Below are 51,212 nucleotides of genomic sequence, written 5' to 3'. Positions count from 1 at the left end.
CCCGCAACACGATCATGGATGAAGGAAAAGTCGATCACCGCGTCGATCTTGCGCAGCAGGTGATCCTTCGGCACCAGACTGTCGAGCGTCACCATCTCAAGAGCCGTCTGGGTGGGGGCAGGTTTCTTCAACATGTCCCAATGAATCACAAACCCCCAGACGGTGCCAGGGGTTTGTCAGCAATCTGAAGGGCCGGTTACACCGGCCCTTTGGAAATCAACGATGTGTCAGATCAGTCGTCGCTTTCGCGGCAGGCGTCACTGATGGATACGCCGCTCTCGCTACCACGGGTATCAACACCCGAATTCGCTTGCGGCATGCCTCGGCAATCCAGCGCCTCGGCTGTGGTGTGATGCTCGGCGTTGTCATCGGGTCAACCGGAGCGACAGTGATCGGATGCGTGCCGTTTCACTGCTCGTTTAGTCGCCGGGGTAGGTGCTGGAGCTCGGATTTTTCGAGCCGCCATTGGTCGGGCCGATTGGGTCGGGAACGGATTGGGCAAAAGCGGAGGTCGCCAGACCAGCGGCAAAAATCGCGCGGATTTTTCACCGGTCGCCCAACCTTCGCGGGCTATTTCTTCTGCAGGTAAAATTGTTCCGATGCTGAGCCGAAGCCTGTATGCGCGAGGTGTTAGGAGGAGCATCTAGGGCTGAGCTCTTCGATCTCATTTTCCGGGAACTACACCAATGGCTGGCGTGGTCATTACCTGCTCCAACAAAAGCAGCGCGCCGGCTGACTTTATTGCGAAGTCCGCAGCGCGCAGCCGTTCATCGGAGGTTAATGCCTGTTAACCCAGGCTCGCAGCCTGAAAGGATGATCCGATGATGAAGAAGATTTTGGCCGCACTCGCAGCCATGGTCCTGGCTGGATCTTTCGCCCTGCCGCTAAACGCCGCGCCAATTGGCGTGCCGAAAGCAGCACCTATCCACACCGCCGACGTCGAGCAGGTCAAGCACCGCGGCCACGGCAACGGATATGCGAATGGCCACTGGAAGAATCGGCGGTACGCTTATCGCGACTGTCGGTATTACGGCTCGTGCTACCGTCCGCGGTATTACGGCTATCCCCGATACGGCTATCGCGACTATTACCCCTACAATCGTAGGTCAGGTGTGAGCCTGTATTTTAACTTCTAGTCAGCAGTGCCACGGGCGCCAACCGTGGCACCCACGAAAAGAAGCCGTCGGCGCGAATGTCGGCGGCTTTTCTTTGAGAACTGCCACTATCATCGACCGTATTCGACAGAGAATGTCACATCGACCTCGTAACCGAAGTCATCGCCGGTCGTGGTCGTGGGGCATCGCAGCTTTACAGTTCTGCTCGATACGGTCTCCCTGGACCCGGTCGGCAGCGAAAGTTTCATTAGAAAGTTTCCGGCTCCCTCATCCGACTCCAGGGGGGCATCATGCTCCAAGCCCCACGATCCCACCCAAATATTTGGGCGGTCCGTTGGGATCGATGCAAATGTATTCTCGACATAAGCGAATCCGATTGAATACGGGCGACCGGTTTCCGGCCAATCGTCAATATCCATCGTTGGGAGGTGGAAATCCTGCAATATGTTCATTGCACGGTGGTCATCGCCTGCGGAAACACGAAATCAAAACTCCCCTTCGCCTGATCCGTTCTCACCGTCGGTTATGAGATCGGTTGTTTTCGGCGCGCCTGGCACCGCTGTTATGGTGCCAGTGCAGCGGACATGTGGGTCTGAGAGGGGGCCAGACCCATTTTCAAAGATGCCGACAACATACTTTTCTCCCGGCGCGATCGGCACAGCGTAAGTGCCGCTCAGCTCTGCCTTGTCTCCCTCGCCGGTCAGAATCTGGAGATCGGGACGCGACCACCGAGATCCTGGTCTTTTCTCCCAAAGTTCTTCTATGGCGTCTTTTTCGTAGAGGATCGTCCCTAAGCCGTGGGACGGGGCTGGAAAGTGGCTGTTATCGATGACAAGAACACCCACTGACCTCCCAGGGGAATGCATCTGTCCGCTTCGCTACTACGACGCCAGTTCCGAAGTATATTGCTGATTCCATGCTGCAGATCCCCAGTTTCAATACACCGATCTCGCAACGCCGTTGGAGGGCGCGCATTGGATTCAAGAATGCGGAAATTGAAGAGGGCCGGAGCCTGGCGGTCACGATAATCGAGACAAGCAGTGCGCAAATGCTATTATAGCGCGCATTTGGGTGGGAGAATTGTGAAAGATCGGACCGGACATACAAGCACTCGCCCGGCGGGCAGGGAGCCGGCGCCGGGCCTAACGCGGACCTGGATGTTGGGCGATGCAAGTCCCACAGCGTGTTGGAAGCGCTGCGTGAGGGAAACCGCTGAGGCGAGGAAAAGTTCCCGGTCTATGGTCGAACGGTGAGCAGCGGACGCAAATTTTCTGATTCCACCACAGCCTGGCGTGGACGTCGTAGAAGATTATCCACAGGAACCAATCGGCCAAACGCGATTTCAAAAGTGGGGAAAGAAAACGCCTGCTTTTGGAATATCAACAAAAGCAGGCGTTTATCTCTGAAACTGGCTCCCCGGGCCGGATTCGAACCGGCGACCTGTCGATTAACAGTCGAATGCTCTACCGCTGAGCTACCAGGGATCACCGCTCGCCGCGGTGTGAGTGGCCTAATACAAATGCTTGCCCGATTTGCCAAGCGGTTTTTTCAAAAAAATGACATCCGCTTGTATTCGTTCTGTATAACCCCATCTCCTGTGGATGACTGAAGCACATGATACCACTGGAAAACCGGCCGCCAAGCGATTTGGCATCGACCACACCACGGGCCGTCTCATTCTGGGGTCCGTAAGTTTCCCATTCCCGCGGTCGCGCCTTGCCCGGATGTCGATCGGCGTTGTGCTGATCCTGGGCGGTTTTTTGGGATTCCTGCCCGTCCTCGGCTTCTGGATGCTTCCGCTGGGGTTCCTTATTCTATCGCACGACCTTCCTCTCGTCCGGCGGATGCGGCGGCGATTGTCCGTCTGGTGGAAGAAGGGGCGGAAACCCGCCCCTTGATCAGCTGAACAGGCCTGCAGCCCAGTAGAAGAATGCGGAAATGAGTGCCGCTGCCGGAAGCGTAATGACCCAGGCGACGACGATGTTGCCCGCCAGGCCCCAGCGGACGGCTGAAACGCGCCGTGCCGCGCCAACGCCGATGATGGCGCCGGTGATCGTGTGCGTCGTGGAAACAGGGATGCCGAGCCACGTGGCCGCAAAGAGCGTCAGCGCGCCGCCGGTCTCCGCGCAGAATCCCTGCATCGGGTTAAGGCGGGTTATCTTCGATCCCATCGTGTGAACGATTCGCCAGCCGCCGAAGAGCGTTCCCATTGCCATGGCTGTCTGACAGGACAGGACCACCCAGAGCGGTACGTGGAAGGTTCCGCCGAGATAACCCTGCGAATAGAGGAGCACTGCTATGATGCCCATTGTCTTCTGCGCATCATTGCCGCCATGGCCCAGCGAGTAGAGAGAGGCGGAAACGAACTGCATGAGGCGGAACGTCCGATCGACGGCGAACGGCGTTTGCCGAACGAAGATCCAGGAAACGGCAAGAACGAGGAAGAGCGCCAGGATGAAGCCGATCAGCGGCGACATGACGATCGCGCCGGCTGTTTTTAGCAATCCGCCCCATACGATCGAGCTGAAGCCGACCTTTGCGAGGCCAGCGCCTACCAGCCCGCCGACCAGCGCATGGGAGGAACTGGAGGGGATACCGAAGATCCAGGTGACGATATTCCAGATGATTGCGCCCATCAGCGCCGAGAAGATCACCAGCGGCGTCACGATGTTGGGATCGATGATGCCCGTCCCCAAGGTCTCAGCCACGTGCAGGCCGAAGAACAGGAACGCGATGAAATTGAAGAAAGCGGCCCAGACGACCGCGTGGTGCGGCCTGAGCACACGCGTCGAAACGATCGTCGCGATCGAGTTCGCGGTATCGTGCAGGCCGTTCAGAAAGTCGAAGAAGAGAGCGACCGCGATGAGAGCCGCCAGCAATGGAAAGGCGAGGGTGGCGTCCATCTAGACGTTCTCGATCACGATGCCGCTGATTTCATTGGCAACGTCCTCGAAGCGATCGACGACCTTCTCGAGTTCGCCGTAGATTTCGCTGCCAATGATATAGGCCATCGCATTCGACGCGCCATGCCGTACGAAGAGTCCCTTCAAACCATTGTCGTGCAGTTCGTCGGAGCGTCCTTCGACGCGGGTGACTTCCTCGGTGATCGCCATCAGGCGCGGGGCATTGGAGTTGATGCGGCTGAGCAGGGGGACCGCCTCGGCTATGAGGTGTGCTGCCTGGACGATCGCCGCTCCCATTTCCTGCATGCGCGGATCGAATTCGGTTTGCTCGAAGAGACGGATCGTCTTGACGGTCTTATGCATCATGTCGATCGCATCATCCATCGACTGGATCAGATCCTTGATATCAACACGGTCGAAAGGCGTGATGAAGCTCCGGCGGACCGCAAGCAGCACCTCGCGCGTGATGTTGTCGGCATCGTTTTCGAGCGCGACGATCCGGTCGCAATGGTGTTCGATATCCTTGCCTGCAAGCAATTGGTTGAGCGCTTCCGCCGCGCCGACGATTGTTCGGGAGTGCTGTGCAAAGAGATCAAAGAACTGATCCTCGCGAGGAAGAAGTTTACGAAACCAGCTGAGCATTCCATCCATCCATAGCTATTTTTGAAGGTCGTCATAAAATAGCGGGACTTGCAATAAAAGTGTCACAATTGCACCAGCCGCGATTCTTTTCGCCCGGAGATGGAAGGCGTAAGGCGGAACTTGGAAGCTTTTTGGACGTTATTATCCTGAGCGTTCTTCACGCGAAGTGCGTACGAAATTAGAAGGTGCCGGAATGAAAAAACTTGCGGTATTGATGTTGGCAATTGCGACGAGCCTCGCTGGCGTCGGTCCGTCTTTTGCCGAAAACTCAGGCGATGAGCATTCCGCTCAGAGTCGCGGTGGGTTTGGAGATTCCGGCGTCAGAAACAGCCGCGGCTTCGACCGCTGCAACATCTATCGTTGTGGCGGCTACCGCCATGGCCACTACGGGAATCGCGACTACGGAAATCGGCACTACGGAAATCGCTATTATCGCGACGGCTACTACCGCAACGATTACAACGATACTGGCGCGCTGCTCGGCGGTCTTGCTGCCGGCGCACTCATCGGCGGTCTGATCGCTTCGCAGCCGCAGGCCAGACCGGTGGGCAATTCGCACGTCGACTGGTGTTACAGCCGCTACCGGTCCTATCGGGCCTATGACAACACCTATCAGCCCTATTACGGTCCGCGGCGGCAGTGCTATTCGCCCTACTAGTGGTTGATTACGGAACCGGCGGCATGACGATCCAAAATACCGCCGGTTTTTCAACTACCCCCTTGCACTCGATTTCTATTCATTCTAAATGCCCGCCAACGCTTCAGTCATGAAGCGTCGTGAGGCCTCGTGGCGGAGTGGTGACGCAGAGGACTGCAAATCCTTGTACCCCGGTTCAATTCCGGGCGAGGCCTCCAAACCTTCCCATACATTCTGCAGTCATTGATTTTGCGGCTGTGTTTCCCACAGTGCCGCGGTGTTGTGGTCGCGTCTTCAGGCCGCCATTCGGTCGACAACAGCGGCGAATTCAACGTGCTGGTTTCATCCGACGAAACTTCGAGCCTAACCTCGGCAACCACCTACTCCAATCGGATTAGGACCTAGGTCCGTCTAGGATAGCCCCTGCTACGGGGCTATTGTGTCTCTTGCAAGTCTGCGGAGGACGGTGGGGCTTTGAGGCACCGGACCCACTTGCTGAACAGGTCCATTGCCCGTGGCAGACTCGGCGGGGGTATGTTCACTGTCCCGAAATGCTGGAGGGGCTAGCCAAGTAGGCTGGCCCTCCCGGCTTCTGGGTTGCCGCCTCGACGTAAGAGCCTTCAGTGTCGACAGCACTCTCTTTGTTGCGTCCGTTCCCGCGCCGCCAAGTTCACCTGCTTTGGCAATTGCTCCATCGGCATAGTGAGAATCCACACAACACTAGCGCTGGCGCATGTCTTCCATACCCAAATCGTCGGATTGCCGAATTTTCGATAGGCCCTAAGCTTTGTGTTGAGTTGTTAGGAGCGCCTCCCATGCCGGCGACCCAAATGCCGCAATTGATCTTTGCCCTGAGCGTGGCGCGGGAAATGGCGAAGCGCGAGCGGCACGCCGACGTGCTGGTGATACTGATCGACGAGGCCCTGAAAGAGGCAAAGGAAGAAGCGCTGCGCTACGGCATTCTCGTCGACATAGAAGAGGAAACGGAACTGCAATAGGCCCGCCGGGCGGCCCCGGCCGCGGCTATCAAGGGCCCCGGCCGGGTTGTCGACCGGGGAGGGGCTGGGGAGGCTCCAAGGTCGGCGTCGATACGCTACAGCTCCTGTTTGACGGCCGCTATTGGTGCTTAGAGCTATGTTTCGTCGTTTGTTCTTGCCTAAAAAGAACCTTGCAGTGGCGGTCCATTTGTCACCCAGCGAAAACGCCCCCGTTGGCGTTCAGTTCACTCGCTGCAGTGACGGCACTGGCGACACGCCCGACGTCGCGACATTCGGCGCGCCGACACGCACAAAGGGAATCAGGAGAATGATCGCGAGCAGCACGCAGATGAAAAGGCTGCCCAGCAAGATTGGTTTGATTGCCATGTCCCGTCCGTCGAATCCCAAGGGAACGACACTATTGGGGCAGAACCTGACAACGGCCTGAAGGCAGGCAGTCAGCTCGTTTCACGATCGAAAAGACCGCAGCAAAAGATGCCGACCAGTGTTGCGATGATGAAGAAGTCGAACAACGAGAGATATTCGATGATATTAGGCATGGCCTACTCCTCCTCTGTTCCTCCGGTTGCAACAATATCACGGCGCCCGCGTTTGTTCCATGAAGGATTGCGGTCGGGTCACTTCCGCGACACTCGTACTGGAATTCTTGGCGCAGGCATTCGCGAAGCCTTGAAAGGCCGGTGTGCTGAGATTAAGAGACGTGCAGACAAAGCCGCTTCTACGGGCGAGAGGACATGATGAATTTCGAATCAGCACGCGCAAACATGGTCGACAACCAGCTTCGCACGACGGACGTCACCTCGCATTCAGTGCTGACGGCCTTCCTCACGGTGCCGCGCGAGGCTTTCGTTCCTGAGAAGGCCAAGCCGCTCGCCTATATCGATCGTGATGTTGAAATCTGTCCTGCAGCGGCCGGCAAGCCGGCGCGCTACCTCATGCAGCCGTCGCCGCTTGCAAAGCTGCTCCAGCTTGCGGCTGTCACGAAGGATGACGTCGTCCTCGAGATCGGCGCTGGCAGTGGCTATGTATCGGCTCTTTTCTCGCAGCTTGCCGGTACGGTGATCGCCGTTGAAGAGGAGGAAACGCTGGCGGCGGAAGCCAAGACCAACCTCGCCGCCTACACAAATGTGTCGGTCGTCACGGGGCCGCTCAATGCGGGCAACGCGTCAGGCGCTCCCTATGATCTCATTTTCGTCAGCGGCTCGGTCGAGGAGGTTCCTTCCTCCTTGCTGTCGCAGCTTCGTGATGGTGGCCGTCTGGTCACCGTACAGGGCTACGGCGGTTCGGCGCGTGCGAAGGTTTTCGTGAGCGAGCGCGGCACAATTTCCGAAAACGTCTATTTCAACGCCTCCGTGAAGCCGCTGCCCGGCTTTGCCAAGGCGCGTGAATTCGTATTCTGAGCCAAAGCTCCGATGACCGATTCTCGACGGGCGCCTCTGGCGCCCGTTTTCTTTCCCGCCATGGAATCCGAGCGCCAGGCAGCGTGGCAGAAAAGCTGTGCATGGCATCATTCATTTGATTCGCGATGATTTTTTTAAATCCTCGGCTATCCTAAGGTATGGGTGATTCGGATGCCCATTCCACGCAATCCGGTCGTTTTTCGGAGTAACGGGGATAGATATGGCTCAGCCAAGCGTAGCGCGTGAACCGTCCATGGAAGAGATTCTGGCGTCGATCCGCCAGATCATCGAGAGCAATGACCCCGGTGCGGGCAGGGCACTCTCCGCGTCACTGCCGGCGGTTTATGGTGCTGACGAGGACGATCGCGACTCGGACATTCATTTGACGGTGGACGAGACCTACGCTGGCGTGGAATTCCCTGAAACGGTCGCTCAGCCCGATCCGCGTTTCGTCGCGGCCAACTCGGCAGGGTCGGCTCCCGTGCCGGAGGCACAGCCGCGCGCCATGTCTCTTGCCGATGTCGCTGCGCGCGTCCGTGCCGCCTCGGAGAGGAACGCTGCGCAGTTGCAGCGCGAAGTGCCGCCGGCATTTCGGCCGCCGGAAGCAAGAGCCACCGAGGTGAGGACTGAAACGCCGGACGCTGTCGGCGAGGCACCGCTGTCCCCGCGCCCTACGGAAGCCGTTACCGCACCCTTTTCAGTTCCTGCGGCGAAAATTGTTGCTGTTCGCCCGCCGGTAGAGGTTCCATTCGAGCTACCTCCGGTCGTTGCCATGGAGCCGCGACCAGCTGTCGTTCCCGCGGCCGAGGTAGCAGTTGCCGCTGTCGCCGAGGCTGCGAAAGAAACAATGCCAAGCGTTGTTGAGCACGAGCAGCAGCCAGCGCTGCTCTCGCACGACGCCGGACTGCAGATCGCTCGTTCCTTTGAGGAGCTTGCCGCCGCAATCGATGGTGCCGAGCGCCGGTCGTTTGATGAGATCGCCGAAGACATGCTGCGCCCCATGCTGCGCGAATGGCTGGACGACAATCTGCCGACGCTGGTCGAACGTCTCGTGCGCGAAGAGATCGAACGCGTGGCGCGTGGCCCGCGCCGCTGATCGGAAACGCCTTTGCTCAAAAGCCGCTCCGGTCTCCGGGGCGGCTTTTTTATTGACTTGCCCGTAGCCATCCTATTTACAACCCGCATCTAAGAACCTCCAGATTTTGGTCCCCAAATGCTCGACAAGACCTACGATTCCGCTACCGTTGAACCGAAAATCGCTGCGAAATGGGATGAGGCGGACGCCTTCCGCGCGGGCGCCAACGCCAAGCCGGGCGCCGAGACTTTTACCATCGTCATCCCGCCGCCGAACGTGACCGGCTCGCTGCACATGGGGCACGCGCTGAACAACACGCTGCAGGACATCATGGTCCGCTTCGAGCGCATGCGTGGCAAGGATGTGCTCTGGCAGCCGGGCATGGACCATGCTGGCATCGCCACCCAGATGGTTGTCGAGCGCAAGCTGATGGAACAGCAGCTGCCAGGTCGCCGCGACATGGGGCGCGAAGCCTTCATCGATAAGGTCTGGGAGTGGAAGGCGGAATCGGGCGGCCTTATCTTCAACCAGTTGAAGCGCCTCGGCGCCTCCTGCGATTGGTCGCGTGAGCGCTTCACGATGGACGAGGGGCTTTCGGAGGCCGTTCTTGAAGTCTTTGTAACGCTTTACAAGGAAGGCCTAATCTATCGGGACAAGCGCCTTGTCAACTGGGATCCGAAACTCCTGACGGCGATCTCCGACATCGAGGTGGAGCAGCACGAGGTCAACGGAAATCTCTGGTACTTCCGCTATCCGTTGGAGCCCGGCGTCACCTATCAGCATCCCATCGCCTTCGATGACGACGGCAAGGCAACGGAATGGGAAACGCGTGACTATATCGTCGTCGCGACCACTCGCCCGGAAACGATGCTTGGCGACACGGGCGTCGCGGTGAACCCGAAGGATGAGCGCTACAAGCCGCTCGTCGGCAAGCATGTCATCCTGCCGATCGTTGGTCGGCGAATTCCGATTGTCGCCGATGATTATCCGGACCCGACGGCCGGAACCGGCGCTGTCAAGATGACGCCGGCACATGATTTCAACGACTTCGATGTTGGCAAGCGTGCCGGTCTGCGAGTCGTCAACGTGCTCACTGCCGACGCTCGGATCACGCTCAAGGATAATGAGGATTTCCTGGAGGGGATTCCGGATGCCGCCGCATTGCACGGCGCCTGGGACGAACTTGAGGGCAAGGATCGTTTCGAGGCCCGCAAGATCATCGTTCGTATCTTTGAAGAAGGCGGCCTGCTCGACAAGGTCGAGCCGCACAAACACATGGTTCCCCACGGTGACCGTGGTGGTGTCCCGATCGAGCCGCGCCTGACGGAGCAATGGTACGTCGACGCCAAGACGCTCGCGGCACCGGCGATCGCCTCGGTCCGTGAAGGCCGGACTAAGCTCGTTCCGCGCAGTTGGGACAAGACGTATTACGAGTGGATGGAGAACATCCAGCCGTGGTGCGTTTCCCGTCAGCTCTGGTGGGGCCATCAGATCCCGGCCTGGTACGGTCCGGATGGTCAGGTCTTCGTTGAAAAGACCGAAGAAGAAGCGCTGCAGGCGGCGATCCAGCACTATCTCTCGCACGAAGGCCCGATGAAGGCCTACGTCGAAGACCTGCTCGAGAACTTCAAGCCCGGCGAAATCCTGACGCGCGATGAAGACGTTCTCGACACCTGGTTCTCCTCCGCGCTGTGGCCGTTCTCGACGCTCGGCTGGCCGGAACAGACGCCGGAGCTGGACCGCTACTATCCGACCAACGTTCTGGTCACCGGCTTCGACATCATCTTCTTCTGGGTTGCCCGCATGATGATGATGGGCCTGCATTTCATGAAGGATGACGATGGCGTTCCGGTCGAGCCGTTCCACACGGTTTATGTCCACGCGCTGGTCCGCGACAAGAACGGCCAGAAGATGTCGAAGTCCAAGGGCAACGTCATCGATCCGCTGGAACTGATCGATGAATACGGCGCCGACGCGCTACGCTTCACGCTGGCGATCATGGCAGCCCAGGGTCGTGACGTGAAGCTCGATCCAGCCCGCATTGCCGGCTACCGCAACTTCGGCACAAAGCTTTGGAATGCGACGCGGTTTGCCGAGATGAATGGCGCCAAGAGCGATCCGCATTTCGTGCCGGAAGCAGCTGAACTGACGATCAACCGCTGGATCCTGACGGAGCTTGCCCGTACCGAGCGTGACGTAACGGAAGCCCTGGAATCCTACCGCTTCAACGATGCAGCAGGGGCGCTCTATCGCTTCGTCTGGAATCAGGTCTGCGACTGGTATCTCGAGCTGCTGAAGCCAGTCTTCAACGGCACGGACGAGGGTGCTAAAAAGGAAGCGCAGGCCTGCGCGGCCTACATCCTGGAAGAAATTTACAAGCTCCTGCATCCCTTCATGCCGTTCATGACGGAAGAACTCTGGGCGCACACCGCAGGCGAGGGCATCGAACGCGACACGCTGGTTTGCCATGCCGAATGGCCGGCGCCGTCCTACGCCGACGATGCGGCGGCCGATGAGATCAACTGGCTGATCGATCTGGTTTCCGGCATTCGCTCGGTTCGCGCCGAAATGAACGTTCCGCCGTCTGCCGTTGCTCCGTTGGTCGTTGTGGACGCCAACAGCCTGACGCGCGAGCGGCTCGTTCGGCACGACGCCGCGATCAAGCGTCTTGCCCGTGTCGACGCCATCTCGCTGGGCAGCGAGGCACCGAAGGGAGCCGCGCAGATCATCGTTGCCGAGGCAACTGTCTGCCTGCCGCTCGGCACCCTGATCGACCTTGCCGCGGAGAAAGCTCGCCTCGAGAAGGCGATCGCCAAGGCCGACGGTGAGATCGCCCGCATCAACGGCAAACTCTCGAACGAGAAGTTCGTCGCGAATGCCAACCCTGAGGTGGTCGCCGCTGAACGTGATCGCCTCGAGGAATTGCAAGGCCAGATCGCCAGCCTGCGGGTTGCACTATCGCGTGTGTCTGAGGCGGCATAAAATCAACGCTTGGTAGTAATATATTCTAAGGCGTCCGATTGCGAATCGGGCGCCTTTTTTCAGGCTCGGTCGAGATTGATGGATTTCAAGGCCAGGCTTGCCGGGATCGCTGACGGGAATCCTTGATTTCACACGTTTTCTTGAGCCGTTTGGCGAAAAATATGACTGTTGTTTCTCTGTTACAGGGCGGCGTTATCGTGGAATGGTCGACCTCAATTGCTTGGGTAGTTTTACCTTTCGTGGAATTTTCTTCTAAATTGTTGGAATATTGACGTGCCCGTCAAATTTTTACGTAAAGCATCTGTTGGTGCAGTTTCTAATCACGCCCGATCACAAAGTTGCCATTTATCGGCATCGTCGGCACAGTCCCGCCATTGCAATTGCCCGAGTGGGGGAGACACCTTGGCATCTCGTATGACTTCGGCCAGCATTGTGTCGCTGGTTCTATTTTCAACGCTGGCGCAGCCGTCCTTCGCGGGCGGTCTTGACCGCAGCGGCTATAATATCGATCTGCTGTTTGATCAGTCGCGCTTTTCAGCGCAGTCGGCCGTGATCTATGTCATGCCGCAGCGCGAATTGAAGAATGTGAGGGACACTGATCCTTCCATTCGGCCCGGCGGCGGAAACCTGAACAATCGGTCCCACTCGGCGGACGACACAGAGAATTATGCAGTCCCCTACGTCGGTTTCAAGGCCGGGTATGAAGATGTGGACTGCCTCTTCGACTACTCCGAGCCATTTGGCGCACACACGAATCCCGGCATCAATTGGGCAGGTGCCAACAACAACATCGAAACGAAGATCAAGACGCATAACTATGCCACGACGTGCTCGTACAAGTTTGATGTGGGCCCTGGCCAGCTTCGCTTGATTGGCGGCGCCTTCTATCAGGAAGTGGAAGGCTTCAAGGAGCGCCTAGTTAGCACGGTTCCAATCGCATTCGGCACCGGAACGGGCGTAGGTCGGTTGGACCTTGAAGACAATGCTTGGGGATGGCGGACTGGCATCGCATATGAAATTCCAGAATACGCGATGCGCGCGAGCTTGGTCTATAACAGCCGTGTGAAGTATGACAGCCTGAGTGGTACGGTTGACCTGACGCAGGTCCGGGCGCCAGTCGCACCGCTGAATGCCGCGCCCTATGGCGCAGTCACGAATGTCTTCGGCGAGGCGGAAGCTCCCGACTCGCTGGAGCTAAAGCTTCAGAGTGGTATTGCGCCAGATTGGCTGGCATTTGGTTCTGTGAAATGGACCAACTGGAGTGTCCTCCAGTCGATCTCACTCTGCCCTACATACACGAAGGGCAGGGCTTGCACCGCCACGAGCGGAACTCAGCTCACGTCTCTTGATCTGCTCTATCAAGATGGCTGGACCATTACCGGCGGCATTGGTCACAAGTTCAATGAGCAGTGGACCGGCGCTGTTAGCCTGACTTGGGACCGCGGTACGAGCCACGGCTATGGCTCGCAGACGGACAGCTGGACGGTTGGGGTCGGCGCTGCTTATAACCCGACCGACAACATTGAATGGCGCCTTGCCGGTGCCCTCGGCGTTCTGACGAGCGGTTCCTCCGGAGTGCTGGTGGAGAATGGTGTTCCCTACGGAACCGACGTCTCTTACGACTTCGGCAATGATCTCGTGGCCGCTGTCTCGACCAGCATCAAGGTGAAATTCTAGGTTTCAAAGATGAACCGCAGATCAGCCCGGCAAAACTGCCGGGCTTTTCTTTGTGTACGGGTCGTTAAGCATGGCGTTTCCCTGTCTCGTTTTGTGACGATTCAGCAACAGTTTTTTACCAGCATTTGCGTAAGATGATGCCAAGCTGAAATTGTCCATTTCCCGCCACAAACTAGGCGCAGCGCTATATGCGGGCGAGGGAATGACAGGCGTAAGGTGCGCGTAAAAGAGTACGATGAGCGAATTCGTAGCGGATACAGTCAGGGTGGGTAAGGCCTGCGGCAACGATGCCGCGGCCAGCGCGATTTCCCTTTTCCCGCAAGGCTATTCCGTCTCAGAACTTCGCTCTGACGTTGCGCTTCCGAACCTCTCTTTCTTCTCGCATTCAAACCGATTGGCGTTGTCGGAATCGGCTTCCGGTAACAACGATACAGGTTTGGTCACAATTGGTGATTACCTTTTTCTCGACTGCGGAAAGGCGCGGAGCCGGGCCGCGGGAGTGAGGCGAATGGCATCGCGGGGGAGCCGCGCCGGGCAGCGGGCGGACAGTGTCGATGCGCTTGGAATTGAAGCTCTCGCAGGAGGGCGGAAGGCTGGATGCGACGCGGGCAAAGGGGCCATTGAGCCCACCGCGGGATCGCTCGCCGGGAGGAATGCATCCGCGGATCGAAAGTCCGCACGGGTGGAATCGAAAGAAACCGAGTGAAATGCTGACGTCCGAGTTCAGACCTTTCAGAATGATGCTCATGGGGATTTCCATTGCCTGTTGCGCGGCAATTGTCTCCCCAGCGGGTGCATTCGACATAAAGTCGGGTGTATCGAAGGAGTCTGGCCCGTTCGACCTCTTCAAGTTCGGTTTCAAAGCCTACAAGAACGGCCAGAAGGAAGAGGCGGTCGAAGCCTATAAATACGCGGCGGAAAAGGGACACACGGGCTCACGCTGGGCGCTCGCCAACATGTATGCCGACGGCGATGGCGTCGCGCAGGATGATTTCGAAGCTTTCAAGATCTACAGCGAGATTGCGCAGCAGGGCGTCGAGCCTGGCTCTGAAGATACAGGATTCTTCGTCAACGCCCTTCTGTCGCTTGCCAACTATTACAAGCACGGAATTCCCGGTAGCCCTGTAAAGACCGATCTCAACCAGGCGCGTCAACTCTACTTCCAGGTCGCGTCTACCTTCGGGGTGCCCGAGGCGCAGTTCCAGCTGGCACAGATGATGCTGGCGGGCGAAGGCGGCAGCACCAGCACGCAGCAGGCAAAGAAGTGGCTCAACCAGGCCCGCAAGAGCGGCCATCCCGGTGCCATGGCCGTCTTCGGCAATATCCTCTTCCAGGAAGGGCAGGCAGCCAACGGGCTCGCGCTAATGACCGCGGCGCTCGACCGCTGCAAGCCCACGGACTGCGGTTGGATGGAGACCCTGCAGGAGCAGGCTTTCTCCGTCGCAACGGAAAGCGATCGCCGCTCGGCCGTGGCGCTTTCTCACAAGATCGCTGTCAACGGCGCCGATTAAAGCGCGCTGAGCGCTGTCGCCAATCTGAACGAAAAAGCTCAGGCCGCGAAATCGAAGTAGGCTACGACTGGCACGTGGTCTGACGGCTTCTCCCAGGCACGAACGTGCTTTTCGATCGCTGATGATGTCATGCGATCGGCAGCCTCGGGCGAAAGCAACAGGTGGTCGATGCGAATGCCGTTGTTCTTCTGCCAGGCACCCGCCTGATAATCCCAGAACGAGTAGAGTTGAACGGCATCGGTCGTCGCGCGCACGGCATCCGTCAGTCCAAGGCCTCCTAGTTTGCGGAATGCCTGGCGCGTCTGCGGCAGGAACAACGCGTCGTTCTCCCAGGCCTTCGGGTCGAAGCAGTCATGCGGCTCCGGGATGACGTTGTAGTCCCCTGCGAGGATCAGGATTTCCTCGTAGGCCAGACGGTCGGCCGCGAATGAGCGCAGCCGTTCCATCCAGGCGAGCTTGTAGCTGTATTTCTCGGTTTCAACAGGATTGCCGTTCGGCAGGTACAGGCAGCACACGCGGGCGACGCGGTTGCTCGGCAGCGAAAAGACGGCTTCCAGGAAGCGAGCCTGCTCATCGAGCGGATCGCCCGGCAGCCCGCGGCTCACTTCGTCAGGTTTGGTCTTGGAAAGGATCGCGACGCCATTGAAGCCCTTCTGGCCGTGTGTCTCGACATGATAGCCCATCGCTTCGATTTCGAGCCTCGGGAAGCCCTCGTCGATCGTCTTGATTTCCTGCAGGCAGACGATATCGGGATCGGAGTCCTTCAGCCATTGCGTGAGATTGTCGATGCGCGCCTTGACGCCATTGATGTTCCAGGTCGCGATCTTCATGGGGTGTCCTATTCCGCTTCGTCGGCTTCTTGTATCGCGCTCTTTCGATCGCGGACAAGACGATAAAACCGGCCGCAAGGGAATCTTTCGGCGGTTCGATGTGGATACCAGGGATAGGGATTAGATCGAGAAGCTTGTGCCGCAGCCGCAACTTGCAACTGCGTTCGGGTTCTTGATCTGGAAGGATTGGCCAAGGAGATTGTCGACGAAGTCAATCTCGGATCCGGCCATGTAGACCAACGAGAGGCTGTCGATCAGCACCTTGGCGTCGTTCTTTTCGACGATCGTGTCGTCGTCCTGCGGGTCATCTGCAAGGTCGAACTTGTAGGAAAAGCCTGAGCAGCCGCCGCCTTCTACGGAAACGCGCAGCGCGCTCTTCCCTGGTTCGGTGCCGACGATCGCTGCGATTCGTTTTGCCGCGGCATCGGAAAGGGTTACACTTGTGTCCGTCATGTTTGCTCCTGCCGGGGTCAAGATCCGGAGAGAATATCTGTTAGCCGCTCGTTTCAAGCGGCAGATTTCATAGCCACTTGCGCTCTATACCACGAAAGCGCCAGTTCGGGCAAAGTGACTGCTAAAGCATCACTTTGCCGTTTATGCTCTTATAGGTATGAAGAGTGCAGGGCGGCGTCAATGGGCGGGCTGCCGCATATAAGTAATGGTGACGAATGACGATCGACAGGCATGCTTTGGGTTATGGCGACAGCGAGAGGGCCGTCTATGCAGCGGACCCTTGGAAGACTCGCGGCAGGCTTTATCCCGAGGATTTCAGCCCGACACGGTCGGATTTTCAGCGTGACCGGGATCGTATTGTTCACACGACCGCATTTCGCCGGCTGAAGCACAAGACGCAGGTCTTCATCGCCCAGGATGGCGATCATTATCGCACCCGTTTGACGCACACGATCGAGGTCGCGCAAGTTGCCCGCGCGCTGGCCCGGGCATTGAAGCTGGACGAAGATCTCGCTGAGGGCGTGGCGCTCGTCCATGATTTCGGCCACACGCCCTTCGGTCACACCGGCGAGGATGCGCTGCACGAGGTTCTGCTGCCCTACGGCGGGTTCGATCACAACGCCCAATCGCTGCGCATCGTCACTAAGCTGGAGCGCCGCTATGCCGATTTCGATGGCATCAATCTGACATGGGAAAGCCTTGAAGGGCTGGTCAAGCACAACGGCCCGCTTCTGACGAAGGACGGTGCCGGCACACGCGGGCCAGTTCCACAGCCGATCCTGGATTATTGCGAGATCCACGACCTGGAACTGGATACCTATGCCAGCCTTGAGGCACAGGTGGCCGCCATCGCTGACGATATTGCCTACAACACGCATGACATCGACGACGGGCTTCGCTCCGGCTACCTGAGCTTCGAGATGCTGGAGGAGATCCCGTTTCTGGCCGGTCTGATGGCCGAGGTACGGGAACGCTATCCGAACCTTGAGCCCAGCCGCTTTACCCACGAGATCATGCGCCGCCAGATCACACGGATGGTCGAAGACGTCATTTCCGTTGCCCAACGGGGTCTTGCGGAGATCAAGCCGAAAAGCGCAACGGATGTTCGCCTGGCCAATCGGGTAATCGCGACATTCTCCGACGAGATGTCCGAGACTGACCGGCAGATCAAGGCGATGCTGTTCAAGCGCATCTACCGGCACCCCGAGATCATGCGTATTCGTGCCGGTGCTGGGCAGATTGTGACCGATCTCTTCGGGGCCTATATGGCCAATCCAAAGGAGATGCAGAGCCACTATTGGGTGGATCACATCGCAGGGCTTGCCGAACCGGCGAGGGCGCGCCATGTCGGCGACTATCTGGCGGGGATGACCGACACCTACGCGATCAGTGCCCACAGGCGATTGTTTGACCACACTCCAGATTTGCGATAGGCAGCGGTCGCCCGGCTACGACCGGACAAATGCCTTGTGGCAAAGCCTATGCATGGAAGAGTGCGATGAACCTTTTTACCGATTTCGACGCCCGGATTAAAACCGCCCTTGAACAGATCGATCTGGTCAAGGAGAAGCGATCCGAGGTGGATTTCGGCCGCATCGCGATCGAACCGCCACGCGACCCGAGCCACGGCGATGTTGCAACCAACGCCGCGATGGTGCTCGCAAAGCCGCTCGGCACCAATCCGCGCGCCTTGGCTGAGATCATCACGGAGAAGTTGAAGGAAGACGCCGACGTCGCTGACGTCTCGGTAGCTGGACCCGGCTTCATCAACATCAGGCTCTCCGTCGGTTACTGGCAGCGCCTGCTTGCCTCGATGATTGAGGCCGGTATAGACTACGGCCGCTCGACGATTGGCGCTGGCAAGCGTGTCAACGTCGAGTATGTGTCGGCAAACCCGACTGGTCCTATGCATGTCGGCCATTGCCGCGGCGCCGTTGTCGGCGACGCCCTAGCCAACCTGCTTTCTTTTGCCGGCTTTGATGTCGTCAAGGAGTACTACATCAACGATGCCGGCTCGCAGATCGACGTGCTGGCGCGCTCCGTGTTCCTGCGTTACCGCGAAGCGCTCGGAGAGAAGATCGGAGAGATTCCGCCCGGCCTTTATCCTGGCGACTATCTCATCCCGGTCGGTCAGTCGCTCGCGAATGATTACGGGGTCAAGCTGCACAACATGCCGGAAGAGCAGTGGATGCCACTCGTCAAGGATCGCACCATTGATGCGATGATGGCGATGATCCGCGATGATCTGGATGCTCTGAACGTGCATCACGACGTCTTCTTCTCGGAGCGCACGCTGCATGCCAATGGCGCCGCCGCGATCCGCACGGCGATCAACGACCTGACATTCAAGGGACACGTCTACAAGGGCACATTGCCGCCGCCGAAGGGCCAGTTGCCCGAGGATTGGGAAGATCGCGAGCAGACGCTGTTTCGCTCGACGGAAGTCGGCGACGACATGGATCGCCCGCTGATCAAGTCGGACGGTTCCTACACCTATTTTGCTGCCGACGTTGCTTACTTCAAGAACAAATTCGACCGCGATTTCAACGAGATGATCTATGTTCTCGGTGCTGATCACGGCGGCTACGTCAAGCGCCTGGAAGCGGTCGCTCGCGGCGTTTCCGAAGGTAAGGCAAAGCTGACTGTCCTTCTTTGCCAGCTCGTGAAGCTGTTCCGGAATGGCGAGCCGGTCAAGATGTCGAAGCGCTCGGGCGAATTCGTCACGCTCCGCGACGTCGTCGAGGAGGTCGGTCGCGATTCAGTTCGTTTCATGATGCTCTACCGGAAGAGTTCGGAACCGCTGGACTTCGATTTCGCCAAAGTAACGGAGCAATCGAAGGATAATCCGGTGTTCTACGTGCAGTATGCACATGCGCGCTGCATGTCTGTTTTCCGGCAGGCGAAGGAGGTATTTCCTGACCTCGACGTGACTCCGGCCAACCTTGCTAATGCTGTTGCGGGCATCTCGGATCCCGCGGAATTGCAGCTGGTTGCGAAGGCCGCGGAGTTTCCACGCTTGGTCGAGTCTGCGGCGCAGTCACAGGAACCTCACCGCGTCGTATTTTACCTCTATGATCTGGCGAGTTCTTTCCATGCGCACTGGAATAAAGGTAAGGATCAAGTAGACTTACGATTTATTAACGATAAGAACCGAGAATCGAGTATAGCCAGATTAGGGCTGGTGTACGCCGTTGCGTCGGTTTTGAAGTCGGGACTTGCCATTGCGGGTACCGCTGCGCCGGATGAGATGCGGTAGCGTCACCATTTACCCACAATGCTCTGGCATAAACCTTAGCAGTTGCGAGTGGGATGAGTATGGCAGACAAACAGCGGGCGTATGACACGCGTAAGAATACGGACCTCTTTGCTGACGATGATCCTTTGGCGGAACTTGCCCGCATCGTCGGCTTCGAGCCGCGGGTAGCAGCAAATACCGTCGAAGATGCCCCCCGACAGGAGCCGGCCTTCAATCTCGAGGATGAATTGTTGCGCGAATTCGAGCGCTACGATGCGCCTCAGTCTGAGGCTTCCTTCGATCTGCCTGAACCCCCTTTCGAGCAACCGGCTGCCTTTGAGGCTCTTGTCGAAGCCGATCTTTCGCCGGTCAACCAGGCCGAGCCCGAATTTGCTGTCGAGCCTGAAGTCGCGAGCGAGCCGGTGGCCCATCGGTCTTTGGACGCGGCTTCCAACCTGACCCCTGCCGCTTGGGCGTCGAATGCCGTCCGTGAGGGCGAGCAGATTTCTGGTGGCGCACGGGATCTGATCGAAGAACTCGAGATGTCGATCGGCGCGTCGCCGGCCTCCGCTGCTCCGGTGGCCCCCGCCAAGGCGCCGCAGTGGTCTGCGGCCAGCATTCGGTTGCCGATCGCCAACTTCCATCCGGCACGTCGCGATGAGCCTTCACCCGCGCCGATTATTCCTGTTGTAGCGCCGGAGCCAGTCGCCGCTGCGTCGGAGAGCGCTGCTGTTTTCGAAGTGCCCGTTGCCGCAGGCTTTCCTGCTGAAATCGATCGGCACGAAGAAGCCGAGGCGGTTTACGATGCGCCTGAGGTGCCTCAAGGGGCGCCGTTCGATGAACCTGTCATCGATCACAGCGCCTTCGATCTGGCTGCTGCAGCGAAGGATGACGGTGCCCTTCAGGCCGATGCCGCGCTGACCGAAGCCGCGCCGACGGAGAGCGACGATATTGCCTTCGATATCGACGAACTCCTCGCCGACGTATCGCATTACCCTGTTCCTGAGCGTCAGAACACGCCTGCGGCCGATGTCGCAGAGATTCCGCACTCGCCGGAGCCCGCCCGCGTAGTGGCGCCGTTGCCGAAGCCGGTCGAGCCGCCTCTGGCCGCTCCCACGGCCAAGGCCGAACCGGAAGGTGACGATCCTTTCGCTGGGCATGACTTTGAACTCGATCTTGAAGGTATCGAGCTGGAGCTTGCCGACTTTGACTTTGCTGAGCCCGTGAAGGTGCAACCGCAAGCGGTCGAGCCGGCGCGAGTTCAGGCACAGCATGTCGAGGTGGTCAGACCTCAGCCGGTTGCCCCGGTGCCCGCTTTCCAGCCGGCGCCCGCTCCGGTCGTTGCTGCCGCCCCGATCCACCAGGCCCCGGCCGAGGCAGCGTTCGTCGCGAAGGCGCCTGTTACACCCGCATTCACGGCCGATGCCGGAGACGATCTCCCGTTCGATCCGTCGATGATCTCGGATGCGGAATATCATCCGGAAGCCGTCGAAGAGATGCACGTGCCCGTGCTGCCTCCTATTGAGCAGCCGGAGCCAGTCGTAGCGACCTCCGATTTCGATTTCGACGTCGACGCCGAGATCGCCAACCTTCTTGCACCCGCAAATCCGGTGGAAATGCCCGCGAAACCGGTCGTCGAGGAATGGCGGACCCGTGCGCCCGTATCCGTCGCGCCGACTGCAACACCGGCAGCGTCCGTCGCCAAGCAGGCACCATTGCAGGGCTTGGACGAGTTCGAGCGCGCTTTGGAAGAAGACTTCCGCCGGAGCGTCAACGAGCCGGTACAGCGCCGCGAGAACGTTTCTCAGGTACAGATCCAGTCGGCGAGTGAAGCCGAGGACATGAGCCGCGCACGCTCGATGAAGCGTATGCTGGCTGCCGCTGCGGCAATCGTCGTGTTCGGCGGTGTCGCCTATGCAGGTTACACGTTCCTGGCCCGCGATGGAGGCCTCGGCATCGCCTCCGGCGAGCCGCGCGTGATCACGGCGGACAACGAGCCGGTTAAGGTCGTACCGGAAAACCCCGGTGGCAAGACCGTGCCGAACCAGGACAAGGCTGTTTACGACAGCGTTGGTGGGGCCGCTGCTGAGGCGCCTAAGCAGAAGGCGCTTGTATCCAGTGACGAGCAGCCGGTGGACGTCGTGCAGCGCACGCTGACACCGGAAACGCTGCCTGAGGACAACGACAGCGATATCGCGACGCCGCCCATGGCGACACCTGTCGGAGACACCGAGGATCCGCGCCTGCTGCCGAGCGAGGATACGGCCGCTGCCGACGAGGCAGACAGTGCCAATCAGGCTCCATCGGTTTCCGCCCGCAAGGTCCGCACCATGATCGTCCGACCGGACGGCACTCTGGTTGCCCGCGACGAGCCGGCTCCTGAAGCGGCCCCGACGCTGCCGAAGGCAACGCCGGTTCAGACGCAGAAGATCACGGCTGGCTCAAAGCCGGCTGGCGGCACAGCTGCTAATTTCCCGGCGTCGGGACAGGTTGCTGCCGCTGACATCCGTTCGACTCCGGTTGAAGCAACCAAGCCGACGGCGGCTCAGGCTCCCTCTGAAAACGCGCTGGCCAAGGCGGCTGCCGCCACTCCGGCGAATGTCGATCCGCCGGTTCGCGCCGTGAAGAGCTCGACGGTGAGCGACACTGCACCGGCTCCCGCAGCGCGCCCCGTGATCGATGCGGCGAAGGCACCGGTTGAAGCGCCGGCAGCCCAGAAGCCGAAGGACGTTGCCGCTGTTTCGCCGGCTGCGACCCAGGCTCAGCCGACTGCATCGGCTAGCGGTTATGGCGTCCAGATCGCATCGCTTCCCTCCGAGGAAGAGGCGAAGAAGACCTTCGCTAGCCTTTCGAAGAAGTTCGCGAGCGTGCTTGCCGGTCGCAGCTACGAGATCCGCAAGGCCGATATTGCGGGCAAGGGCACGTTCTACCGCCTTCGTATCCCGGCAGGCTCCAAGGACGAAGCCGCGGCCATTTGCGAAAAGTACCGTGCTGCAGGCGGCAGCTGCCTTATCTCGAAGTAAGTTTCTGCAAACATTCAATGAAAGCGGCGGGCCTCTGGTCCGCCGCTTTTTTTGTGAATGCCGATTGACGCGGCTCGTAATTCCGCAAGGCACCTCTATGATTCGGGTATGACCGAATCAAAAGCAATGATCCTTGGCTGTAGCGGCCTATCCCTCACTCCCGATGAAAAGGCGTTTTTCAACACCGAGCACCCCTGGGGCTTCATTCTGTTCGGGCGCAATATTTCCGAGCCGCAACAGATCAGTGACCTCGTCGCGGAAATGCGAGACGCTGTCGGTTGGTACGCGCCGGTCCTGATCGACCAGGAGGGTGGACGCGTCCAGCGTATCCGGCCGCCAATCTTCCAGCATTATCCGTCGGGGCAACAGCTTGGTGATATCTATCGGCAGGACAGAGAAAAGGGCCTGCGAGCCGCATGGCTGATGTCGCGGCTGCACGCCTTCGATCTTTCGGGCCTCGGGATCAACGTTGATTGCCTGCCGGTTCTGGACGTGCCGGTGGAAGGCAGCAGCAACGTGATCGGCAATCGCGCCTATGGCGGTGATCCAGCAACTGTGACGGCCATGGGGCGTGCCGCTGCCGACGGTTTGAAGGCGGGTGGCCTTCTACCTGTGATGAAGCACATGCCTGGCCACGGGCGCGGCTTTGCGGATTCACATCACGAACTGCCGGTTGTCACCGTCTCGCGCACGGAACTCGAGGCGCACGATTTCCCGCCGTTCATTGCCATGAAGAACGAATTGATGGCGATGACGTGTCATGTTGTCTTTGCGGCCATCGACTCGGAGCGTCCGGCAACGACCTCACGCAAGGTCATTGACGGCGTCATCCGCGACCATATCGGCTTCAAAGGACTGTTGCTTTCCGATGATACGTCGATGAACGCGCTTGCTGGTACGATCGGTGAGCGCGCCGCCAACATCATCGGCGGTGGATGTGATATCGTGCTGCATTGCAATGGCCACATGGACGAAATGCAGCAGGTGGTCGCAAACGTACCGGTCTTGCAAGGCCAGTCGCATTTGCGGGCAGAAGCGGTGCTGAATGGCTTCCCGACAGCTGACAAGGCCGACGAGGCCTCGCTTCGGGCCGAATTCGATGCGATGTTTGCAACGGTCTGATTGCGAAAGGAACAGGGCAGGGTGACGACGGCCAAGGACACGGAACGGCCACAGACGGCGGCTACGCCGATGGACAAGCTGTGGCAGGAGAGCGGTGCTGAGCGCGCGACCTCCGATCCGGCCCTGCTGATCGACGTTGCCGGCTTCGAAGGTCCCCTCGACCTCTTGCTCTATCTCGCCCGCAATCAGAAGGTCGATCTGTCCCGCATCTCTGTTCTTGCGCTGGCGGAGCAATATTTGCAGTTCATCGAAAGCGCGCGGCGGATACGGATAGAGCTTGCTGCCGACTATCTCGTGATGGCCGCTTGGCTTGCCTACCTGAAATCGCGTCTGCTGATCCCGCAGCAGGCCAAGGACGACGGGCCCTCCGGCGAGGAGATGGCGGCGACGCTCGCCTTCCGCCTGAAACGCCTCGAAGCGATGCGCGAGGCCGCGAGCGGTCTTGTCAATCGCAACCGCCTCGGACGGGATATCTTCGCTCGCGGCGTCCCAGAGCACATCCCGGACAGGCATCAGTCCGCATATGATGCAAGCCTCTATGATCTGCTGACGGCCTACGCGTCGCTCAGGCAGCGTCAGGCCGTGACGCAGGTCACCATCGCGCGCCGCAACGTCTGGTCGCTGACGGACGCCCGCGAGCTTCTGACCCGCATTATCGGCGAGGTCAGCGAGTGGACTGCACTCGAATCCTATCTGTTGCGTTACATGTCGTCTCCGGAAGACAGGGTCACGGCGATTGCCAGTGCGTTTGCGGCTTCGCTGGAGCTGGTCCGCGAAGGCAAACTCGAAATCCGGCAGGATGGAGCCTTCCAGCCCCTCTACATGCGGCGAGGCCCCAAGCATGCGACGCTGCAGGTCGTCGAACAGGAGCGACCGGCGTGACCGATCTGGAAGAAGAACACATCGATAGCGTAATGGTGGAAAATTCAGACGACGAGGTTCGTGCGGAGACCGAGGCAGAGCGCATCGCCGAGGCACTGGTCTTTGCGTCCGCCCAGCCCGTTTCCGAAAGCTTCATCGCAGACCGCTTGCCTCGCACGTTCAACGTCCGCGCCATCATGTTGCGCCTGAAGGAGCAATATGCCCATCGCGGCGTCAACCTCGTCCAGGTAGACGATGCGTGGGCGTTTCGAACGGCCGCTGATCTCTCTTTCGTCATCCGGCGCGACGAGAACGAAACGAAGAAGCTCTCGCGCGCGGCCCTGGAAGTATTGGCGATCATTGCCTATCATCAACCGGTGACACGCGCCGAAATCGAGGACATCAGGGGCGTGCAGACCTCTCGCGGCACGATCGACGTGCTGATGGAGGCGGGTTGGGTTCGGTTTCGCGGCCGCAGGCGCACGCCGGGCCGGCCTGTCACGCTCGGCACCACCCGCGATTTCCTCGATCACTTCGGCCTGGAAGAACTCCGCGACCTGCCGGGGCTTGAAGAGTTGAAGGGGGCAGGGCTGCTCTCCGGTCGCATACCGGCCAATTTCAATGTACCATCGCCTATGATGAGCGACGAGTTGACCGAGGACGAAGATCCAATAACGCAACTCGATCTTGAGGAACTCGGCCTGCTTGCACCGGGCGGCGGGTCCGAAGACTAATCGGATTTGTCTTGGTTCCGCCACGCATCGCGAAAACAATGCCGATCATAGTTTTTCGGATGTGTATTCTCTTGTCACAGAGGGCGATCCCGTGACATTAAGCGACAATCCAAGGGGAACTTTGATGTTGGAATTGGTGTAGGAAGCTCTTACATCTGGAAACATCGCAACAGGGAGTTAGCGTAATGGGTTCTTTTAGCATGTGGCACTGGCTGATCGTTCTGGTCATCGTGCTTTTGTTGTTCGGTCGCGGCAAAATTCCGGAGCTGATGGGTGATGTCGCCAAGGGTATCAAGAGCTTCAAGAAGGGCATGAACGACGAAGACGCGCCTGAGTCCACGACTGCCAAGACCGTCGATCACAAGGCCGACGAAACGAAGTAATCCACTTCCGGGCAACGTAGCCCCCACGTTTCCCGTTCAGGAGCCTTGAATGTTCGATATTGGCTGGACCGAGCTGCTTGTCATCGCGGTCGTATTGATCGTGGTGGTTGGTCCTAAGGACTTGCCGCCGATGCTTCGTGCGTTCGGCAAGATGACGCAGCGCGCTCGTAAGGTCGCCGGTGAGTTTCGTGCCCAGTTCGACGAGGCCCTGCGTGAAGCGGATCTGGACGAAGTTCGCCAGACGCTGACCGATGCGCAGAAGCTGAACCCCGTCAACACCTTGCGCGAAGCAATGAACCCGCTTCGCCAGATGGGCAACGAAATCAAGGCTGACCTGCAGAAGGCGACGACGGTCGATAACAAGACCGAAGTTCCGCCAGCTGCCGTATCGGTTCCTGAGCCGTCGATGAGCCTGCCAGAGACGCCGCCGGTCGTAGCACCGGCGCCTGTTGCAGCAGGCGTTGAAAATGCGGCAGCCCAGGAAAAGCCGAAGGCGGCCCGTAAACCGCGCGCCAAGGCGGAGCCTGCGCCTGCCGCAGTTGCTGCTCCGGTCGGAAAGCCCAAGCGGACTTCGACGAAGACAGCGGCCGCCAAGAAGCCTGCGGCAGTTGCCGCCACAGCCGCTCCGAAGAAGACGGCAGCAAAGAAGAAGAAGGACGACGCATGAGCGGTGAAATCGAAGACAAGCCGCAGCCGCTGATCGAACACCTGATGGAGTTGCGTACGCGGCTGATCTGGTCGATCGGTGCGTTTTTCGTCGCGTTCATCGCCTGCTTCATATTCGCCAAGCATCTCTTCAATGTGCTCGTCTATCCATACAAGTGGGCGGTGACCTGGGCGCATCTAGACGTGTCCAAGGCGCAGCTCATATACACCGCGCCGCAGGAGTTCTTCTTCACGCAGGTAAAGGTCGCCATGTTCGGCGGCCTGGTCATCGCCTTTCCGATTATCGCCGCGCAGATCTACAAGTTCGTCGCCCCTGGCCTCTACAAGAACGAGCGAGCGGCCTTCCTGCCGTTTCTGATTGCGTCGCCGGTCCTGTTTCTGATGGGTGCTTCGCTCGTCTATTTCTTCTTCACGCCGATGGTCATGTGGTTCTTCCTGACCATGCAGCAGGCGCCGGGTGAGGGCGATGTCGCGATCTCGCTGCTTCCGAAGGTCTCTGAGTACCTCAGCCTGATCATGACGCTGGTGTTTTCGTTCGGCCTGGTCTTCCAGCTTCCTGTCATCACCACGCTGCTCGCCCGAGTTGGGCTGCTGACTTCCGATTGGCTGGCCGAGAAGCGCAAGTTCGCGATCGTGCTCGCTTTTATCGTGGCAGCGGTGCTGACGCCGCCCGATCCGATGTCCCAGATCGGCCTTGCACTGCCGACCATCCTTCTCTACGAGATTTCCATCTACGCGGCGCGACTCGTGGAGCGCCAGCGTGCCCGCGAGGCGGTCGAAGAGGCTGAAGGAAACACGGACGTTGCCAAGACGGACAACGTCTGACGATCTCCCTCAATGAGCGCTTCCAAGCATCCGGTCGAGGCCTAGCCGGGCTTTGGCCGGGTTATCTTTTTTACAACGACCTGGAACGACGATGCTCGATATAAAATGGATCCGTGAGAATCCCGAAGCCCTCGATGCGGCACTTGCCAAGCGTGGTGCCGAGCCTTTGTCCGAAAACCTGATCGCGATCGACGAAAAGCGCCGTTCGGCCATCCAGAGCGTCCAGGACATGCTGTCCCGCCGCAATGCCGCCTCCAAGGAGATCGGCGCTGCGATGGCCCAGAAAAACAATGGGCTTGCTGAAAAGCTGAAGGCCGAAGTAGCCGACTTGAAGTCGCTGCTTCCGGCCGCGGAAGAGGGCGAGCGGCAGGCGACGGACGAACTGAACGATGCGCTGTCGCGCATTCCGAACATCCCGCACGATGACGTGCCGGTTGGCAAGGACGAGCACGACAATTCCGTTGCCCGAGTCGTCGGCGAAAAGCCCCGCTGGAATCATACGCCGAAGGAACACTTCGAAATCGGCGAAGCGCTCGGCTACATGGACTTCGAACGGGCTGCGAAGCTCTCGGGATCGCGCTTTACCGTGCTGACCGGCCCGCTGGCGCGGCTGGAGCGTGCGCTCGGTCAGTTCATGATCGACCTGCATACGCGCGAGCACGGCTACACCGAAGTCAGCTCGCCGCTGATGGTTCGTGACGATGCCATGTTCGGCACCGGCCAGCTGCCAAAGTTTGCGGAGGACCTGTTCAAGACCACGGATGGCCGCTGGTTGATCCCAACCGCCGAGGTGACGCTCACCAATCTCGTCTCGGGCGAAATCCTCGACCAGGAGAAACTGCCGCTTCGCTTCACCGCGCTGACCCCGTCCTTCCGATCGGAGGCAGGCTCTGCCGGACGCGACACGCGTGGTATGCTGCGCCAGCATCAGTTCTGGAAGTGCGAGCTCGTCTCGATCACCGATGCCGAGAGTTCGCTTGCCGAGCACGAGCGTATGACGGCTTGCGCCGAAGAGGTGCTGAAGCGCCTCGGCTTGCATTTCCGCACGATGACGCTCTGCACCGGCGACATGGGCTTCGGTTCGCGCAAGACCTACGACCTCGAGGTTTGGCTGCCCGGCCAGAACACCTATCGTGAAATCTCGTCCTGCTCGGTCTGCGGCGATTTCCAGGCGCGTCGCATGAATGCGCGCTATCGCGGCAAGGAAGACAAGGCGACGAAGTTCGTTCACACGCTGAACGGTTCCGGCACGGCGGTCGGCCGCTGCCTGATTGCGGTTCTGGAGAACTACCTGAACGAGGATGGTTCCGTGACCGTTCCCGATGCTCTGCTGCCATACATGGGCGGTTTGACGAAGATCGAACGGGCGGCCTGAGCCGATGCGCATTCTGCTCACCAACGACGACGGCATTCACGCGGAGGGCCTCGCGGCGCTGGAGCGGATTGCGCGGACGCTGTCCGATGATGTCTGGATTGTCGCGCCGGAGACGGACCAGAGCGGCCTTGCGCATTCGCTGAGTCTTTCCGAGCCGTTGCGGCTTCGGAAGATTTCCGACAAGCATTTCGCGCTGCGCGGAACTCCGACCGATTGCGTCATCATGGGCGTCAAGCAGGTTATGGACGTCAAGCCCGACCTGGTGCTGTCGGGCGTCAATTCAGGCTCTAACGTCGCCGATGATGTGACCTATTCGGGCACCGTCGCCGGGGCGATCGAGGGCACGCTGCAGGGTGTCCGCTCCTTTGCGTTGAGCCAAGCCTATCTGCACCAAGACGGGGCAAGGGTGGTCCCCTGGGAGGTCTGCGAGGCGCATGCGCCGGCACTTCTCGACAAGCTCATATCGCTCGACCTGCCTGACGGCACCTTCCTGAACCTGAACTTTCCGAATTGCCGGCCGGAAGAGGTCGAGGGCGTGGAAGTGACGGCGCAAGGGCGGCTTGCCTTCAACCTGCAGGTCGATGCCCGTTCCGACGGGCGCGGCCTGCCCTATTACTGGCTCCGGTTTGGAGAACGCGCCGGTGCCTTCGTCGCAGGCACGGATATTCACGCCCTGAGAAGCCGCAAGATTTCGGTAACGCCTTTGAAACTGGATCTGACTGATTATTCCGTACAGGACCGAGTCGCGCGGGCGCTTTCGGGTACGGAGTAGACTATTTTGACGGCACGGCTGGTGGAGAAGGAAGGTTTTGCGGCGCTCGTCTTGAGGCTGCGAGCCGAAGGCGTGTCCGATCTGGACCTGCTGACTGCAGTCGAGCAGACGCCGCGGTCGCTGTTCGTGCCGGCACAATTTGCCGAGCAGGCCTATTCGAGCCGCACGATCCCGATCGAATGCGGCTCCTTCATCGAAGGCGTCGATCTCGCGGTCAGGATCCTTCATCACCTGAAAATCAAACCCGGGCAACGCGTGCTCGAGGTCGGCACCGGCAGCGGCTTCATGACCGCCGTCATGGCTCGCATGGCCGAGCGCGTGCTGACGATCGACCGCTACAAGACACTGACGACGAATGCGCAGCGCCGTATAGACTCGCTCGGACTGCGAAACGTCATCATCCGCCAGGCTGACGGCAGCGCCGGTCTGCAGGGAGAGGGGACCTTCGACCGTATCGTCGTAACCGCTGCGTTCAATTCGATGCCACGGTTCTACACCGACCAACTCGTTTCCGGCGGTTCGATGATCGCTCCATTGATGATTTCCGACAAGGAGTGTCGCCTCGTGCGGCTCACGAAAACGGGCAGCCGCTTCGAGCGCGAGGAGCTGTTCGACACACCCTATCTTCCGATCGTCCCTCGTCTCGCATCTCAACTCTAGGGCGATTGGCTCGCAAGCGTTGCTATGGTTAGCAATCCCTCAAAAAAATCTCGCGGATTCCGGCACCTTAACCGCGTGGTAATACTAACGCGCTTTAATAAACCCACAAATGGTTGCGTTAATCAGTGGGTCGAGTCATGCGTTTCAGTCTTTCGCCAAGAGTGGGCAAGTCTGCCGGTAATGTCCTGATAGCGGCTTTGCTGGCGAGTGCGGCAACGGGTTGCAGTTCCGATGTGACACGTTTCGGTGGTCTCTTCTCGTCATCCGGTCAGGATCAGATGACGACCAACTCAATCCCTCGCAGAGGTATGCAGGCCGATCCGGTGCCGCAGGCGGATTTGGCACAGGGCGGCTACGCGCCAAGTAGCCAGGCAATGAGCCAGCCTTATTCCGCGCAGCCCGCTTATGGCGCCTCCAGCGCCCGCATGGCCTCGGCACCTGTTTCCGTCCAGCGCTCCGAACTTGCGGCTCCCTCCGCCGTTGCACCGGCAGCGCCATCCCGTGAAAGGCAAGTCGCACTCGCCCAGCCATTCCCTGCCGCCACTGCTCCGAAGAAGTCGGCGCCCATTCTCGTTCCACCGAAGACAGACTCGATCGTCACCGGCACGAACCCCAAGGTTTCCGGCTGGTCGGCAACCAATGCGCCGTCCGTCACACTTCGCCCGGGTGAAAGCATCGCGACACTCGCCAACCGCTACGGTGTGCCGGAGAAGGAGATCCTTCGGGTCAACGGCTTCAAGACTGCCGCTGCCGCCAAGCCGGGCCAGATCATCCTGATCCCGACCTTCAACGGAGGCAATGCAGCAAAGGCAGCCGCCCAAAGCGCCGACCTCTCCAAGGGTGGGCATCTGCCGCAACCGAACAAGCAGCAGGAACAGAACGTTGCGGTCGTTCCGGGTGCGAACTCCGCCCGTGACAAGTCAGTCGCAAATGCCGATCCGTCCAACAAACTTGCGGCCGGTGCAGGCAAGGGGCCAAAGGGCGCCGGCGGCACATACGTCGTCAAGCCGGGTGACTCGCTCGCCAAGATCGCCAAGGCGACGGGCACCAGCATAGACGATCTGAAGGCCGCCAATAACCTGTCGGCCGGTTCTATCCGCATCGGTCAGGAGCTTAATCTTCCGGGTGGTTCTCAGGATGGCATGAAGACGGCTTCCATTCCGGCAAAGGCAGAGCCGAAGCCAGTCGCCGAGCCCGCCTCCGCAACGTCGACTGCTGCCGCGCAGCCGGCAACCTACAAGGCTCCTGTCGCCACCGAGACGGTGGATGAGGCTGCCAAGAAGGAAGTGGCGTCCGCCGCACCCGAGGCTACCGGCATCGGCAAGTATCGCTGGCCGGTTCGTGGAGCTGTCATTGCCGCCTACGGCGCCAACGTCAACGGCAGCCGCAACGACGGCATCGACATTTCCGTGCCCCAAGGTACGCCGATCAAGGCGGCCGAAAACGGCGTGGTCATCTATGCTGGCAACGGCCTGAAGGAGCTCGGCAATACGGTCCTCGTCCGCCACGACGATGGTACGGTCACCGTCTACGGCAACGCCGATACCTTGAGTGTTGCCCGCGGCCAGAAGATCCAGCGCGGCCAGACGGTCGCCGTCTCCGGCATGAGCGGCAACGTCAAGCAGCCGCAGGTCCATTTCGAAGTTCGGAAGGACGCGACGCCGGTCAACCCGATTACCTTCCTCGAATAGGTATTGCGTCCGAGGATGCTCAAAAGCCCGGCCTCAAGCCGGGCTTTTGTCATTATGCACGGTCGAGTGCAATGCGCATCCGACCGGCGAGATCCTGAATGTACTGCCAGGCAACACGGCCCGAACGTGCGCCACGCGTCGTGGCCCATTCTAGCGCCTCCGCATGCATCTTCTCGCGATCGATTGGCAGCCTGAAGTGGTCGGCATAGCCGTCGATCATCGTTAGATAGTCGTCCTGGCTGCATTTGTGAAAACCCAGCCAAAGGCCGAACCGGTCGGACAGCGAAACCTTTTCCTCGACCGCCTCCGAAGGATTGATCGCCGTCGACTGCTCGTTCTCCATCATGTGGCGCGGAAGCAGGTGGCGCCGGTTCGAGGTCGCATAGAACAGGACGTTGTCCGGTCTACCTTCCACGCCGCCATCAAGGGCTGCCTTGAGCGATTTGTAGGCCGTGTCATCATGGTCGAACGAAAGGTCGTCGCAGAAGACGATGACACGGTGCGGCGTGTCCTTGAGAAGATCGAGCAGCGTCGGGAGGCTCGCAATATCCTCGCGATGCACTTCCACCAGCTTTATCGACACGCCGCTCTCGCGCCGCACATCCTCGTGAACAGCCTTGACCAGCGACGACTTGCCCATGCCGCGCGCACCCCAGAGGAGAACGTTGTTGGCCGGAAAGCCTTCGGCGAAGCGCACCGTATTCTCGTGCAGGATATCGCGCACGTGGTCGACACCGCGGATGAGCTTCAGCGCCACGCGGTTCGGCCGTGCAACCGGCTGAAGATGCTGACGGGCAGGGGACCAGACGAAGCAGTCGGCCGCGTTCCAGTCGTTCAATGCGGGCGGCGGCCCCGCCAACCGATCGATCGCATCTGTGAGCCGGCGCAGCTCCGTCAGAATGGCGTTGTTGACGTCTCCGGCCATGGGCCTTCCTCCTGAATTCTGCTTGCAACCAGTGTACTGTGTCTTTTGCCTGCGGCGTAGCATGGCCTTTTACGAGCGGAAAGGTTATGAGGCAGCGGAATCGGTACGGTTTCCAGCTGTTTCTGTTGCATTCGCAAAGACCGCAATTATAGTCCGGCCACCCGAGAAAAGGCGGAGTTCCGCCTCCGGAAAGTTTGAGGAGTTTAGCATGTTCATCACCCCGGCATTTGCCCAGGCTGCCACCGATACCGCGGCGTCGCCGTTCGGTTCCGGCTTCGAAATGATCATTCTTTTCGTGCCGTTGATGGTTGTATGGTATTTCTTGCTGATCCGTCCGCAGCGCGCCCAGGCCAAAAAGCGGGAAGAAACGCTGAAGGCGATCCGTCGTGGCGATCAGGTTGTGACCGGCGGTGGCCTCGTCGGCAAGGTCACCAAGGTTGTTGACGACAAAGAACTCGAAGTGGAGATTGCAGACGGCGTTCGCGTTCGCATCGTCCGCACCGGCATTTCGGAAGTTCGCGTCAAGGGTGAGCCAGTCAAGGCGGACGCTGCATAGTATTGCAAACCAAGATGTGAACCGGATTAGGCCGGGTCGGAAATAGTCGAGAGAAAATGCACCGTTTTTCCCGCTTGAAGGCCGTCCTGATCTGGGTTTTGGTGGTGGTGGCCGTGATACTCGCGGCCCCAAATCTGTTGTCTGAAGGGCAGCGTTCGAGGCTGCCCCTGTGGCTGGCTCATAGCCACATTGTTCCTGGCCCCGATGTTCAGGGCGGTTCCCATCTGCTTTTCCAGATAGAACGCGCTGATATCGTAAAGCACCAGCTCGAACGCACAGTCGCGGATGTTCGCGGTAAGTTGCGCGAAGCCAATATTCGCTACACTGGCCTGACCGGCAACGATCAGGAGATCACCGTCAAGATTACCGCTGCCAGCCAGGTGGATGCTGCCGTCAGTGCGTTGAGCGCGCTGACCGTGAGCACGAAAAGTGGCTGGTTCGGTGGCTCGGTTCAGAATGTTTCCCTGCAGAAGGGCAATGACGGACAGCTTACGCTACGAATTTCGAACGCTAGCATCGACCAAGGTATCGTGGCCGCTCAGACGCAGTCCATCGAGGTTGTCGAGCGTCGCATCGCCGGCATTGGGATTAGCAGTTTTTCAGTCCGCGGAGACGGGCGCGATCGTATCGACGTCAAGGCACTGGGCTCGGTCGACGTCGAGCGCCTGAAGAATATTCTGAGCGAGCCGGCCCAGCTCTCCGTCCGGCTGATCGATGAAAGCATGTCGGGGCAGGAGGCCCTTGCCGGTCGCTGGCCCGCGACGTCAGAGGTTCTCTACTCGCTCGACGATCCGCCCGTTCCCTATCTCGTGGACCGCACTGATTTCGTGACGGGCAACAATCTCGTTGACGTTCAGGCCGTCGCCGATGCGAACACGGATTCAGTCGCAATCAGTTACAAGCTGGATGCTGAAGGGACCGAACGCCTCGCGCAGAAGACTCGCCAGAACATCGGTCGGCACCTTGCCATACTTTTCGATGATCAGGTCATGGCGGCGCCTCTGATCAATGCGCCGATCCTGGACGGCACCGGGAAGGTGCCGGTCAGCTTCAGTGAGGACGGAGCCCGCGATCTTGCGCTGATCTTGCGAAGCGGCGCTCTGCCGGCGACGTTGACGACCGTAGAGGAGCGCACCGTCAGCCCCGTCCTCGGCGCTGAATCAAAGCGCGCCGGTCTGATCGCCGGCTTCGTCGCTGCGATCCTTGTCACCGGATTGATGTTTGCCTTCTATCGCAAGCTGGGCATCATTGCCGGCATTTCGCTGGTCCTGAATCTGCTTTTGATTCTTGCTGTGCTGAGCGTGATCGGCGCGACACTCACGCTGCCCGGCCTCGCAGGTATCGTCTTGATCATCGGCATGGCCGTCGACGCCAATGTGCTTGTCTACGAGCGAATTCGCGAGGAGGCGAAAGCCGGTCACTCCTTCGCGGATGCGATCGACAACGGCTTCTCCCGGGCATTTATGACCATCCTTGATGCCAACGTCACGATCGTCATTGCGGCCGTCATTCTCTATTATCTCGGCAGCGATACCGTCCGCGGTTTTGCAGTGACACTGGCCGCGGGAATCCTGACGACGGTCTTCACTACCTTCACGCTGACGCGCTGGATTGTCGTTACCTGGCTGCATCGCAAGCACCCGCGGCATCTGCCAAGGGATGTTCAGACGGGCATTTTCGACCGCGCGAACATCCGTTTCATGGGTATCAGGCGCTACACCTTCACGGTGTCGGCCGTGCTTTCCATTCTCGCCATGGTCGGCTTCGCGACAGTCGGTGCAAATCTTGGCGTCGACTTTGCGGGCGGGTCGCTGGTGGAAGTCAAGGCGAAGCAAGGTGCTGCCGATCGTGATGATATCCGCGCTCGCCTCGGTGATCTGAACATCGGGGCCATTGAGGCTCGCCGCCTTTCCGACCCGTCGACGGCATTGGTCCGCATCCAGGCGCAAGGCGGCGGCGAGAATGCCGAACAGTCTGCCATGACGTTGCTGCGTGATGAATTGAGCGACGACTATGAGATCCGGCGTGTCGAGGTTGTCGGCCCCGCCGTATCAGGCGAACTGACCAGGGCCGCGACGTTGGGCACACTCGGTTCGCTCGCTATCATCCTGCTTTACATCTGGCTCCGCTTCGAATGGCAATTCGCGATCGGCGCGATTATCGCGACGCTCCACGATATCATCCTGACGCTAGGCCTTTTCGTACTGACCGGCATGGAATTCAATCTCACAAGCGTTGCGGCCCTCCTGACGATCGTCGGCTATTCGCTCAACGATACAGTCGTCGTCTACGACAGGATGCGCGAGAATCTGAAGCGCTATCGCAAGATGCCTATGCCGATCCTGATCGATGCTTCCATCAACCAAACGCTGTCGCGCACCGTTCTGACGGCGGCAACGACGCTGCTGGCGCTGCTGGCGCTCTGCCTTTTCGGTGGCGACGTGATCCGCCCGTTCGCCTTTGTGATGCTGTTCGGCGTTGCCATTGGCACCTTTTCCTCCATCTACATAGCCGCGCCCGTGCTGATAGCCTTCAAGCTCCGCCCGGACGCGATTGACAACGATCAGAACAAGAAAGTGGCCGAGCCGGATACGAACCCCGGCAATCCGGCAGTGTGAGAATATGGCAAGAGGCATAGAAATCCGCGAGGCGCATTTTCCTGGACGTGCGCCCATCGATACCTACGGCAATGGCGGCTTCCGTTTCGCTGACATGTCTCATCGCGGGTCGATCCTTTGCCTGCCGTCCGGCATCTATGGCTGGGACATGGACATGTCGAAGCCTCTGTCGATCACGAATTTTCAAAAGGTGCTCGATGAAGCAGCCGAGATTGAGGTTCTGCTGATCGGGACGGGAGACGACATGCGTCCGATCCCGCCTGATCTGAAGGCCGCGCTCAAGGCTGCAGGTATTTCCTCGGATCCCATGAACACCGGCGCGGCCGTCCGCACCTTCAATATCATGCTCATGGAATCCCGCGCTGTCGCCGCGGCACTGATCGCGGTTTGACAATGGCGGAGCAGTCTTTGACGAACCAGGACATTTGCCTGGCGACGCTGCGTGACAACGACCGCGACCGCTATCTGGCTTGCCTGCTGGCGCCGGAAGTAAGGCGGGGCGCTCTGGCAGCTCTCTACGCTTTCAACGCCGAGCTCGCGCGCATTCGCGATCTGGTGCACGATCCCCTTCCAGGGGAGGTTCGCATGCAGTACTGGCGCGATCTGCTGGAGGGCGGCGCGCACGGCTCCACCCAGGCAAACCCGATTGCCGCCGCCTTGTTGTCGGCGATTGAAACCCACCGCCTGCCATCGCAGACACTCGTCAACATGATCGATGCCCGCATCTTCGATCTCTACGACGATCCGATGGTGACGCGGGTCTCACTTGAGGGGTATGCCGGCGAGACGGCGTCTGCGCTGATCCAACTGGCAAGTCTCGTGCTTGCGCCGGAGGCGGCCACCGCATCTGCTGAGGCTGCTGGGCACGCGGGCGTTGCGCAGGCCATCGCCGGTCTTCTGCTCCTGATGCCGTTGCATCGCCACCGCGGCCAGCTCTACCTTCCCCTTGAAATCCTGTCCGCTACCGGGCTCGATCGTGATGCGTTTCTCGCCGGCGAGGACAAGCCGCGAATCTCTGCCGCGATCGAAGCCTTTGCGGGACTTGGACGCGACCATCTTGCCAAGGCGAGACGTGTCGCAATACCGCAGTCGGTGTTTCCCGCCTTTTTGCCTGTCACCATGGCGGAGCCGGTTCTTTCCAACGCCCAGAAGGTAGGCGCGGGACTGTTCGATCGGCAGATCCAGCGATCGCAGTTTCGGCGCCAGGCCGGCATGCTGCTTGCGCTGATGCGCAAGAAAATCTGACCCTGTTTAAACTCGCGCAAGGCTCGTGCGTTATAAAGACGCCGTTGTCGATTTGATCGGAGAGGGATGTGAGCATAATCGTCTGGTGCGTTATATTCGCGATCGTCATCTTCATCGCCTTCATTTCGACGCGCATGGCGGCGCAGAACAAGGAAGATGGCCTGCACGATACCGGGCTCGCGATCATCGAGTTCAACCGGGCTTTCCCCAACGAAGCAATCCGCCAGTTGCAGGCGACTGCCGATGGGCAGGCGGTGTTCGTTCGTTTGCATGACAACAAGGCCGGCATCATGCGGAATATGCAGCGGCACTATTCGTGCCATGTTCTTGAGCCGGGAAGGGCGCGTGTGCTCGGCTCCGAAACCGGGCGAGGCCTCAACATAGAGTTCCTCGACGCACCACATCACAGCGGCACCTTTGAATTCGCGTCCGCCAGGGTGGCGTCGGAGGTCGCACTTTGGCTGCTCGGCAACTACGTGGCCGAGCCTGACAAGGCATTGCCGTCGCACAATCCCACGGTCGCAAACGGCCAGTAGCAAAGGTTCTGGCGAACCGGGATATCCCTTCGCTGCGGCCGTCCCGCATTCACAATGATCCTCGTCGGCGCGGCCCGCGCGATGCGTCGCCGCGGCCGTTTTGCCGTTGCCTACGGTCCGAAATAGGCGCAAGATTTACGCTATCCGGCATTAGTTTGAGTTTGTATTCACAAACGCGATGGAGGTGCGTGATGCTTGCAATCAATGATACCGCTCCGGATTTCGAAGCTCAGACAACCGAAGGCGTGATCAGTTTTCACCAGTGGATCGGCAACTCCTGGGCAGTGCTGTTTTCGCATCCGAAGGACTTTACCCCCGTATGCACGACCGAACTCGGCTACATGGCGCGGATCAAACCCGAATTCGACAAGCGCGGTGTGAAGATTATCGGTCTTTCCGTTGATCCGCTCGAACGCCACACCAGCTGGATGATAGACATCGAGGAAACGCAGGGCTATCGTCCAAACTATCCGATGATCGCGGACGTCGATTACGCGGTATCGAAGCGTTACAACATGCTGCCCGCGCTCGTATCCGGCGATCCGACCGAGCGCACTCCAGCCGACAATCAGACCGTCCGCAACGTCTTCGTGATAGGGCCTGACAAGAAGATCAAACTGGTCATGGTCTATCCGATGACCACGGGGCGCAACTTTGATGAGGTGCTGCGGGTCATCGATTCCCTGCAGCTTACCGCAAAGCACAAGGTCGCTACGCCAGTGAACTGGAAGAACGGCGAGGACGTGATCATCGCCGGTTCAGTCTCCGACGACGACGCAAAGAAGCAGTACCCGCAAGGTTGGCGAGCACCGAAGCCCTATATCAGGATCGTGCCGCAACCGCACGGATAGGCAATCGCAAAGCAAGCCGCCACGAAGGAGGTGGGGATGATCTTCCGGCAGCTGTTCGATCCGGTGTCGAGCACCTATTCCTATTTGCTGGCAAGCCGGAATGGCGGCGAGGCGCTGATCATCGATCCGGTGTTGGAAAGGGTTGATCGCTATCTTCAGCTCATCCGCGAGCTCGATCTGAAGCTAGTGAAGGCCGTAGATACCCATCTCCATGCCGACCACATCACAGGTCTTGGCGCGCTGCGCGACAAGACCCATTGTATTACCGTGATGGGAGAGCAAACAAAGGCCGACGTCGTTTCGATGCGTCTGTCGGACAATGAGAAGCTGACCATCGAGGGACTCGCCCTCGATGTGATTTATACGCCGGGACACACCGACGATTCCTACAGTTTCGTTTTGCCCGACCGTGTTTTTACCGGCGACACCCTGCTCATTCGCGGCACCGGCCGCACCGATTTCCAGAACGGAGATCCCCGGGCGCAATACGAGTCGATCTTTGGCCGACTGCTGAAGCTTCCGGAATCGACGATGGTCTTCCCTGCACACGACTACAAGGGCGATACGGTCTCGACCATCGGCGAGGAAAAGGCCTTCAATCCACGCCTGCAGGTAAGATCCGCCGATGAATATGCCGATCTGATGAACAATCTGAAACTGGCCAATCCGAAGATGATGGACGTAGCCGTTCCGGCTAACATGAAGGTCGGGATGAACCAGGACAACGTAATGCGCCATGGCTGGGCGCTGACGGCGCAGCAAGCGCTGGGCGTCGTCGGCCTCGGCGACGTCGCCTTGGTCGATCTGCGCGAGAATGCCGAACGGCAGCGAAACGGCACGATCCCGGGCTCTCTTCACGTCCCCTATCCCTCGCTCGAGGAAAGCATAGGCGCTGGCGGTACGCTGCATGAGCTGGCAACTTCAACCCGCAAGAGGCTGCTTTTCTATTGCGCGTTCGGCGAACGATCGGCAATGGCCGTGCAGGCAGCGCATGACGCCGGTCTTCCGCTGGCCTTTCATATTCAAGGCGGCATCGACGCCTGGAAGAAGGCGGACGGACCGATCGCGCATTAACGAGCGCCCTATGGCAAGCGATGCAATGGTGCAGCGGCAATCGATTCTGACCTGTCCGATCTGAGGGCACCGATCAGTGGAAACGGTGCCGGTCGATGCCTGCGTTTGGTTCCACGAATGCCAGGGCTGCGGCGCGACGCTTAAGGCGAAGCACGGCGATTGCTGCGTCTTTTGCTCATGCGGGTCGGTTCCGTGCCCGCCGATCCAAACCCGCGCGATCTCGCGGTGTTGTCAGGCCACCTCGAACAGGGCCGCGTAGTGATAGGGCGGCAGATCGACGACCCGCTGCATGGAAAAGCCAGCAGTCTCAACAACGGTACGAACCGCTTCGGGCGACATGCGCATCTCGGTTCGCGGTCCCCGGGGCTTGCCTAGGACCACCGTTTCCTCTCGCGGAGCCGGGTGCCAGTTGACGATGCAGAACAGGCCGTCCGGTTTCAGAACTTCCCTTACGGAACATGCGAGACCTATTTGGTCAGGAACGCCGTGGAAGGTATTGGCGATCAAGACAAAATCGACCGGTTCGTCAAGGTGTTTCGCCAGCGCCGACGTGGCGTCCGCGCAAATCCACTGGCGAACTGACGCGCCGCTGCGCTCAACTTCGGCCTTTGCCAGCTCGATCATGGCGGGATCGAGATCGAGCGCCGCCAACCGTCCGTCGACCAGTGCTGCGAGCGGGCCGGTGAAGTAACCGTCGCCGCAGCAAAGGTCGAGAACGCTCATGCCCCGCCGGATGCCAATCTGTTGAAGCAGCCCTTGGGGATCAGGCCACAGCACAGACCACCAATCCCTGTCCGGCATGGACGTGCCTTGAAACAATGCTGCCATGTCACGCCCCCGAGGAGGTCTCACCACACAGAATTTCGACAGCGACGAGACGCCTGTCGATGGCTAGATCGGTAGGCTCCCGGCTCGATTACGCACTCTCCGCGAGCTTGACGTCCTGCCCGAGCCAGGTGGCACAATCCGCAAGCGCCCGCTTGGCGATCAGCTGCCGCTTCATGATCGTCTTGTCCTTGCCGCGGAAACGCTTCACGCCTTCGGGTTTGACGATCGAGCCGGGCTCCAGCTCGGGGAACAGGCCGAAATTGATGTTCATCGGCTGAAACGACCGCTTGCCCGGCTCCTCGTCGTTGACGATGTGTCCGCCCGTGATGTGGCCGAGCAGCGAGCCGAGCGCCGTCGTGGCCGGCGGCAGGGATACTCCTTCTCCCTTTCGCTCGGCAGCGGCGAACCGGCCAGCCATGAGGCCGACGCTGGCGCTTTCGACATAGCCTTCGCAGCCAGTAATCTGCCCGGCAAAGCGCAGGCCCGGGCGGGACTTGAGCGTGAGCGACGGGTCGAGCAGCGTGGGCGAATTGATGTAGGTATTACGGTGAAGGCCGCCGAGGCGAGCGAATTCGGCTTTCTGGAGCCCCGGGATCATGCGGAAGATCTCGGCCTGGGCCCCGTATTTCAACTTCGTCTGGAAGCCGACCATGTTGTAGAGCGTGCCGAGCGCATTGTCCTGGCGCAACTGAACGACGGCATAGGCCTTGACCGTCGGGTTGTGCGCATTGGTCAGGCCCATCGGCTTCATCGGGCCGTGCCGCAGCGTCTCGCGGCCGCGCTCTGCCATCACCTCGATCGGAAGACAGCCGTCGAAGTAAGGCGTTCCTTCCCACTCCTTGAATCCGACAGTATCGCCGGCAATCAGGGCATCGACGAAAGCGTTGTACTGCTCTTCGGTCATCGGGCAGTTGATGTAATCCTTGCCGGTGCCACCGGGACCGACCTTGTCATAGCGCGACTGGTACCAGCAGATATCCATATCGATGCTGTCCCGATGAACGATCGGCGCGATTGCGTCGAAGAAGGCCAGCGCGTCCGCGCCCGTCTCGGCCTGGATGGCGCTTGCAAGGGAAGGTGCCGTCAACGGGCCGGTGGCAACGATGGCGAGATCCCATTCTGTCGGCGGCAAGCCGGTTACTTCTTCACGAACGACCGTGATCAACGGGTGCTCTTGGATCGCTTTGGTAACGGCGTCCGAGAAACCGTCGCGGTCGACGGCCAGCGCGCCACCGGCGGGGACCTGATGCTTGTCGGCGCACGCCATGATCAGCGATCCCGCCATGCGCATTTCGGCATGGATAACGCCAACCGCGTTGCTGGTCGCGTCGTCAGAGCGGAAGGAGTTGGAGCACACGAGCTCGGCCAAGCCGTCGGTCTTGTGGGCGTCGGTGCCACGCACGCCGCGCATCTCGTGCAGGATAACCGGCACGCCGGCATTTGCGATCTGCCAGGCTGCCTCGGAGCCGGCGAGCCCGCCGCCGACCACATGGATGGGAGAATGGGAAAAGGTCTTGTTCATGCGCGGCTGATTACCACGCTGGGCTGGCGCAGGAAACCGAAGAATTGGCGACTGATCGATGCCGGCACCGATGCCGTCAAATATCCAGCTTCAGCCGAGCGCCCGTGTCGCTCGCCGCCGGCACGGCGCAGCAAATCAGCGCTTCGTCATCGGCGGTGTCGGCGGTCGGCTCCTTCGTGTATGCGACGGAGCCTGACAGGATTTTCGTCCTGCAACTTCCGCAATTGCCAAGGCGACAGCTGAACTCGGGCGCCAAGCCGCGCGCTTCGGCAAGCTCGAGCAACGTGCCCGATCCTGGCTCCCAGCGTGCTTCCTTACCGGAGCGCATGAAATAGACCGGCTGCGGTTCTTCAGCGGCGGCGCGCGCGGGCGATCGCGGGAGCGCATCTCCCGATCGCTGGAGAGACGCGGGTCCAAACGCTTCGGCATTGATGCGGCTATCGGAGATATTCAATCCACGCAGGCCATCATAGACCGACTGCATGAAGCCGGCTGGACCGCACAGATAAAAGTCGTAGTCGTTGAACGGCAACACGCTGCTGAGCAGGGTCATGTCGACCCGCCCCTGCTTGTCATAGTCTTCACCAGCGACCGTATCAGAAGTATCGCTGAGCAACCGGACCAGCTTAACGACGCCGCCGGACACTGCGGCGAGTGCCTGCAGCTCGGCATTGAATGCACGTTCCGACGCGTTGTGCGCTGAGTAGATCAGCCAGGTCGGTCGTATCCGCCTGGTTCGCAGCCCCTCGTAGACGACATGCCGCAGCATCGCGAGCAGGGGGGTGATCCCGATGCCCGCCGCCAGCAAGACGGCAGGGCGTCTCTCGCCGGGGTCGATCGTGAACGCGCCTGTCGGGGCGCGTGTCTCGATGATGTCTCCTTGCCGGATGGCATCGTGAAGATGCGCCGAGACAAGCCCTTCGCGCTTGACGCTGATGCGATAGATACTGTCGGAGGGGGCCGAGGAGATCGTATAGGTGCGCACCGCCGGCACATCCGATCCCTCGAGCTTGATGCGGATCGGTAGGTGCTGGCCGGAGACATGCGGAATGATCCCGCCTTCGTCTATCGGTTCGAGATAGAACGAGCGCACGCTGGCGCTCTCTTCGACGATCCGGGTGACGCGGAAGGGCCGCCAGCTCTTGGCGAGGGCAATCGCCTGAAGCCGCGCGTCAGCCTCATCCCAACTCCCGGTCATCAGGGAGTTGGGAGATGGACCATTGGCGCGCGATCGCCAGCGCAGCGGCAACGCTTCCTGCCGGTAGACGATCTGTGTCGGGCGAAAGCGCCACAGACGCTCCGCCCCCTGGAACGCCGCTATCTCAGGCGATTCCAGAATGACCTCGGCGCTGCCCGATAACTGCAGCAGGTCGCCGCTCTCGAAATCCGCGAAGACCAACCCCGCCCGCGGATTGGCAAGAATGTTGCCGAGCGTGTTGAAGAAGAGATTGCCGGCAAAGTCCGGGATCGTCAGAACACTGTCCTCGCCAATCCGGACAAAGCCGGGCCGGCCGCCACGATGCGAAACATCGATTTGGCGCCCTTCATGGTCGCGGCCGACATACGAGGCGACGAAGAATGTATCCGCCTTGGCGATCATTTCGGCAGGCCGACCCTCCAGATTGCCAAAACTGACCGGGTCGTACCCGGAGGGCTGCATTGGATCCCGTGTAAACTCGAAATCGCGCAGCTGGATATATTGCGGGCAGTTGCCGTAGGCCTGCCCAACACGCACATCGAAGCCGTCCTGCCCGGTTCGATGGATAGTGCCATTCAGCCGGTTGCGACGGCGCGTGTGGAGCTCGATGCCCAACATGGCAATGGCCTTGCCGTCGTCCATTCCCGCGTCGGCCGGGTCGAGCGGCTCACGGGGAAGGTCGACACTCAGTGTGTGGACGTCCGGGCTCTGAAGGAAGCCCGGACGATTGGCACGGAGTGTCGCCCATGCGTTGCCGTCTTCATCTACCGCCCCAAGTACGATGAAGGGCAGCTGCGGGTAGAACTGCCGATGCTGATCGATCAGGTGATCTCGCAGCACGCGGCGGCCCACTTCGTCCATTCGCTTCGCGACGCCGACCTTCTCCTGCAGTGCGATCTCTCCGGCATGCCAGGGAGAGGAGGTGGTGCTCTGTGCCTCGGTGGGCATAACTGGCTCCTTCACGGCTTTTGGTCGGGTGCGGTGCGATGCGGCGCCTTAAGCGGCCTCGACAATGCCGACGGGTGATTTCTGGAAAGGCTGAAAGCCGGGAAGAGCTTCTATGCGCTCGAGCCAGGTCGTTACGCTACGGTAGGCAGACCGGTCGACGTTCCCCTCAGGCGCCCGTGCGATGTAGCTGTAGAGGGCGATGTCGGCGATCGTCGGTCTCGTTGAGACGATCCATTCACGACCGGTCAGTTGGGCATCGACAAGGCCAAGAATGCGATGAGCTCTCGCGATCACTTCTTCAGTATCGAATTTCGCGCCGAATAAGGTCACAAGACGGGCCGCGCATGGACCATAGGCGATCTCGCCCGCCGCGACCGACAGCCACCGCTGAACCGCAGCCGCCGCTGCCGGCTCCTCCGGCAGCCATCCCTCCGGCGCATACGTCTTGGCGACATAGACAAGAATGGCGTTGGAGTCGCTGACGACGGTGTCGCCGTCCTGAAGCACCGGCAGCTGCCCGAATGGGTTGAGCGCCAGGAAATCGGGGCTCTTGTGTTCTCCCGCCGCTAGGTCGACCTCCACGATTTCGGCATCGACGCCGATAAGCGACAGAAAGAGGCGGGCGCGATGGGCATGGCCCGATAGAGGATGCGAGTACAGCTTCATCGATCTGATCTCCGATTGAGGTGAACAAACAATAATTGTTTCCTGCTGCGCGTTGAATTGCGATAATATGAAAGTCACTATTTCAATTTGTGGAATATTGCGGGATATCCTATGGATCGGCTTCAATGCATGAGGGTTTTGGTCAAGGTCGCCGAGACGGCAAGCTTTGCGCAGGCTGCACGCCAACTTCACATGAGCGCTCCGGCCGTTACGCGCGCAGTTGCCTATCTGGAGGAAACTACAGGTGCTAGGCTGTTCGTGCGCTCAACGCGCTCGGTGAAGCTGACGCCATCAGGCAGCCGATATGCCGACGACTGCCGAAGGATTCTCAGTGATATCGACGAGGCGGAAGCCTCTGCCGGTGGATCCCATTCAACGGCATCCGGAATCCTCAGCATCACTGCGCCGGTATTGTTCGGTCAGATCCATGTCGTCCCGATTTTGACCGCGTTTCTCAGCACGCACCCGGCGGTCACCGGGCGCGTCCTGTTCTTCGATAGGATGGTCAATCTCGTGGAGGAGGGCATCGACGTCGCCATTCGTATCGGCCACCTGCAGGACTCGGACCAGCAGGCGAACAAAGTCGGCGGCGTGCGCCGCGTTGTCTGCGGCGCGCCGGCCTATTTCGCGCGTCATGGCGAGCCGGTAACGCCGGCGGATCTCACCCGGCACGTGACCATCGTCAATACGGGATCATCGGCGCCGTTGGACTGGCACTTCGCGCCCAACCATACGCCCGTCAAGCTTCACCCGCGCATGTACTGCAACACCGTCGATGCATCGATCTCCGCGGCGTTGACGGGGTGGGGCCTGACGCGGACCTTGTCCTATCAGGTGGCGGAGCATCTTGCTGCCGGTCGGTTGAGGACGGTGCTCGATCAGTACGAGGAAGAGCCACTGCCGATCCACGTGGTCCACGTAGAGGGCAGGCACGTCTCAGCCAAGACACGTGCTTTCGTGGACTTTGCTGTTCAGAAGATAAAGGCGCTCGGCCTCTAGAGGCAGACCGATGTCGAGGTAGATATCAGCCCGATACGCTGTGCCGCAAAGGCGGCATTTATGCCATGGCCTTGGCCGAGGCTTCGTAGCATTCGGACAGGGAGCTTATACGATCGAGGTTGTTCAGGATATCGACCATATCGCATGCTTCGCGCCACGTCATCCGAGCCATCTGCACGTTGTTCAACTCCGCCGGCCGTTGTGTCGTGGCATCGACAACGGTCCAGAGTCCGTCCTCCATGCGAAGATTATATCGGCACATTACGCATGTCTCCCTTGGGTAATGCCGGATACTTTCACAATGACTAATATGAGTCCATCCTAAAGGATGATGGAAGTGCGGTATTAACAGCCATGCCCGTGGCGGGCGCGCTCGCCGTGAAGGGGCTCAGAATCAAAAACGGCGCCAAAGGCGCCGTCTTGGAAGCTTCACGCTTGCCGCTATTAGCGGAACGAGCGGGAAGCGATATTGCGGATGTCGTAGCGGGTAACGCCGATGTCAGCGAGCGCCTGGTTGGAGAGGCTGCCAAGTTCGCTGAGCGTGCGGCGATAGCTCATCCAGTTCTTTGCAATGCGGATCGGGTTCATGTTCTTTTCCTCAGAATGATCGTCAGAGCGGCCCCATCGCCGTCTCATCGTTGACGTTCATATAAGTCTTCTCTGTCATATTGTGCAGTGCAAAGAAGCGGCATCTGCTATGCAATTGTGCATGTGATGCTCATTCCGAATGCAGCGATTGTTTTCTGAGCCACGCCAAAAGGGACGGGGAATTGACTGCAACTATCGCGGAAGCTGGTAGCCAGGCAAAAGAAAACGCCCGTTGCTAGGGGCAGCGGGCGTTTTATCAAGGCGATCTTGCTTGGGAGGATAGCAAGTCGCTTGGATTAGCGGGCAGAAGCCTCGCGAGCAACACGATGGATGTCAGAACGGTCGATACCGAGGTCGTGCAATTCGCGGTTGGTCATGCGGCCGAGTTCGGAAACAGTCTGACGATACTTGCGCCAGTTGTTGAAAGAGCGAGAGAAGTTCATTTTTGTCCCCTTTCCTAGGGCTTGCGATCTGCCAGCTGCCGCCGATCGGCGCTGACCTCTATTTGATGACTGCAATATATGTTGCGCTGCGAAGTCGTAGCAGAGACAAGATTTCAGATCACCTATGCACTAAGCGCAAGTCTCAAGTGCTAGTCGCCGTGATTTCGCGCCTATATGGTTAATCATTAGGCAGAATGGTTGGTGTATGCCGGCCCGCGTTGCCTTTTCTCCTTGCGAGGCAGAGTGGCCGCCGGTTGGCATATTCAGCTACGACAAGGAGGTCGCAGCAAAATTTGGTTCGGCGGTCAGCGGCTGCGGGGTCGTTGCTGCCTCCGATGAGCCTGCTGCCAGGCCATTAGACCGGCGCGACCTGCGGGAGGCACATCCGCCACCGCTGTCCAACAGGCATTGGAAAACCACGCTGCGATATTGTCGAAAACCAAACGCCCACCGGGGGAGGATCCGGTGGGCGTCGTTAGGGTGACTGACAACCGGGAGGAGGAGGAGTGTCGTCAGTCTATCGGAGGGCGCTGGGAGGAGGAGTGCGCTGCTCCGAATTTCGTTACGAAGATCATCTTCGCAGGCTTTTCCGGTAACCCGGGGCAGGGCGCCGTCCCCTTGCCTTCTGATTAGTAATATAAATCGTCTTACTGGTATTTTGCAGTGCAATATAATCATGCTGCCCATGCAGAAATCGCATGGCTTGCGAGTATGGAGTGTATATTAGCAACCTGCCGTTATGGATCGGTTAAAAAGCACCCCAAATTCGCCCAATGACGAATTCGTATGGGAATATTTCCCTCGTGCTCGATCAACGGCTATAAAGCAAAGAGAGGAAGCGCGTAGTCGCGCGTTTGGCGGAGTAGGGCATGTATCGCGGTCGATTGGAGCGAGACCTCTCGCTTTGGGTGGAAAAGGGGCTCTTGCCGGAGGCAACTGCAGGAGCGCTCTTGGAGGAATATGACGCGCGCCCGGCAAGCTTCAGCCTTGGCAACGTGCTGATGATCCTCGCGGCAATCCTGCTAGGGGCGGCGATCCTGCTGGTTGTCGCTTCGAATTGGGAAGCCATCCCGCGTCTTGTGCGCGTCGCCGTCATTCTTGCAATCATCTGGGTCGTGCATCTCGGCGCGGCGGTCATGCTCAGGCGCGGCGCAACCGGCGCAGCGGGCGGACTGCTGGTGATCGGGACATTGGCCTTCGGTGGAGCGATTTCGCTGATCGGGCAGATGTATCATCTGTCGGGAGACCAACTGACGGTCATGTACCTGTGGTTTGGCATGGCAGTGGTTTCGGCGGTGCTGTTTCGCTCCGGCGTCGTCGCCGCGGTGGCAGGCTTTCTGTCTTGGGGCAGCTTCGCGGCCTATCTCGATACCTACGATACGCGCTGGGTCGGCCTCGATCCCTGGATTGTGCCGCTCATGGCAGCGGTTGTCATTGGTCTCGTCCACCTCACCGGCGCGGATCGCGCGCGCCATCTCGCGTATCTGCTGCTTGTCGCCTGGCTTACCTGGCTCTATGCGGTGAACGAGAATTTCTGGCTCGCGCTCGCCTATGCTATCGGCGGCATGCTCACCTTTGTTCTCGTCAGCCTGCCGGTAGCACGACGTTCCGCGCTTCTCAGGACTGCCGGATCGGCTCCTGCCTTTTACACTTTCCTCGTCGCCATCATCGGTCTCCTTCTGCTCCATATTGAATTGGAGCATGGCTGGCAGTTCGTGACATTGGCGCTGGTGACGCTGGGCGCCGCAGTTGTTGCCATTGCGCTCCAGGGACGAAACAACGGTGCGGTGCGCTATCTGGCCTACGCCGCCTTTGCCGCTGAGATGCTCTACCTTGCGTCGGTGACCGTCGGGTCGATTCTCGGGACATCGAGCCTCTTCCTGTTCTCGGGGCTCTTCGTTGCGGCCGTCGCGTGGCTCGTCATTCGCCTCGAGCGGCGATTTGCCCTCAGAACTCCGGAGGCAAGCGTATGAGCATTTTCTCGCCGCAAGGCTCAGGCAGCCGCTACATCGTCGCTGCAATCATCGTAGCGGCGCTGCAGACCGCCGTTCTTGGCTATGCGATCGAGAGCCGTGCGTCGATTCTGCGCAGCGGTACCGACGCTCTGCTGAAGACCGCGCCCGTCGATCCGCGCGACTTTCTGCGCGGTGACTATGTCGTGCTGAACTACGAGATCTCCTCGGTCCCGGTAGCATCGATTGTTGGCGGTGTACCGCAGGACCAGGGCAAGAAGAGCCTATGGGTGCGGCTGAAGCCTGGCGATGGCGGATTCTGGGGCATTGTCGAAGCATCGTTCGAACGCTTGGCCGAGCAACCGGGCACCGTGGTTCTGCATAGCAGGCCTTTCTATAGTTATGGCCCCAATTCCGCCGACCACATCCGCGTCGAGTATGGCATCGAACGCTATTACGTTCCGGAAGGCCAAGGCACGGCCTTGGAGAAGGCGCGCCAGGGCGGTGACGTCTCCATTGCCGTTCGCGTGGCCTCGGATGGAACGCCACAGATACGCAGCCTGCTCGTCGACGGGAAGCCCGCCTACGACGAGCCTCTTTATTAAGTTGACGCCGAATGGTGTGGAAGCCTGCGAGCGCGGGCGAAATCACTGTCATTTGCCCTTCATTTTTCCTTTGCCTCTCCCAAATCGGGTGTTATAGAGACGCCGCGCTCCGGAAGGCCTCATGTGCAGGCATATGCATGCGGTTTTTGAGAACGCGGGTATGGTGAAATTGGTAGACACGCCAGATTTAGGTTCTGGTGCCGCAAGGCGTGGGAGTTCAAGTCTCTCTACCCGCACCAAAAGCTGGCTTGCAGGCGGGGGGACCGGAACCGGTGTTCCTCGATTACCCGGCAGCAAGGCGCCGTTCCGCCAGGGGCGGAATGAATAAGAATTGAGAACAAGCCACGCTCGGCAACTTTCCGGCGTCGTGCTCATCGAAACGAACGGCGTCTGGGCACGGCCGCCACGAAATGAGGTAGGAAGACATGCAGGTTATCGAAACGCTCGCTGAAGGGCTGAAGCGCGAAATCAAGGTCGTAATCCCGGCCAAGGACATGGAAGTCAAGATGAATGAGCGTCTTGCCGACGTGAAGGACAAGGTCCGCATCAACGGCTTCCGTCCGGGCAAGGTTCCGGCCGCTCACCTCAAGAAGGTTTACGGCAAGTCCATTATGGCCGACCTCGTCAACGAGATCGTCCGCGAGCAGCCGACCGCCATCTTGGCCGAACGCGGCGAAAAGTCCGCGACGCAGCCGGAAATCGCGATGACGGAAGACAAGGACGAGGCAGAACAGATCCTCGCCGCTCAGAAGGACTTCGAGTTCACGCTGTCCTACGAAGTTCTGCCGCCGATCGAACTGAAGTCCAACAAGGGCATCAAGATCACGCGCGAAGTCGTCGACATCTCCGAAGAGGAAGTCAACGAACAGGTTCTGAAGGTCGCTGAAAGCGCCCGTTCGTACGAAACCAAGAAGGGCAAGGCCGCCAACGGCGACCGCATCACGATGGACTACGTCGGCAAGGTCGACGGCGTTGCCTTCGAGGGCGGCACCGACCAGGGCGCCGAACTCGTTCTCGGCTCCGGCCGGTTCATCCCGGGCTTTGAAGACCAGCTGGTCGGCACCAAGGCTGGTGACGAGAAGACCATCACCGTTACCTTCCCGGCTGACTACCCGGCCAAGAACCTCGCTGGCCAGGAAGCCACCTTCGACCTGTCGGTCAAGGACGTTGCTGCTCCGGCCGACGTTGAAATCAACGACGAGTTGGCCAAGAAGCTCGGCCTTGAATCGGCTGACCGTCTGAAGGAAATCGTCCGCGGCCAGATCGAGTCGCAGTACGGCTCGATGACCCGCCAGAAGGTCAAGCGTCAGATCCTCGACCAGCTCGACGAAATGTACAAGTTCGAGACCCCGGCCTCGCTCGTCGACGCCGAGTACAACGGCATCTGGAACCAGGTCGCCAACGATCTCGCTCAGTCCGGCAAGACCTTCGAAGACGAAGACACGACGGAAGAGAAGGCACGCGAAGAGTACAAAAAGCTCGCTGAGCGTCGCGTTCGCCTCGGCCTCGTTCTCTCTGAAATCGGCGAAAAGGCCGGCGTCGAAGTAAGCGAAGACGAAATGCAGCGCGCCATCTACGAGCAGCTGCGCCAGTATCCGGGCCAGGAAAAGCAGATCCTTGACTTCTTCCGCAGCCAGCCGGGTGCGGCAGCCTCGATCCGCGCTCCGATCTTCGAAGAAAAGGTCATCGACCATCTGCTGACCGAAATCGACGTCACGGACAAGAAGGTGACCAAGGAAGAACTGCTCGCCGACGAAGAAGGCGAAGCGTCCGAGAAGGATGCCAAGAAGGCCGCTCCTAAGAAGAAGGCTGCTGCAAAGGCAGAAGCTGCTGAAGGCGAAGAAGCTGCTCCGAAGAAGAAAGCAGCTCCGAAGAAGAAGGCTTCCGAGGAAGGCGCCGAGTAATCTTCGGCCAGTTGAAATTTACGAAAGCCCCGCCTTGTGCGGGGCTTATACATTGCGAGGCCGGTGCATCGGTTATGATGCACCGGCCTCGTTTGCCATTGAGGTGATTGCAACACCGCAGTGACGATGCGCAGAGCGGTTGGTCCTAGCGGGCCTGAACTTTCGTTCGTAAAAAAGCAGAACC

At 59.7% G+C, this 51,212-nt stretch carries 47 protein-coding genes, 3 tRNA genes and 1 pseudogene; 36 read left to right on the top strand and 15 right to left on the bottom strand.

All coding sequences use genetic code 11. The annotated features are described in order from the left end of the window. Positions 1-232 precede the first annotated feature (232 nt). Positions 233-542: pseudogene (locus C934_RS36355) on the bottom strand (hypothetical protein). A 282-nt stretch (positions 543-824) separates the two neighbouring features. Here C934_RS36355 and C934_RS0125590 point away from each other — a divergent pair. Then, positions 825-1,136 carry a hypothetical protein gene (locus C934_RS0125590; protein ID WP_026372080.1) on the top strand — a complete coding sequence of 104 codons (312 nt, stop codon included), beginning with the start codon at positions 825-827 and terminating at the stop codon, positions 1,134-1,136. Positions 1,137-2,524: 1,388 nt separating this feature from the next. Here the strand turns inward: C934_RS0125590 and C934_RS0125575 are convergent. After that, positions 2,525-2,599, bottom strand: a tRNA-Asn gene (locus C934_RS0125575). A 117-nt stretch (positions 2,600-2,716) separates the two neighbouring features. Here C934_RS0125575 and C934_RS35860 point away from each other — a divergent pair. Then, positions 2,717-3,013, top strand: coding sequence for a hypothetical protein (locus tag C934_RS35860; protein WP_025659101.1), 297 nt, complete (start codon positions 2,717-2,719; stop codon positions 3,011-3,013). Here the strand turns inward: C934_RS35860 and C934_RS0125565 are convergent, their stop codons facing one another. Together C934_RS0125565 and C934_RS0125560 are read right to left on the bottom strand one after the other, a co-directional pair. After that, the gene (locus C934_RS0125565) at positions 3,014-4,018 is read right to left on the bottom strand and encodes an inorganic phosphate transporter (protein ID WP_018859404.1); all 1,005 of its coding nucleotides are present in this window, start codon (positions 4,016-4,018) and stop codon (positions 3,014-3,016) included. Continuing rightward, positions 4,019-4,660, bottom strand: a complete 642-nt coding sequence (locus tag C934_RS0125560; protein WP_018859403.1) for a DUF47 family protein — start codon at positions 4,658-4,660, stop codon at positions 4,019-4,021. Positions 4,661-4,853: 193 nt separating this feature from the next. Here C934_RS0125560 and C934_RS0125555 point away from each other — a divergent pair, with 193 nt between their 5' ends. The 3 genes from C934_RS0125555 (at position 4,854) to C934_RS0125545 (ending at position 6,295) form a co-directional block, all read left to right on the top strand. After that, on the top strand, positions 4,854-5,318 hold the full coding sequence (locus tag C934_RS0125555) for a BA14K family protein (protein ID WP_018859402.1): 465 nt from the start codon (positions 4,854-4,856) through the stop codon (positions 5,316-5,318). A gap of 123 nt (positions 5,319-5,441) precedes the next feature. Next, positions 5,442-5,515: transfer RNA gene (locus C934_RS0125550), tRNA-Cys, on the top strand. A gap of 597 nt (positions 5,516-6,112) precedes the next feature. Next, complete coding sequence (locus C934_RS0125545; RefSeq protein ID WP_018859401.1) at positions 6,113-6,295, top strand: hypothetical protein; 183 nt, start codon at positions 6,113-6,115, stop codon at positions 6,293-6,295. A 219-nt stretch (positions 6,296-6,514) separates the two neighbouring features. Here C934_RS0125545 and C934_RS35285 read toward each other — a convergent pair whose 3' ends face one another. Further along, positions 6,515-6,661 (bottom strand): hypothetical protein, encoded by a 147-nt coding sequence (locus tag C934_RS35285; RefSeq protein ID WP_018859400.1) that lies wholly within the window; start codon positions 6,659-6,661, stop codon positions 6,515-6,517. A 368-nt stretch (positions 6,662-7,029) separates the two neighbouring features. Between C934_RS35285 and C934_RS0125530 the strand changes: the two genes are divergently transcribed. The 5 genes from C934_RS0125530 (at position 7,030) to exoR (ending at position 14,940) form a co-directional block, all read left to right on the top strand. Beyond that, a complete protein-coding gene (locus tag C934_RS0125530) occupies positions 7,030-7,695 on the top strand; it encodes a protein-L-isoaspartate O-methyltransferase family protein (RefSeq protein WP_018859399.1) in 666 nt (221 codons plus the stop codon). A gap of 220 nt (positions 7,696-7,915) precedes the next feature. Next, positions 7,916-8,791, top strand: coding sequence for a PopZ family protein (locus C934_RS0125525; protein WP_026372079.1), 876 nt, complete (start codon positions 7,916-7,918; stop codon positions 8,789-8,791). A gap of 117 nt (positions 8,792-8,908) precedes the next feature. Beyond that, positions 8,909-11,752 (top strand): valine--tRNA ligase, encoded by a 2,844-nt coding sequence (locus tag C934_RS0125520; protein ID WP_018859397.1) that lies wholly within the window; start codon positions 8,909-8,911, stop codon positions 11,750-11,752. A 402-nt stretch (positions 11,753-12,154) separates the two neighbouring features. Next, positions 12,155-13,429, top strand: coding sequence for an OmpP1/FadL family transporter (locus tag C934_RS0125515; protein ID WP_026372078.1), 1,275 nt, complete (start codon positions 12,155-12,157; stop codon positions 13,427-13,429). Positions 13,430-14,136: 707 nt separating this feature from the next. Continuing rightward, positions 14,137-14,940 carry an exopolysaccharide production regulator ExoR gene (exoR, locus tag C934_RS0125505; RefSeq protein WP_018859394.1) on the top strand — a complete coding sequence of 268 codons (804 nt, stop codon included), beginning with the start codon at positions 14,137-14,139 and terminating at the stop codon, positions 14,938-14,940. 38 nt (positions 14,941-14,978) lie between these two features. Here exoR and xth read toward each other — a convergent pair whose 3' ends face one another. Further along, positions 14,979-15,770: an exodeoxyribonuclease III gene (xth, locus tag C934_RS0125500; RefSeq protein ID WP_018859393.1), complete on the bottom strand. Its 792-nt coding sequence runs from the start codon at positions 15,768-15,770 to the stop codon at positions 14,979-14,981. 120 nt (positions 15,771-15,890) lie between these two features. Beyond that, positions 15,891-16,223, bottom strand: coding sequence for an iron-sulfur cluster insertion protein ErpA (gene erpA / locus C934_RS0125495; RefSeq protein ID WP_018859392.1), 333 nt, complete (start codon positions 16,221-16,223; stop codon positions 15,891-15,893). Positions 16,224-16,438: 215 nt separating this feature from the next. Here erpA and C934_RS0125490 point away from each other — a divergent pair, with 215 nt between their 5' ends. From C934_RS0125490 to C934_RS0125430, 13 genes are all read left to right on the top strand, one after another. Further along, positions 16,439-17,656, top strand: coding sequence for a deoxyguanosinetriphosphate triphosphohydrolase (locus tag C934_RS0125490; protein WP_018859391.1), 1,218 nt, complete (start codon positions 16,439-16,441; stop codon positions 17,654-17,656). 65 nt (positions 17,657-17,721) lie between these two features. Further along, the gene (gene argS / locus C934_RS0125485; RefSeq protein ID WP_018859390.1) at positions 17,722-19,479 is read left to right on the top strand and encodes an arginine--tRNA ligase; all 1,758 of its coding nucleotides are present in this window, start codon (positions 17,722-17,724) and stop codon (positions 19,477-19,479) included. A gap of 59 nt (positions 19,480-19,538) precedes the next feature. Beyond that, positions 19,539-22,481 carry an SPOR domain-containing protein gene (locus C934_RS0125480; protein ID WP_018859389.1) on the top strand — a complete coding sequence of 981 codons (2,943 nt, stop codon included), beginning with the start codon at positions 19,539-19,541 and terminating at the stop codon, positions 22,479-22,481. Positions 22,482-22,589: 108 nt separating this feature from the next. Next, positions 22,590-23,603 (top strand): beta-N-acetylhexosaminidase, encoded by a 1,014-nt coding sequence (nagZ, locus tag C934_RS0125475; protein WP_026372077.1) that lies wholly within the window; start codon positions 22,590-22,592, stop codon positions 23,601-23,603. Between the two features lie 21 nt (positions 23,604-23,624). After that, positions 23,625-24,485 (top strand): segregation and condensation protein A, encoded by an 861-nt coding sequence (locus C934_RS0125470; protein WP_018859387.1) that lies wholly within the window; start codon positions 23,625-23,627, stop codon positions 24,483-24,485. A 32-nt stretch (positions 24,486-24,517) separates the two neighbouring features. Further along, complete coding sequence (gene scpB / locus C934_RS0125465; RefSeq protein ID WP_051085621.1) at positions 24,518-25,198, top strand: SMC-Scp complex subunit ScpB; 681 nt, start codon at positions 24,518-24,520, stop codon at positions 25,196-25,198. A gap of 185 nt (positions 25,199-25,383) precedes the next feature. Next, positions 25,384-25,581, top strand: a complete 198-nt coding sequence (locus C934_RS0125460; RefSeq protein ID WP_007532194.1) for a twin-arginine translocase TatA/TatE family subunit — start codon at positions 25,384-25,386, stop codon at positions 25,579-25,581. A gap of 49 nt (positions 25,582-25,630) precedes the next feature. Next, positions 25,631-26,248, top strand: a complete 618-nt coding sequence (tatB, locus tag C934_RS0125455) for a Sec-independent protein translocase protein TatB (RefSeq protein ID WP_018859385.1) — start codon at positions 25,631-25,633, stop codon at positions 26,246-26,248. Beyond that, positions 26,245-27,072, top strand: a complete 828-nt coding sequence (tatC, locus tag C934_RS0125450; RefSeq protein ID WP_018859384.1) for a twin-arginine translocase subunit TatC — start codon at positions 26,245-26,247, stop codon at positions 27,070-27,072. Before tatB ends, tatC begins: the two co-directional genes overlap by 4 nt. A 91-nt stretch (positions 27,073-27,163) precedes the next feature. Further along, positions 27,164-28,447, top strand: a complete 1,284-nt coding sequence (serS, locus tag C934_RS0125445; protein WP_018859383.1) for a serine--tRNA ligase — start codon at positions 27,164-27,166, stop codon at positions 28,445-28,447. A gap of 4 nt (positions 28,448-28,451) precedes the next feature. Beyond that, entirely contained in the window at positions 28,452-29,219 is a 768-nt protein-coding gene (surE, locus tag C934_RS0125440; RefSeq protein WP_018859382.1) for a 5'/3'-nucleotidase SurE, read from the top strand. A gap of 6 nt (positions 29,220-29,225) precedes the next feature. Then, positions 29,226-29,879, top strand: a complete 654-nt coding sequence (locus C934_RS0125435) for a protein-L-isoaspartate(D-aspartate) O-methyltransferase (RefSeq protein ID WP_018859381.1) — start codon at positions 29,226-29,228, stop codon at positions 29,877-29,879. A gap of 137 nt (positions 29,880-30,016) precedes the next feature. Beyond that, positions 30,017-31,570, top strand: a complete 1,554-nt coding sequence (locus C934_RS0125430; protein ID WP_026372075.1) for a peptidoglycan DD-metalloendopeptidase family protein — start codon at positions 30,017-30,019, stop codon at positions 31,568-31,570. Positions 31,571-31,622: 52 nt separating this feature from the next. On the opposite strand, the gene C934_RS0125425 is transcribed toward C934_RS0125430, so the two are convergent. After that, entirely contained in the window at positions 31,623-32,495 is an 873-nt protein-coding gene (locus C934_RS0125425; protein ID WP_018859379.1) for an ATP-binding protein, read from the bottom strand. A gap of 208 nt (positions 32,496-32,703) precedes the next feature. On the opposite strand from C934_RS0125425, the gene yajC reads away from it, so the two are divergent. The 8 genes from yajC (at position 32,704) to C934_RS35855 (ending at position 39,634) form a co-directional block, all read left to right on the top strand. Further along, on the top strand, positions 32,704-33,051 hold the full coding sequence (gene yajC / locus C934_RS0125420) for a preprotein translocase subunit YajC (protein ID WP_018859378.1): 348 nt from the start codon (positions 32,704-32,706) through the stop codon (positions 33,049-33,051). A gap of 56 nt (positions 33,052-33,107) precedes the next feature. Beyond that, positions 33,108-35,669: a protein translocase subunit SecDF gene (gene secDF, locus C934_RS0125415; RefSeq protein ID WP_018859377.1), complete on the top strand. Its 2,562-nt coding sequence runs from the start codon at positions 33,108-33,110 to the stop codon at positions 35,667-35,669. 4 nt (positions 35,670-35,673) lie between these two features. Next, the gene (locus C934_RS0125410) at positions 35,674-36,060 is read left to right on the top strand and encodes an Mth938-like domain-containing protein (RefSeq protein WP_018859376.1); all 387 of its coding nucleotides are present in this window, start codon (positions 35,674-35,676) and stop codon (positions 36,058-36,060) included. Positions 36,061-36,062: 2 nt separating this feature from the next. Then, positions 36,063-36,914 (top strand): phytoene/squalene synthase family protein, encoded by an 852-nt coding sequence (locus C934_RS0125405; RefSeq protein WP_018859375.1) that lies wholly within the window; start codon positions 36,063-36,065, stop codon positions 36,912-36,914. 68 nt (positions 36,915-36,982) lie between these two features. Continuing rightward, positions 36,983-37,450, top strand: coding sequence for a hypothetical protein (locus tag C934_RS0125400; protein ID WP_018859374.1), 468 nt, complete (start codon positions 36,983-36,985; stop codon positions 37,448-37,450). Positions 37,451-37,641: 191 nt separating this feature from the next. Then, complete coding sequence (locus C934_RS0125395) at positions 37,642-38,301, top strand: peroxiredoxin (RefSeq protein ID WP_018859373.1); 660 nt, start codon at positions 37,642-37,644, stop codon at positions 38,299-38,301. A gap of 36 nt (positions 38,302-38,337) precedes the next feature. Beyond that, positions 38,338-39,375: an MBL fold metallo-hydrolase gene (locus C934_RS0125390; protein WP_018859372.1), complete on the top strand. Its 1,038-nt coding sequence runs from the start codon at positions 38,338-38,340 to the stop codon at positions 39,373-39,375. Positions 39,376-39,451: 76 nt separating this feature from the next. Beyond that, entirely contained in the window at positions 39,452-39,634 is a 183-nt protein-coding gene (locus tag C934_RS35855; RefSeq protein ID WP_245268009.1) for a GDCCVxC domain-containing (seleno)protein, read from the top strand. Here C934_RS35855 and C934_RS0125385 read toward each other — a convergent pair. The 4 genes from C934_RS0125385 to C934_RS0125370 form a co-directional block, all read right to left on the bottom strand. After that, a complete protein-coding gene (locus C934_RS0125385; RefSeq protein ID WP_018859371.1) occupies positions 39,607-40,203 on the bottom strand; it encodes a class I SAM-dependent methyltransferase in 597 nt (198 codons plus the stop codon). The two genes, C934_RS35855 and C934_RS0125385, sit on opposite strands and share 28 nt — an antisense overlap. 88 nt (positions 40,204-40,291) lie before the next feature. Further along, complete coding sequence (trmFO, locus tag C934_RS0125380) at positions 40,292-41,725, bottom strand: methylenetetrahydrofolate--tRNA-(uracil(54)-C(5))-methyltransferase (FADH(2)-oxidizing) TrmFO (protein WP_018859370.1); 1,434 nt, start codon at positions 41,723-41,725, stop codon at positions 40,292-40,294. 76 nt (positions 41,726-41,801) lie between these two features. Continuing rightward, positions 41,802-43,871 (bottom strand): 2Fe-2S iron-sulfur cluster-binding protein, encoded by a 2,070-nt coding sequence (locus tag C934_RS0125375; protein WP_018859369.1) that lies wholly within the window; start codon positions 43,869-43,871, stop codon positions 41,802-41,804. A 48-nt stretch (positions 43,872-43,919) separates the two neighbouring features. Further along, on the bottom strand, positions 43,920-44,537 hold the full coding sequence (locus C934_RS0125370) for a glutathione S-transferase family protein (RefSeq protein ID WP_018859368.1): 618 nt from the start codon (positions 44,535-44,537) through the stop codon (positions 43,920-43,922). Between the two features lie 111 nt (positions 44,538-44,648). On the opposite strand from C934_RS0125370, the gene C934_RS0125365 reads away from it, so the two are divergent. Beyond that, positions 44,649-45,536, top strand: coding sequence for a LysR family transcriptional regulator (locus C934_RS0125365; protein WP_026372074.1), 888 nt, complete (start codon positions 44,649-44,651; stop codon positions 45,534-45,536). A gap of 58 nt (positions 45,537-45,594) precedes the next feature. Here C934_RS0125365 and C934_RS0125360 read toward each other — a convergent pair whose 3' ends face one another. From C934_RS0125360 to C934_RS34085, 3 genes are all read right to left on the bottom strand, one after another. Then, on the bottom strand, positions 45,595-45,798 hold the full coding sequence (locus C934_RS0125360; protein WP_026372073.1) for a hypothetical protein: 204 nt from the start codon (positions 45,796-45,798) through the stop codon (positions 45,595-45,597). Positions 45,799-45,980: 182 nt separating this feature from the next. Then, positions 45,981-46,124: a DUF1127 domain-containing protein gene (locus C934_RS34090; protein WP_018859365.1), complete on the bottom strand. Its 144-nt coding sequence runs from the start codon at positions 46,122-46,124 to the stop codon at positions 45,981-45,983. Between the two features lie 296 nt (positions 46,125-46,420). After that, positions 46,421-46,567 (bottom strand): DUF1127 domain-containing protein, encoded by a 147-nt coding sequence (locus C934_RS34085; RefSeq protein ID WP_018859364.1) that lies wholly within the window; start codon positions 46,565-46,567, stop codon positions 46,421-46,423. Positions 46,568-47,436: 869 nt separating this feature from the next. On the opposite strand from C934_RS34085, the gene C934_RS0125340 reads away from it, so the two are divergent. From C934_RS0125340 to tig, 4 genes are all read left to right on the top strand, one after another. Continuing rightward, on the top strand, positions 47,437-48,540 hold the full coding sequence (locus C934_RS0125340) for a DUF2157 domain-containing protein (RefSeq protein WP_018859362.1): 1,104 nt from the start codon (positions 47,437-47,439) through the stop codon (positions 48,538-48,540). Continuing rightward, positions 48,537-49,124 (top strand): GDYXXLXY domain-containing protein, encoded by a 588-nt coding sequence (locus C934_RS0125335; protein WP_018859361.1) that lies wholly within the window; start codon positions 48,537-48,539, stop codon positions 49,122-49,124. The genes C934_RS0125340 and C934_RS0125335 overlap by 4 nt, the downstream gene beginning before the upstream one ends. A gap of 154 nt (positions 49,125-49,278) precedes the next feature. Then, positions 49,279-49,363: transfer RNA gene (locus tag C934_RS0125330), tRNA-Leu, on the top strand. Between the two features lie 186 nt (positions 49,364-49,549). Continuing rightward, complete coding sequence (gene tig / locus C934_RS0125325) at positions 49,550-51,028, top strand: trigger factor (protein ID WP_018859360.1); 1,479 nt, start codon at positions 49,550-49,552, stop codon at positions 51,026-51,028. Positions 51,029-51,212 lie beyond the last annotated feature (184 nt).

Origin of the sequence: Rhizobium sp. 42MFCr.1 (genome assembly GCF_000377185.1) — a bacterium.
In the GTDB taxonomy this organism is placed as follows: Bacteria; Pseudomonadota; Alphaproteobacteria; order Rhizobiales; family Rhizobiaceae; genus Rhizobium; species Rhizobium altiplani.
The sequence above is the reverse complement of the archived record's forward strand: the minus strand, read 5'-3'. Positions and strand labels throughout refer to the sequence as shown.

Coding starts and splice junctions, on each gene's coding strand:
- C934_RS0125590 (WP_026372080.1), top strand. CDS start 825: ATGAAGAAGATTTTGGCCGCACTCGCAGCCATGGTCCTGGCTGGATCT.
- C934_RS35860 (WP_025659101.1), top strand. CDS start 2,717: ATGACTGAAGCACATGATACCACTGGAAAACCGGCCGCCAAGCGATTT.
- C934_RS0125565 (WP_018859404.1), bottom strand. CDS start 4,018: ATGGACGCCACCCTCGCCTTTCCATTGCTGGCGGCTCTCATCGCGGTC.
- C934_RS0125560 (WP_018859403.1), bottom strand. CDS start 4,660: ATGCTCAGCTGGTTTCGTAAACTTCTTCCTCGCGAGGATCAGTTCTTT.
- C934_RS0125555 (WP_018859402.1), top strand. CDS start 4,854: ATGAAAAAACTTGCGGTATTGATGTTGGCAATTGCGACGAGCCTCGCT.
- C934_RS0125545 (WP_018859401.1), top strand. CDS start 6,113: ATGCCGGCGACCCAAATGCCGCAATTGATCTTTGCCCTGAGCGTGGCG.
- C934_RS35285 (WP_018859400.1), bottom strand. CDS start 6,661: ATGGCAATCAAACCAATCTTGCTGGGCAGCCTTTTCATCTGCGTGCTG.
- C934_RS0125530 (WP_018859399.1), top strand. CDS start 7,030: ATGATGAATTTCGAATCAGCACGCGCAAACATGGTCGACAACCAGCTT.
- C934_RS0125525 (WP_026372079.1), top strand. CDS start 7,916: ATGGCTCAGCCAAGCGTAGCGCGTGAACCGTCCATGGAAGAGATTCTG.
- C934_RS0125520 (WP_018859397.1), top strand. CDS start 8,909: ATGCTCGACAAGACCTACGATTCCGCTACCGTTGAACCGAAAATCGCT.
- exoR (WP_018859394.1), top strand. CDS start 14,137: ATGCTGACGTCCGAGTTCAGACCTTTCAGAATGATGCTCATGGGGATT.
- xth (WP_018859393.1), bottom strand. CDS start 15,770: ATGAAGATCGCGACCTGGAACATCAATGGCGTCAAGGCGCGCATCGAC.
- erpA (WP_018859392.1), bottom strand. CDS start 16,223: ATGACGGACACAAGTGTAACCCTTTCCGATGCCGCGGCAAAACGAATC.
- C934_RS0125490 (WP_018859391.1), top strand. CDS start 16,439: ATGACGATCGACAGGCATGCTTTGGGTTATGGCGACAGCGAGAGGGCC.
- argS (WP_018859390.1), top strand. CDS start 17,722: ATGAACCTTTTTACCGATTTCGACGCCCGGATTAAAACCGCCCTTGAA.
- C934_RS0125480 (WP_018859389.1), top strand. CDS start 19,539: ATGGCAGACAAACAGCGGGCGTATGACACGCGTAAGAATACGGACCTC.
- nagZ (WP_026372077.1), top strand. CDS start 22,590: ATGACCGAATCAAAAGCAATGATCCTTGGCTGTAGCGGCCTATCCCTC.
- scpB (WP_051085621.1), top strand. CDS start 24,518: ATGGTGGAAAATTCAGACGACGAGGTTCGTGCGGAGACCGAGGCAGAG.
- C934_RS0125460 (WP_007532194.1), top strand. CDS start 25,384: ATGGGTTCTTTTAGCATGTGGCACTGGCTGATCGTTCTGGTCATCGTG.
- tatB (WP_018859385.1), top strand. CDS start 25,631: ATGTTCGATATTGGCTGGACCGAGCTGCTTGTCATCGCGGTCGTATTG.
- tatC (WP_018859384.1), top strand. CDS start 26,245: ATGAGCGGTGAAATCGAAGACAAGCCGCAGCCGCTGATCGAACACCTG.
- serS (WP_018859383.1), top strand. CDS start 27,164: ATGCTCGATATAAAATGGATCCGTGAGAATCCCGAAGCCCTCGATGCG.
- surE (WP_018859382.1), top strand. CDS start 28,452: ATGCGCATTCTGCTCACCAACGACGACGGCATTCACGCGGAGGGCCTC.
- C934_RS0125430 (WP_026372075.1), top strand. CDS start 30,017: ATGCGTTTCAGTCTTTCGCCAAGAGTGGGCAAGTCTGCCGGTAATGTC.
- C934_RS0125425 (WP_018859379.1), bottom strand. CDS start 32,495: ATGGCCGGAGACGTCAACAACGCCATTCTGACGGAGCTGCGCCGGCTC.
- yajC (WP_018859378.1), top strand. CDS start 32,704: ATGTTCATCACCCCGGCATTTGCCCAGGCTGCCACCGATACCGCGGCG.
- secDF (WP_018859377.1), top strand. CDS start 33,108: ATGCACCGTTTTTCCCGCTTGAAGGCCGTCCTGATCTGGGTTTTGGTG.
- C934_RS0125410 (WP_018859376.1), top strand. CDS start 35,674: ATGGCAAGAGGCATAGAAATCCGCGAGGCGCATTTTCCTGGACGTGCG.
- C934_RS0125405 (WP_018859375.1), top strand. CDS start 36,063: ATGGCGGAGCAGTCTTTGACGAACCAGGACATTTGCCTGGCGACGCTG.
- C934_RS0125395 (WP_018859373.1), top strand. CDS start 37,642: ATGCTTGCAATCAATGATACCGCTCCGGATTTCGAAGCTCAGACAACC.
- C934_RS0125390 (WP_018859372.1), top strand. CDS start 38,338: ATGATCTTCCGGCAGCTGTTCGATCCGGTGTCGAGCACCTATTCCTAT.
- C934_RS0125385 (WP_018859371.1), bottom strand. CDS start 40,203: ATGGCAGCATTGTTTCAAGGCACGTCCATGCCGGACAGGGATTGGTGG.
- trmFO (WP_018859370.1), bottom strand. CDS start 41,725: ATGAACAAGACCTTTTCCCATTCTCCCATCCATGTGGTCGGCGGCGGG.
- C934_RS0125375 (WP_018859369.1), bottom strand. CDS start 43,871: ATGCCCACCGAGGCACAGAGCACCACCTCCTCTCCCTGGCATGCCGGA.
- C934_RS0125370 (WP_018859368.1), bottom strand. CDS start 44,537: ATGAAGCTGTACTCGCATCCTCTATCGGGCCATGCCCATCGCGCCCGC.
- C934_RS0125365 (WP_026372074.1), top strand. CDS start 44,649: ATGGATCGGCTTCAATGCATGAGGGTTTTGGTCAAGGTCGCCGAGACG.
- C934_RS0125360 (WP_026372073.1), bottom strand. CDS start 45,798: ATGTGCCGATATAATCTTCGCATGGAGGACGGACTCTGGACCGTTGTC.
- C934_RS34090 (WP_018859365.1), bottom strand. CDS start 46,124: ATGAACCCGATCCGCATTGCAAAGAACTGGATGAGCTATCGCCGCACG.
- C934_RS34085 (WP_018859364.1), bottom strand. CDS start 46,567: ATGAACTTCTCTCGCTCTTTCAACAACTGGCGCAAGTATCGTCAGACT.
- C934_RS0125340 (WP_018859362.1), top strand. CDS start 47,437: ATGTATCGCGGTCGATTGGAGCGAGACCTCTCGCTTTGGGTGGAAAAG.
- C934_RS0125335 (WP_018859361.1), top strand. CDS start 48,537: ATGAGCATTTTCTCGCCGCAAGGCTCAGGCAGCCGCTACATCGTCGCT.
- tig (WP_018859360.1), top strand. CDS start 49,550: ATGCAGGTTATCGAAACGCTCGCTGAAGGGCTGAAGCGCGAAATCAAG.